The sequence below is a fragment of the Vibrio sp. TH_r3 genome (assembly GCF_033101115.1).
GTDB lineage: Bacteria > Pseudomonadota > Gammaproteobacteria > Enterobacterales > Vibrionaceae > Vibrio.
Genome location: NZ_JAWMPW010000005.1, coordinates 57672 through 115342 on the forward strand (window position 1 = coordinate 57672; position 57671 = coordinate 115342).

52 protein-coding genes and 1 pseudogene (2 of these 53 cut by a window edge) are annotated in these 57671 nt (G+C 40.0%); 36 read left to right on the forward strand and 17 right to left on the reverse strand.

Going from position 1 to position 57671, the window contains the following annotated elements; genetic code table 11:
* On the reverse strand, window positions 1–718 hold the 5' portion of the coding sequence (gene glnA, locus R3X26_RS06920) for a glutamate--ammonia ligase (RefSeq protein ID WP_317716486.1). Its footprint begins 692 nt before the window's first position; only the first 718 of its 1410 coding nucleotides appear in the window; the start codon lies at window positions 716–718; its stop codon lies beyond the left edge, outside the window.
* A gap of 557 nt (window positions 719–1275) precedes the next feature.
* Here glnA and typA point away from each other — a divergent pair.
* The 5 genes from typA to R3X26_RS06945 all read left to right on the forward strand — a co-directional run bounded on the left by typA (window position 1276) and on the right by R3X26_RS06945 (window position 6019).
* Entirely contained in the window at window positions 1276–3108 is a 1833-nt protein-coding gene (typA, locus tag R3X26_RS06925) for a translational GTPase TypA (RefSeq protein WP_317716487.1), read from the forward strand.
* Window positions 3109–3201: 93 nt separating this feature from the next.
* A complete protein-coding gene (locus tag R3X26_RS06930) occupies window positions 3202–3726 on the forward strand; it encodes an AAA family ATPase (RefSeq protein WP_317716488.1) in 525 nt (174 codons plus the stop codon).
* A gap of 9 nt (window positions 3727–3735) precedes the next feature.
* On the forward strand, window positions 3736–4638 hold the full coding sequence (locus tag R3X26_RS06935) for a virulence factor BrkB family protein (protein ID WP_317716489.1): 903 nt from the start codon (window positions 3736–3738) through the stop codon (window positions 4636–4638).
* The gene (gene dtd, locus R3X26_RS06940) at window positions 4610–5044 is read left to right on the forward strand and encodes a D-aminoacyl-tRNA deacylase (RefSeq protein WP_317716490.1); all 435 of its coding nucleotides are present in this window, start codon (window positions 4610–4612) and stop codon (window positions 5042–5044) included. The genes R3X26_RS06935 and dtd overlap by 29 nt, the downstream gene beginning before the upstream one ends.
* A 72-nt stretch (window positions 5045–5116) precedes the next feature.
* A complete protein-coding gene (locus R3X26_RS06945) occupies window positions 5117–6019 on the forward strand; it encodes a bifunctional GNAT family N-acetyltransferase/hotdog fold thioesterase (protein ID WP_317716491.1) in 903 nt (300 codons plus the stop codon).
* A gap of 64 nt (window positions 6020–6083) precedes the next feature.
* Here the strand turns inward: R3X26_RS06945 and R3X26_RS06950 are convergent, their stop codons facing one another.
* From R3X26_RS06950 to hslR, 4 genes are all read right to left on the reverse strand, one after another.
* Complete coding sequence (locus R3X26_RS06950; protein WP_317716492.1) at window positions 6084–8102, reverse strand: AsmA family protein; 2019 nt, start codon at window positions 8100–8102, stop codon at window positions 6084–6086.
* Window positions 8103–8218: 116 nt separating this feature from the next.
* Window positions 8219–9847: a phosphoenolpyruvate carboxykinase (ATP) gene (gene pckA / locus R3X26_RS06955; protein ID WP_317716493.1), complete on the reverse strand. Its 1629-nt coding sequence runs from the start codon at window positions 9845–9847 to the stop codon at window positions 8219–8221.
* A gap of 334 nt (window positions 9848–10181) precedes the next feature.
* The gene (gene hslO, locus R3X26_RS06960; protein WP_317716494.1) at window positions 10182–11057 is read right to left on the reverse strand and encodes an Hsp33 family molecular chaperone HslO; all 876 of its coding nucleotides are present in this window, start codon (window positions 11055–11057) and stop codon (window positions 10182–10184) included.
* 15 nt (window positions 11058–11072) lie between these two features.
* Window positions 11073–11480: a ribosome-associated heat shock protein Hsp15 gene (gene hslR / locus R3X26_RS06965; RefSeq protein ID WP_317716495.1), complete on the reverse strand. Its 408-nt coding sequence runs from the start codon at window positions 11478–11480 to the stop codon at window positions 11073–11075.
* 169 nt (window positions 11481–11649) lie between these two features.
* On the opposite strand from hslR, the gene gspC reads away from it, so the two are divergent.
* The 14 genes from gspC to cysQ all read left to right on the forward strand — a co-directional run bounded on the left by gspC (window position 11650) and on the right by cysQ (window position 24473).
* On the forward strand, window positions 11650–12573 hold the full coding sequence (gene gspC / locus R3X26_RS06970; RefSeq protein WP_317716496.1) for a type II secretion system protein GspC: 924 nt from the start codon (window positions 11650–11652) through the stop codon (window positions 12571–12573).
* Between the two features lie 39 nt (window positions 12574–12612).
* Window positions 12613–14640 carry a type II secretion system secretin GspD gene (gene gspD / locus R3X26_RS06975; protein WP_317716497.1) on the forward strand — a complete coding sequence of 676 codons (2028 nt, stop codon included), beginning with the start codon at window positions 12613–12615 and terminating at the stop codon, window positions 14638–14640.
* Window positions 14640–16136, forward strand: a complete 1497-nt coding sequence (gene gspE / locus R3X26_RS06980) for a type II secretion system ATPase GspE (protein WP_317716498.1) — start codon at window positions 14640–14642, stop codon at window positions 16134–16136. Before gspD ends, gspE begins: the two co-directional genes overlap by 1 nt.
* Window positions 16136–17353: a type II secretion system inner membrane protein GspF gene (gene gspF / locus R3X26_RS06985; RefSeq protein WP_317716499.1), complete on the forward strand. Its 1218-nt coding sequence runs from the start codon at window positions 16136–16138 to the stop codon at window positions 17351–17353. Before gspE ends, gspF begins: the two co-directional genes overlap by 1 nt.
* A gap of 27 nt (window positions 17354–17380) precedes the next feature.
* Complete coding sequence (gspG, locus tag R3X26_RS06990) at window positions 17381–17818, forward strand: type II secretion system major pseudopilin GspG (RefSeq protein WP_411572401.1); 438 nt, start codon at window positions 17381–17383, stop codon at window positions 17816–17818.
* 47 nt (window positions 17819–17865) lie between these two features.
* Entirely contained in the window at window positions 17866–18447 is a 582-nt protein-coding gene (gene gspH, locus R3X26_RS06995; protein ID WP_317716500.1) for a type II secretion system minor pseudopilin GspH, read from the forward strand.
* Window positions 18444–18803 (forward strand): type II secretion system minor pseudopilin GspI, encoded by a 360-nt coding sequence (gene gspI / locus R3X26_RS07000; protein ID WP_317716501.1) that lies wholly within the window; start codon window positions 18444–18446, stop codon window positions 18801–18803. Before gspH ends, gspI begins: the two co-directional genes overlap by 4 nt.
* Before the next feature lie 4 nt (window positions 18804–18807).
* The gene (gene gspJ, locus R3X26_RS07005; RefSeq protein ID WP_411572402.1) at window positions 18808–19497 is read left to right on the forward strand and encodes a type II secretion system minor pseudopilin GspJ; all 690 of its coding nucleotides are present in this window, start codon (window positions 18808–18810) and stop codon (window positions 19495–19497) included.
* Window positions 19490–20524: a type II secretion system minor pseudopilin GspK gene (gene gspK / locus R3X26_RS07010; protein WP_317716503.1), complete on the forward strand. Its 1035-nt coding sequence runs from the start codon at window positions 19490–19492 to the stop codon at window positions 20522–20524. Before gspJ ends, gspK begins: the two co-directional genes overlap by 8 nt.
* Window positions 20493–21707 carry a type II secretion system protein GspL gene (gspL, locus tag R3X26_RS07015; protein WP_317716504.1) on the forward strand — a complete coding sequence of 405 codons (1215 nt, stop codon included), beginning with the start codon at window positions 20493–20495 and terminating at the stop codon, window positions 21705–21707. Before gspK ends, gspL begins: the two co-directional genes overlap by 32 nt.
* On the forward strand, window positions 21704–22189 hold the full coding sequence (locus R3X26_RS07020) for a type II secretion system protein M (RefSeq protein ID WP_317716505.1): 486 nt from the start codon (window positions 21704–21706) through the stop codon (window positions 22187–22189). Before gspL ends, R3X26_RS07020 begins: the two co-directional genes overlap by 4 nt.
* Window position 22190: 1 nt before the next feature.
* Window positions 22191–22952: a type II secretion system protein N gene (locus R3X26_RS07025; RefSeq protein ID WP_317716506.1), complete on the forward strand. Its 762-nt coding sequence runs from the start codon at window positions 22191–22193 to the stop codon at window positions 22950–22952.
* Window positions 22953–23076: 124 nt separating this feature from the next.
* A complete protein-coding gene (nudE, locus tag R3X26_RS07030; protein WP_317716507.1) occupies window positions 23077–23634 on the forward strand; it encodes an ADP compounds hydrolase NudE in 558 nt (185 codons plus the stop codon).
* 8 nt (window positions 23635–23642) lie between these two features.
* Complete coding sequence (gene cysQ / locus R3X26_RS07035) at window positions 23643–24473, forward strand: 3'(2'),5'-bisphosphate nucleotidase CysQ (protein WP_317716508.1); 831 nt, start codon at window positions 23643–23645, stop codon at window positions 24471–24473.
* A 168-nt stretch (window positions 24474–24641) separates the two neighbouring features.
* Here the strand turns inward: cysQ and nfuA are convergent, their stop codons facing one another.
* Both nfuA and R3X26_RS07045 read right to left on the reverse strand, forming a co-directional pair.
* Entirely contained in the window at window positions 24642–25229 is a 588-nt protein-coding gene (gene nfuA, locus R3X26_RS07040) for a Fe-S biogenesis protein NfuA (protein WP_317716509.1), read from the reverse strand.
* Between the two features lie 117 nt (window positions 25230–25346).
* Window positions 25347–26063: a ComF family protein gene (locus R3X26_RS07045; RefSeq protein WP_317716510.1), complete on the reverse strand. Its 717-nt coding sequence runs from the start codon at window positions 26061–26063 to the stop codon at window positions 25347–25349.
* A gap of 63 nt (window positions 26064–26126) precedes the next feature.
* Between R3X26_RS07045 and bioH the strand changes: the two genes are divergently transcribed.
* Entirely contained in the window at window positions 26127–26924 is a 798-nt protein-coding gene (gene bioH, locus R3X26_RS07050) for a pimeloyl-ACP methyl ester esterase BioH (protein WP_317716511.1), read from the forward strand.
* Between the two features lie 206 nt (window positions 26925–27130).
* Window positions 27131–27601, forward strand: a complete 471-nt coding sequence (locus R3X26_RS07055) for an ATP-dependent Lon protease (protein WP_317716512.1) — start codon at window positions 27131–27133, stop codon at window positions 27599–27601.
* A 199-nt stretch (window positions 27602–27800) separates the two neighbouring features.
* Here R3X26_RS07055 and R3X26_RS07060 read toward each other — a convergent pair.
* Window positions 27801–30009, reverse strand: a pseudogene (locus R3X26_RS07060) (Tex family protein); the annotation flags it as partial.
* Window positions 30010–30322: 313 nt separating this feature from the next.
* On the opposite strand from R3X26_RS07060, the gene R3X26_RS07065 reads away from it, so the two are divergent.
* The 4 genes from R3X26_RS07065 (at window position 30323) to R3X26_RS07080 (ending at window position 34201) form a co-directional block, all read left to right on the forward strand.
* Window positions 30323–32188, forward strand: coding sequence for an ATP-dependent zinc protease (locus tag R3X26_RS07065; protein WP_317716514.1), 1866 nt, complete (start codon window positions 30323–30325; stop codon window positions 32186–32188).
* Window positions 32185–32820, forward strand: a complete 636-nt coding sequence (locus tag R3X26_RS07070) for a sigma-70 family RNA polymerase sigma factor (protein WP_317716515.1) — start codon at window positions 32185–32187, stop codon at window positions 32818–32820. The genes R3X26_RS07065 and R3X26_RS07070 overlap by 4 nt, the downstream gene beginning before the upstream one ends.
* 78 nt (window positions 32821–32898) lie before the next feature.
* A complete protein-coding gene (locus R3X26_RS07075) occupies window positions 32899–33894 on the forward strand; it encodes a permease (RefSeq protein WP_317716516.1) in 996 nt (331 codons plus the stop codon).
* 70 nt (window positions 33895–33964) lie between these two features.
* Window positions 33965–34201, forward strand: a complete 237-nt coding sequence (locus R3X26_RS07080; protein ID WP_317716517.1) for a thioredoxin family protein — start codon at window positions 33965–33967, stop codon at window positions 34199–34201.
* 15 nt (window positions 34202–34216) lie between these two features.
* On the opposite strand, the gene trmH is transcribed toward R3X26_RS07080, so the two are convergent.
* The 4 genes from trmH to gmk all read right to left on the reverse strand — a co-directional run bounded on the left by trmH (window position 34217) and on the right by gmk (window position 38121).
* Window positions 34217–34903, reverse strand: coding sequence for a tRNA (guanosine(18)-2'-O)-methyltransferase TrmH (gene trmH / locus R3X26_RS07085; RefSeq protein ID WP_317716518.1), 687 nt, complete (start codon window positions 34901–34903; stop codon window positions 34217–34219).
* A 100-nt stretch (window positions 34904–35003) separates the two neighbouring features.
* Entirely contained in the window at window positions 35004–37124 is a 2121-nt protein-coding gene (gene spoT, locus R3X26_RS07090; RefSeq protein ID WP_317716519.1) for a bifunctional GTP diphosphokinase/guanosine-3',5'-bis pyrophosphate 3'-pyrophosphohydrolase, read from the reverse strand.
* 40 nt (window positions 37125–37164) lie between these two features.
* On the reverse strand, window positions 37165–37437 hold the full coding sequence (gene rpoZ / locus R3X26_RS07095) for a DNA-directed RNA polymerase subunit omega (RefSeq protein WP_317716520.1): 273 nt from the start codon (window positions 37435–37437) through the stop codon (window positions 37165–37167).
* Between the two features lie 60 nt (window positions 37438–37497).
* Window positions 37498–38121, reverse strand: a complete 624-nt coding sequence (gmk, locus tag R3X26_RS07100; RefSeq protein WP_317716521.1) for a guanylate kinase — start codon at window positions 38119–38121, stop codon at window positions 37498–37500.
* 280 nt (window positions 38122–38401) lie between these two features.
* Between gmk and R3X26_RS07105 the strand changes: the two genes are divergently transcribed.
* From R3X26_RS07105 to R3X26_RS07135, 7 genes are all read left to right on the forward strand, one after another.
* Window positions 38402–39175: an FCD domain-containing protein gene (locus R3X26_RS07105; protein WP_317716522.1), complete on the forward strand. Its 774-nt coding sequence runs from the start codon at window positions 38402–38404 to the stop codon at window positions 39173–39175.
* Window positions 39176–39758: 583 nt separating this feature from the next.
* Window positions 39759–41531 (forward strand): sodium:solute symporter family transporter, encoded by a 1773-nt coding sequence (locus R3X26_RS07110; protein ID WP_317716523.1) that lies wholly within the window; start codon window positions 39759–39761, stop codon window positions 41529–41531.
* A gap of 91 nt (window positions 41532–41622) precedes the next feature.
* On the forward strand, window positions 41623–42804 hold the full coding sequence (uxuA, locus tag R3X26_RS07115) for a mannonate dehydratase (RefSeq protein ID WP_317716524.1): 1182 nt from the start codon (window positions 41623–41625) through the stop codon (window positions 42802–42804).
* 97 nt (window positions 42805–42901) lie between these two features.
* The gene (locus R3X26_RS07120; protein WP_317716525.1) at window positions 42902–43450 is read left to right on the forward strand and encodes an acyltransferase; all 549 of its coding nucleotides are present in this window, start codon (window positions 42902–42904) and stop codon (window positions 43448–43450) included.
* A gap of 3 nt (window positions 43451–43453) precedes the next feature.
* The gene (locus R3X26_RS07125; RefSeq protein WP_317716526.1) at window positions 43454–45688 is read left to right on the forward strand and encodes a heparinase II/III family protein; all 2235 of its coding nucleotides are present in this window, start codon (window positions 43454–43456) and stop codon (window positions 45686–45688) included.
* Window positions 45689–46375: 687 nt separating this feature from the next.
* Window positions 46376–46687 carry a helix-turn-helix transcriptional regulator gene (locus R3X26_RS07130; RefSeq protein ID WP_317716527.1) on the forward strand — a complete coding sequence of 104 codons (312 nt, stop codon included), beginning with the start codon at window positions 46376–46378 and terminating at the stop codon, window positions 46685–46687.
* On the forward strand, window positions 46680–47909 hold the full coding sequence (locus tag R3X26_RS07135) for a type II toxin-antitoxin system HipA family toxin (RefSeq protein WP_317716528.1): 1230 nt from the start codon (window positions 46680–46682) through the stop codon (window positions 47907–47909). Before R3X26_RS07130 ends, R3X26_RS07135 begins: the two co-directional genes overlap by 8 nt.
* 210 nt (window positions 47910–48119) lie before the next feature.
* On the opposite strand, the gene R3X26_RS07140 is transcribed toward R3X26_RS07135, so the two are convergent.
* A complete protein-coding gene (locus R3X26_RS07140) occupies window positions 48120–48986 on the reverse strand; it encodes a YicC/YloC family endoribonuclease (RefSeq protein ID WP_317716529.1) in 867 nt (288 codons plus the stop codon).
* Between the two features lie 255 nt (window positions 48987–49241).
* Between R3X26_RS07140 and rph the strand changes: the two genes are divergently transcribed.
* Together rph and pyrE are read left to right on the forward strand one after the other, a co-directional pair.
* Window positions 49242–49958, forward strand: a complete 717-nt coding sequence (gene rph, locus R3X26_RS07145) for a ribonuclease PH (RefSeq protein ID WP_317716530.1) — start codon at window positions 49242–49244, stop codon at window positions 49956–49958.
* A gap of 141 nt (window positions 49959–50099) precedes the next feature.
* Window positions 50100–50741 carry an orotate phosphoribosyltransferase gene (gene pyrE / locus R3X26_RS07150; RefSeq protein ID WP_317716531.1) on the forward strand — a complete coding sequence of 214 codons (642 nt, stop codon included), beginning with the start codon at window positions 50100–50102 and terminating at the stop codon, window positions 50739–50741.
* Window positions 50742–50847: 106 nt separating this feature from the next.
* Here pyrE and lpxL read toward each other — a convergent pair whose 3' ends face one another.
* The 3 genes from lpxL to coaBC all read right to left on the reverse strand — a co-directional run bounded on the left by lpxL (window position 50848) and on the right by coaBC (window position 53900).
* The gene (lpxL, locus tag R3X26_RS07155; RefSeq protein WP_317716532.1) at window positions 50848–51792 is read right to left on the reverse strand and encodes an LpxL/LpxP family Kdo(2)-lipid IV(A) lauroyl/palmitoleoyl acyltransferase; all 945 of its coding nucleotides are present in this window, start codon (window positions 51790–51792) and stop codon (window positions 50848–50850) included.
* A 55-nt stretch (window positions 51793–51847) separates the two neighbouring features.
* A complete protein-coding gene (slmA, locus tag R3X26_RS07160; RefSeq protein ID WP_317716533.1) occupies window positions 51848–52438 on the reverse strand; it encodes a nucleoid occlusion factor SlmA in 591 nt (196 codons plus the stop codon).
* A gap of 259 nt (window positions 52439–52697) precedes the next feature.
* Entirely contained in the window at window positions 52698–53900 is a 1203-nt protein-coding gene (gene coaBC / locus R3X26_RS07165; RefSeq protein ID WP_317716534.1) for a bifunctional phosphopantothenoylcysteine decarboxylase/phosphopantothenate--cysteine ligase CoaBC, read from the reverse strand.
* A gap of 277 nt (window positions 53901–54177) precedes the next feature.
* On the opposite strand from coaBC, the gene R3X26_RS07170 reads away from it, so the two are divergent.
* Together R3X26_RS07170 and radC are read left to right on the forward strand one after the other, a co-directional pair.
* On the forward strand, window positions 54178–55851 hold the full coding sequence (locus tag R3X26_RS07170; protein ID WP_317716535.1) for a methyl-accepting chemotaxis protein: 1674 nt from the start codon (window positions 54178–54180) through the stop codon (window positions 55849–55851).
* 271 nt (window positions 55852–56122) lie between these two features.
* Entirely contained in the window at window positions 56123–56797 is a 675-nt protein-coding gene (radC, locus tag R3X26_RS07175; RefSeq protein WP_317716536.1) for a RadC family protein, read from the forward strand.
* A gap of 146 nt (window positions 56798–56943) precedes the next feature.
* Here radC and hldE read toward each other — a convergent pair whose 3' ends face one another.
* A protein-coding gene (gene hldE / locus R3X26_RS07180) for a bifunctional D-glycero-beta-D-manno-heptose-7-phosphate kinase/D-glycero-beta-D-manno-heptose 1-phosphate adenylyltransferase HldE (RefSeq protein WP_317716537.1) crosses the window boundary here: on the reverse strand, window positions 56944–57671 show its 3' portion. The gene runs 709 nt beyond the window's last position; the window shows 728 of its 1437 coding nt (coding positions 710–1437); its start codon lies beyond the right edge, outside the window; the stop codon is at window positions 56944–56946.

Below are 57671 nucleotides of genomic sequence, written 5' to 3' on the forward strand. Positions count from 1 at the left end.
TATAAATTTGAATTTCATCTGCTTTAGTTGTTAGCGTATTAAAGCGAGTTGCTATTTCGTTTTGACCAGCAGTTGCTACTTCATGGTGATGTGCTTCAACAACTAGACCCATTTCTTCCATGATTAAACACATAGCAGAACGGATGTCTTGAGATGAATCTACAGGTGCTACTGGGAAGTAACCACCTTTAACTCCAGGACGGTGACCTTTGTTACCATCTTCAAAATCAGCGCCTGTATTCCAACATGCTTCTACATCATCGATTTTGTAGAAAGAGCCAGACATATCACTGTTAAATTTCACATCATCGAACAGGAAAAACTCTGGTTCTGGACCAATAAGAACGGTATCAGCAACGCCTGTTGCACGCATGAAGTCTTCAGCACGTTTAGCAATAGAGCGTGGATCGCGATCATAACCTTGCATTGTTGCAGGTTCTAAAATATCACAACGAATATTTAAAGTAGCGTCTTCTGTGAATGGGTCTAAAACAGCACTTGATGCATCAGGCATCATTACCATATCTGACTCGTTAATTCCTTTCCAACCAGCTACAGAAGAACCATCAAACATTTTGCCATCTTCAAAGAAGTCAGCATCTACTTGATGAGATGGAATAGAAATGTGTTGCTCTTTACCTTTAGTATCGGTAAATCGCAGGTCTACAAACTTAACTTCGTTTTCTTGGATCAGTGATAGAACATTTTCTACTGACATCTTGGATAACCTCCAGTGTTATTAATTTGCTACAGTCTCGCGCCTAAAATGGTGTTGATTAATTTCTTAGTCTAGATTGAATTAATCAACAATAAATCTAAAGCTAAAACCGTGCCATATAATTTAATCCTTTAATTTCAAAGGCTTAATCGAAAAAGTGTTTTTTTGGTGCAGCTTTCGCACCATTATGATCCTGTCATTGCTCTATTTTGGTGCGAACGAGGGTTTTATAAATGCAGAATCGAACAAACACTATTCAGCACTCACGACAGAGAAAAGTCAAACGGATTTTAAAGCGCTAGGGTTTAATCAATCATTTGTTCATTTATGAGAGTATAGAGATTGTAAAAATAAGCGTTTGTTGGTTGATTCCTCAACAAAAAGTAAAACAATTGTCGATAAAGATCACATTCTTTAGTTTTTTGATTAAAAATCTGGTACATTAGCGCCGATTTTTAAAACTGTTTATTTTTAGAACGGTTTTTTACTACCTTATACCAGCTAACAGCAAAGCGGCGTAATTTCGCGGCTTCATATTATTGAGTGAATCAAAATTCATGACTACTCCACAGATTAATAAATTAAGAAATATCGCGATCATCGCGCACGTTGACCACGGTAAAACCACTCTTGTAGATAAACTGCTTCAGCAGTCAGGTACTTTAGAATCTCGTGGAGAAGCAGAAGAACGCGTTATGGACTCGAATGATATCGAGAAAGAACGTGGCATTACTATTCTTGCAAAAAATACAGCAATTAACTGGAATGACTTCCGAATTAATATCGTAGATACTCCAGGACACGCCGATTTCGGTGGTGAAGTTGAACGTATTATGTCTATGGTTGATTCAGTGTTATTGATTGTTGATGCTGTAGATGGACCAATGCCACAAACGCGTTTTGTTACTCAAAAAGCGTTTGGTCATGGTTTAAAGCCTATTGTTGTTATTAATAAAGTTGACCGTCCGGGCGCTCGTCCAGATTGGGTTATGGATCAAGTGTTTGATTTATTCGATAACTTAGGTGCAACGGATGAACAGTTAGATTTCCAAGTTGTTTACGCCTCTGCTTTAAATGGTTGGGCGTCAGCAGAAGAAGGTGTTGAAGGCGAAGATATGGAACCTTTGTTCCAGTCTATTGTTGATAACGTGGAAGCGCCAAAAGTAGACCTTGATGGTGCACTTCAAATGCAAATATCTCAGCTTGATTATAGCTCATATGTTGGTGTTATCGGTGTTGCACGAGTAACACGTGGTAAAGTTGTACCGAATCAACAAGTAACTATTGTGAGTGCTGATGGCAAAAAACGTAACGGCAAAGTTGGTACTGTGCTTGGTTACTTAGGTCTTGAGCGTCACGAAGTTGAACAAGCTAACGCTGGTGATATCATCGCTATTACAGGTTTGGGTGAATTGAAAATTTCAGACACCATCTGTGATCAAAATGCAGTTGAAGCAATGACGCCATTGTCGGTAGACGAACCAACAGTAACCATGACTTTCCAAGTGAATACCTCACCATTTGCAGGTAAAGAAGGTAAATTCGTTACCTCTCGAAATATCCTTGAGCGTCTAGAAAAAGAATTGGTCCACAATGTAGCATTGCGTGTAGAACAAACTAACGATCCTGATAAATTCCGTGTTTCAGGTCGTGGTGAGCTTCATCTTTCTATTCTTATTGAAAATATGCGTCGTGAAGGTTTCGAGCTTGCGGTATCGCGCCCAGAAGTGATTCTTAAAGAAGAAGATGGAAAATTATTAGAACCTTATGAAACCGTAACGATTGATGTTGTAGAAGCGCATCAAGGTAGCGTGATGGAAAATATCGGTATCCGTAAAGGTGAATTAACCGACATGTCTCCAGATGGTAAAGGCCGAGTTCGTATGGATTTCATGATGCCTTCTCGTGGTCTTATTGGTTTCCAAACAGAATTTATGACGATGACGTCTGGTTCTGGTCTGCTTTATCATACATTTGATCATTATGGTCCACACAAAGGTGGCGTTATTGGTCAACGTAGTAATGGTGTTCTTATTTCAAACGCTACAGGTAAGGCTCTGACGTATGCATTGTTTAACCTTCAAGAGCGTGGACGTTTATTCACTGAGCATGCTGATGAAGTGTATGAAGGTCAGATTATCGGTATTCATAACCGCTCGAATGACTTAACAGTAAACTGCCTTAAAGGTAAACAACTGACTAACGTTCGTGCGTCTGGTACTGATGAAGCACAAGTACTGTCGCCACCGATTAAGTACACATTAGAACAAGCATTAGAGTTTATTGATGAAGATGAGTTGGTTGAAGTGACGCCAGAAAGCATTCGTATTCGTAAGAAACTTCTTACTGAAAACGAACGTAAGCGCGCAGGCCGCCCAGCTAAAGCATAATTTGCTTTAAATCGGTAACTGAATAAAAATACCCCTTCATGAGTGATTCATGAAGGGGTATTGTTTTTTGGTTCGCAAAGCGTAGGAACAAAGATGAAATCAGTGGTAATAACCGGAGGACCCGGTGCAGGAAAGACTAGTATTATTGAATTACTGTCCAAACACGGTTATTGCACCTTTGAAGAAAGCTCACGTCATTTGATTGAGCAACAGTCACAACTGAGTGATGGTGTTTTACCTTGGACTAACTTAGAACAATTTGCTCAACTTTGTTTAGATATGATGCTACAACAGAAAAAATCATCGCAAGCGAAGTTGGATATTTGTTTTTTTGATCGGGCGATCCCTGATATTTGTGCTTATTTGCAACTAGGTAACTTAGAGGTTGAAACCTCATTTATAGAAGCGAGTTCGGGTTATTATAACAAAGTCTTTTTTTGTGCTCCTAATGCAGATATTTATAGCCAAGATGAGGTGCGTCCTCACCCTTTTTCAGAAGCGCTCGACATTCATCAACTGTTGCTAGATTGTTATCGTAATTTTGGTTATCAACCAATAGAAGTGCCTTGGGGTACAGTGGAAGAGCGTGTTGATTTTATCTTAAACCATATAAATTGAAGGTTTGTTATGCATAAATTAACGTGTTTTATTAACACGACAATTCATTATTTAAATTATCTCAGACAACGAACAAAAAATGATCGATTGACGGTAAATGCAGGATACATGGCCTATATTACTTTGTTATCTTTAGTGCCTCTTACCACCGTTATTTTATCTGCATTAGCGCAATTTCCTGCTTTTACTGATGTTGGAGTGACAGTTCAACAGTTTGTTATTCATAATTTCGTTCCTGCCGCTGGTGATGCAATTAAAGAAGCGTTAGAGGCATTTGTGGCAAATACAGCGCAAATGACCACCGTTGGTGCCGCTTTTTTGTTTGTAACCGCTATTTTATTGATTTCTAGTATTGATAATAACTTAAACTACATCTGGCGAGTTAAGCAGAAGCGTCGTTTAATATATTCATTATCGATTTATTGGATGGTATTAACTTTAGGTCCTCTTTTGGTTGGAGCAAGTATAGCGGTAAGTTCTCATGTCGCTTCTCTTAAGTTTTTAAGTAATGATACGGTTAATTTTTTATACGGTGTCCTGCCGTTAGTTTTTTCCTATCTGGCATTTTTTGGGTTATATTTATTAGTTCCGAATATTCAAGTTAGAGTACCTCACGCCTTATTTGGTGCGCTGATCAGTACTATCTTGTTTGAAGTAAGTAAAAATACATTTGCTTATTACATCTCAGCTTTCCCGACCTATCATGTTATTTACGGTGCACTAGCGGCTGTACCTATTTTATTTGTCTGGATTTACCTATGTTGGTTAATTGTATTAATTGGTGCTGAATTGACCGCGAGTTTGGGCGAACGTGATAAATGGAATCGTTCTATACAAATAGAGCTACCAATGCTAATTGAACGTATAATTAGGAGAAAAACCAGTGATAGCTCTGATACAAAGAGTGAGTGAAGCCTCTGTTAAAGTGGATGGACAAATTGTCGGGCAAATTGATAAAGGGCTGCTTGTCCTTTTAGGGATAGAAAAAGGCGATGATGAAGCTAAAGCTAAGCGTTTAATGGAAAGAGTTACTCAATACCGAGTTTTTTCTGATAAGAATGACAAAATGAACCTTAACGTGAAACAAGTAGAGGGGAGTCTTTTAGTTGTTTCACAGTTTACCCTGCCTGCTGATACCAAAAAAGGAACAAGAGCGGGTTTTTCACGCGGCGCGAATCCAATAGAGGCTGAGAAATTGTATCATTACTTTTCTGAGTGTTGTGCTGAAGTGTTGCCAACAGAAACCGGCCGTTTCTCTGCAGATATGAAAGTATCATTAGTGAATGATGGACCAGTTACATTTTGGCTACAGGTATAACTAAGATGTTATTTTATTGCTTGCTGTCTTGCCATTTTTTGCCTGAATACTTACTAATTAAAAAGGATTTTAATGTTTAAGTTAATCACTCCCAAAACGGATAATCAGATTGCTAAATACTATCACTTTCGTTGGCAGATGTTACGAGAGCCACTTCGTTTGCCGGTAGGATCTGAGCGTGATGAATTTGATGAAATGAGTCACCATCGAATGATAGTTGATGGGCGTGGTCGTCCAATGGCGATTGGTCGTCTGTATATTACGCCTGATCATGAAGGTCAAATTCGCTTTATGGCAGTAAAACCGAATCGTCGCAATAAAGGTGTGGGTTCGTTAATACTGGTTGCGTTGGAGTCTTTCGCTCGTCAAGAGGGCGTAAAGCGGCTAGTTTGTAATGCCAAACAAGAGGCCGTGGCGTTCTATGTTAAAAATGGCTTTGAAAGCCAAGGAGAACTAAGTGGTCAATATGGTGCTAATCGACATCAACAATTAGTGAAGCAATTGGATCCAATGGAGAATATTCTGCGCAGGCCAGAATGGTGTGCAGAACTTCAAGAGCGTTGGGAACAACAAATTCCAATCAGTGACAAAATGGGTATCAAGATTACTCAATATACTGGTTATCAATTTGAATGCAGTGCGCAACTCAACCCAAATTTAAATCCAAGGAATTCTATGTTTGCGGGTTCTGCTTTTACATTAGCAACGTTAACTGGTTGGGGTATGACATGGTTACTCATGAAGGAACGAGGGTTACAAGCGGACATTGTTCTAGCTGAGAGCAAGGTTCGTTACAGGCATCCAGTTGAGCAAACACCAATAGCGACAACATCTTTAGATGGTATTAGTGGTGACTTAGATCGTTTGGAAACGGGCAGAAAAGTACGAATTGTTATCAATGTTACCATTTTTAGTGGCGATACTGCAGCTGTTGAATTTACTGGGACTTATATGCTGCTCCCTAAACCGAGTTAATATGCAGTGTTCTCAATTAGAGAGGTATTCATAGTATTAATTTGGTTAGTATAACGCATAGCATTTATTTTGTTTTTTGCTTATCAATACAGACAGACTGTTCTTGATCATCATGGTTAATAAAATGATGACTAATAAGATCATAATTTAGAACTGAGCATGGGGTTTTAAGCTCCAGTTGTACCGTATTATGGTTTTGTTCAACTAAATCTATATCGACTGTAAATTGCCCCGAAATCTCCTCACCGGAAAGAATAACGGGCTCCAGTTTGATTCTTCCTCTATCTGCCTTAATGGATATATCTGGACTTTCAAAAGAGTGTGAATAGGCTTCACTTTGTTGTTGCTCAAATAAGCGTGATTCTCTTAATGAACCAACTAACTGCCCACTCAAACTATGCCTTAGCATTAACTCATCCCCTCCAAGGCCGCTTAGACCTAATTGAAATTCAGCTAGTCCTTGTATGTCAATTGGTAGAGCTATCCATTGTGTGATTATGTCAATAGGTAAGCCATCGGCAAATACTTCCATTCTCCATGGCTGACTTGGTTGGGTTAAATTGTAACTTGCAGTGGCATCAATAAGCCCATGTTCTAATGGAATGATTGCTTCATCAAGCACCCAAATACCATTATTACTCTGCATCGTAATAAGTGGGTGACTAGTTAATAGTTGTTGAAAACTGGCGTTGTTGGCTGAGAGTCTGATATCTCCTTGCCAAAGTGAGGTTTTATTATCTTTGACTAAGATGAGATTATTGCCGTCAATGGAAAGGCCAGAAAACTGCCAATTGGGTTTCTGAGCCAATTGTATAAATTGAGTGCGGCTTACTTTTAGGTGGTCAATTGCAAGGTTATTTAAAGACGATAAGTATTGCCGTATGACAGACAGGTTTTCAGGCGACTCATAAATCCACTTCATGCCGTCAATTTGTAAATCTTTAAAATAGGCACTGTTAGGGGTTAATTCACCTGCTGCTTGCACAATACCTTGTTCAAACTCTACGCTGAGCGAATTAATAGAAATCAGGTCTTTATCAAAATAGCTCTCAAATATTGGATCCAGAAATAAGTGATTGAACAAATAGATACTTTCCGCACCGAAGGAGACATAAGCATCCTCTTGCTGCCAAACTTCTTCTATTTTCCATCTACTGTTGTGCTTTGAAATACTTTCTGTTGGTGCGCTGACTTCTTTTGTCGCTATGTTTTCTAATTTTGGATAGTTATTGGTTTCGTGTAGAGTAATGTTTTCAAGAGAAAGGTCGCCATTAGTCACGTTAAACATGTCTGTTTCTATTGAGCTATTTAATATGTCTAAGCTGTTAATATGGTATAGGTTATTTAAAAAAATGGACCAATCTACAGTTTTGATATTATCCCATTGCTTATTAGTCAACCTTAGTTTATCGACAGTCGCATTAACCAACGACCATCCTTGTTTATATTGCTCGGCTTGAGTTGAGATGTCACTCCCTCTCCAAACTAATGAAGCGCCATATATAGTACTATTGTCAGCCTGATAGTTGGCATTAATGAGAACATCATCAAATGCTTCGTTTTGCCAGTAGATCTGGTCTGCAGAGAATTGTATTTGTCCGTATGGAATACTTTGAGTCTTATCTTGAAAATCAGGGTTAGTAATTTGAATATCTGTATCTCTAGAAATTAAATTTCCATCTGAGTAATCAAGATTTGTAATTGCTATTTGATGAAAGCTGAGTGATTTGAGATCAGCCATTGTGGGTAAACCATGTTGTAAGCGAACTCCGTTTACTTTAATACTATCGAATACCAAGGCTTGTTGTGCGATTGAATTAGAATGAATCCAAATATCTACTTGTTCTATATTAATAGGTTCTTCTTGCAGATCGACTAGCTCCACCCCTTGCAAAGATAAATGGTTGGGCCATTCGAAATCCGCTTGGTAAACCGATGCCGATACACTTGAATACTGTTTAAGCAAATGATTGATAAGTTTTGTTGTATAAGGTCCTTGTAGCGCAAAATACAGAGCAATGAGAGCACAAAGTAGAATCAACATTAGTGTGGTTATGAAGATGACCAGTGCTTTCTTTATCATTTGAACGCTATCCCATTTGCTTGTTTTTTACAGATTGACTCAATTAGTTAACAGATTCAACAAAAAAAGCCCTTCGATAGAAGGGCTTAACCATTTAATGTGTATTAGAGTCTAACTTAGTCCAATTGAGGGCCTGCGCTTACCAATGCAGCACCTTCGGCATTATCAGTGTATTTGGCGAAGTTCTTGATAAAGCGTTGAGCTAAATCTTCAGCTTTACTTTCCCACTGTAGAGGATCAGTATAAGTGTCTCTAGGGTCCAAAATAGCAGGATCTACGCCCGGTAATGCTGTTGGTACTTCTAAATTAAACACCGGTATTTGAGTTGTTTCTGCGTTCTCAATAGAGCCGTCTAAAATTGCATCAATAATACCTCGAGTATCTTGGATCGAGATGCGCTTACCGGTACCATTCCAGCCGGTATTAACTAAATAAGCTTCTGCACCTGACGCTTCCATACGCTTAACTAATACTTCTGCATATTTTGTTGGGTGTAGCGTTAGGAACGCAGCACCAAAACAAGCAGAGAAAGTTGGTGTTGGTTCAGTAATTCCACGTTCAGTACCTGCAAGTTTAGCGGTAAAACCAGACAAGAAGTGGTACTTAGTTTGTTCTGCTGTTAATTTAGAAACAGGAGGAAGTACGCCAAATGCATCGGCAGTTAAGAAAATAACTTTGCTCGCATGGCCTGCTTTAGACACAGGTTTAACAATATTATCAATATGGTATATAGGGTAGGAAACACGAGTATTCTCAGTTTTCGAACCGTCATCAAAGTCGATTGAACCATCATGACGAACCGTTACATTTTCTAGTAATGCATCTCTACGGATCGCGTTGTAGATATCAGGCTCTGCTTCTTTTGAAAGTTTAATGGTTTTTGCGTAACAACCTCCCTCGAAATTAAATACTCCGTCATCATCCCAACCGTGTTCATCATCACCAATTAGTGCACGTTTTGGATCGGTAGATAAGGTAGTTTTACCAGTACCTGATAAACCAAAGAATATCGCGGTATCACCATCTTGACCCACGTTAGCAGAACAGTGCATAGCGGCAATGCCTCTTAACGGTAGGAAGTAGTTCATCATGGCGAACATACCTTTTTTCATTTCACCGCCATACCAAGTACCACCGATGAGCTGCATTTTCTCTGTTAAATTAAATACGGTGTAGTTTTCTGAATTAAGACCTTGTTTCTCCCAATCTGGATTGGTTGTTTTCGCTCCGTTCATAACCACAAAATCAGGTTCAAATGTCGCTAACTCTTCTTCTGTTGGACGGATAAACATATTCTTAACAAAGTGACACTGCCAAGCAACTTCTGTGACAAAACGAATAGCTAGACGCGTATCTTCATTGGTACCACAATAGCAATCGAGAACAAAAAGGCGCTTACCTGATAACTGTTTGGTGGTTAACTGTTTCAGTTCGTTCCAAACCTCTTGAGTGATTGGTTTGTTATCGTTTTTCACTTGATCAGAAGTCCACCACATGTTTTCTCTGGTAGTGTCATCTAATACGATAAATTTGTCTTTTGGTGAACGTCCTGTAAATATTCCAGTATCAACGGCAACGGCGCCTAACTCAGTTACGACGCCTTTTTCATAACCTTCTAAATTTGGACGAGTTTCTTCTTCAAACAACAGGTCGTAACTAGGGTTACGAATAACTTCCTGCACGTCATTTAATCCATATTGAGTTAGGTCTAGTGTTGCAGCCTTGGTATGTTCCATAACGGTCATAGGTGCTCCTTAATTAAGATTTTTGTAGGGTAATCGTTAAAATTTATTTTTAATCTGTTCACCATGCTAGCAACGAGAAAGGGATAAAACAGGGAGATAAGTCATAAATTGTTCATGATTTATACAAGCTTTTGAATCATCGGTCACATTTTAGAGTGGTTGTTTCTGGAGCATTTTTACGTTTTGAGCTAGATCAATTTTTTATCTAGTATTAAAAGTGAATTCTTGGGCTAAATAGAACAAAACGAGTGAGATAGAGAGGTTTTAGGCACAAAAAAAGCCGGTTTATACCGGCTTGATGTTTATATTTAGAATATTTACATACTTGCAAATATTAATGAATGGTCGGGCTATCTTGATCGGCTTGAGAATAAAGCTCTGCTACTTGTTGTTCGTTGAACGAATAATTCGTGCCGCAGTAATCACAATGTAAAGTAATTGTACCTTCAGTAGTTAACGTTTGGTAAATTTCTTCTTTAGCAATTGTTACAATTGCACTGGCGCTTTTTTCTCTAGAGCAACCACAATGAAATTCAACTGGCTGTGGTTCAAACAGATTAACCGTTTCCTGATTATATAAACGATAGAGTAGTTCATTGGCCTGTAACGAAAATAATTCTTCGTTTTTTACAGTATCAGTTAGTTGTTCTAAATGTTCAAAATCTTCTTCTGAGCCTGTTCCATCAGGCATTACCTGTAATAACATACCGGCAGCGTGTGGTTGGCCATCTTTTTCACCCAGACGGAACCATAAACGAGTTTTTAGTTGCTCAGAGCGAATAAAGTAATTTTCTAGAACTGTGGCAAGGTCGTCGCCTTCCAGACCAACAATACCTTGGTATCGTTCTCCTTGGTGTGGAGAAATAGTAATAACGAGGTGGCCTTTGCCAATCAATTGATGGAGAGTCGCATCGGTAGGAATATTGCCTTCCCAACGAGATACTCCACGGACTTTTTGTTCATGATCGCCATTAATTACTGCTAATGACACCGGACCATCACCTTGTAATTGTAGCGTAATCGATCCTTCAAATTTAAGTGTTGCTGTTAGCAGTGTTGTGGCCACTAAAAGCTCGCCCAATAAATGTTGAATAGGTGCAGGGTATTCTTTACTGGAAATGATCTCTTGATAAGCTTTATCAAGCTGTACAAGTTCACCTCGAACAGATAGATCGTTGAATAGATAACGGTTTAACACGTCATGTGCCATGTCAGAATACTCCGGCTATTGATTTTTGAATTTAATAATATCTCGACGCTGCTTTTTATCAGGCCTACGTTCAGGGCTGGGATTATAGAGCGTATTGAGTTTGCGTTTTTGGGCATTTTGTTCGCTTTTTGCGATGCTTTCTGCTGTTTCTGTGTATAAAAGCTGAGCTTCTGGTGCCCCTCTTCTTTGGCCAGAAATTTTTTCTATAACAACGGTTTTCTCATCATGTCCTTGCCGCAAGGTTATTGTTGCACCGACATCAACTATTTTACTGGGTTTAGAGCGTTGACCATTATAATGAACTTTGCCACCGTCAACCATATTCCGGGCAATAGAACGCGTTTTATAAAAACGAGCAGCCCATAGCCACTTGTCGAGTCTGACGGCTTCTTTATCGTTTACTGCCTTCTTATCCGCTGCCATATTATAGATAACACCATCCTAAAACTATTTGGTGTAGAAGTGGTGGCATAACTCTTAATTTTCAAGAGTGATATTAAAATTGTCGTCATTCTGTTGCCTGCTATTTTATCTCATTATGATATTCTGTGGTATTACGATTTATAACGACTTAATTAGATAAAGGTTAGTCATGTCCTTTCTTGCAAGTAGCGCTCCGATGCTTTCTGGATTCACAGCAACGTTATTAACAACGTTGTCCGAGTCTCAGACAAAAATAAGTTCGTTGATCGCGCTTATCTTTATTGGCCTTTCTGCGTGGATATCAGGTCAAATTTTTTGGTATTTGGATGCCGAAAAAACCACAGTAGACAAGTGGGTTCCTCAGGCGGAGTCAACTCAACTTACCCCGAGTTCGACTCATCGTGATTTATCGAAATTATTAGATGCTGCATTATTTGGTAAGCTCAACGATAACGTTGAAGCTCCCCTAACGGCTCCTGTAATTCAAGATGCACCTAAAACTCGGTTGAACTTAATTTTAGTTGGTGCGGTCTCAAGCTCTACTGCCGATAAAAGTTTAGCGGTTATAGCAAATAAAGGTAGCCAATCAACGTATGGTATTGGTGAAAAAATCGACGGAACACAAGCGAAAGTAAAACAAGTTTTTATTGACCGAGTGATTATTGATAATGCTGGGCGCGATGAAACGCTAATGCTCGATGGTATTGAATTTTCTAAACAAAATAATCAAGTGAATAGAGCATCAAGTCAACCAGTACAAAATACATTACGGCCAGAGTTAGATGAAGAATTGATGGCGTCGATTAGAGCTGAAATAGTTAATGACCCACACAAAATTCTACAATATATACGCCTATCTCAAGTTAAAAAGGATGGTAACTTAATCGGTTATCGAGTGAGACCGGGTAAAGAAAAATTACTTTTTGACTCTGTAGGTTTGAAAAATGGCGATATTGCCACTTCGTTAAACGGACAAGATCTCACCGATCCTTCTGCCATGGGTGAAATTTGGCAATCTATGTCGCAATTAACGGAATTAAGTTTGACGGTTGAACGAGACGGTCAACCTTACGATATTTATATAGCATTATGATTCTAGTAGTCAATAACTGCTAATTATGGAGAGATTTCGGTGAAAAAATGGTTAAGCAGAAGTGCACTGTTTCTTGCAGGAAGCCTATTATGTTTTTCGGCATCTGCAGATGAATTTAGTGCTAGCTTTAAAGGGACAGATATTCAAGAATTCATCAACATTGTTGGGCGGAACTTGGAGAAAACCATTATTGTTGATCCATCGGTACGCGGCAAAATTGATGTTCGCAGTTATGATGTTTTGGATGAAGAGCAATATTATCAGTTCTTTCTTAATGTTTTGGAAGTGTATGGCTTTGCTGTTGTACAAATGGACACTGGTGTTCTGAAGATTATTAAAGCTAAAGATGCAAAAACTTCGGCTATTCCTGTTGTTGGAGGCAGTGAGAAAATACTTGGTGATGCGGTAATAACTCGAGTGGTTGCCGTTAAGAATGTTTCTGTTCGAGAATTGTCCCCTTTATTACGTCAACTGAATGATAATGCTGGAGCGGGTAACGTTGTTCATTATGACCCGGCTAATATTATTTTGATTACTGGTCGTGCCGCGGTTGTGAACCGTCTTGCAGAGATAATTGAACGAGTCGATCAAGCCGGTGATAAATCGATAGAAGTTGTTGAGCTAAAAAATGCCTCCGCTTCTGAAATGGTAAGAATTGTAGATGCCCTCAATAAAACCACCGACACTAAAAATACGCCTGCATTTTTACAACCAAAGTTGGTTGCCGATGAACGAACCAATTCGGTGCTTATTTCTGGCGATCCGACAGTACGTAAACGCCTGCGTAAGATTATTGAGCAATTAGATGTTGAAATGGCAACTAAAGGCAATAATCAAGTTGTGTATCTAAAGTATGCACAAGCGGAAGAGATTGTTGATGTATTAAAAAGTGTTTCAGATAACTTTGAAGCGGAGAGCCAATCATCAACCACTGGAAGATCTTCATCGAATAAATCTCAGGTGATGATAGCTGCGCATAAAGACACCAATGCGTTGATATTGACCGCACCACCGGATATTTTGAACCGATTATTGGATGTTATAGCACAATTGGATATACGTCGTGCTCAAGTCCTGATCGAAGCATTAATTGTTGAAATGGCCGAAGGCGATGGAACCAGTTTGGGGGTTCAATGGGGTAACTTGGATACCGGCACTGTGATTCAATACAGCAATACTGGCACCTCAATAGGCGGTGTTATGGTTGGGCTAGAAGAAGCGAAAGATACCACTACTTCTTCCAGTTACTGGGATTCAGATGACAATGAATGGGTGACAACTGAAACGACGGAATCGGGTGATTATTCATCTTTAGCTTCTGCGTTAAGCAGTGTAAACGGTGCCGCATTAAGTTTAGTGATGGGCGATTGGACCGCATTGATCAGTGCTGTCTCAAATGACTCTAATTCAAATATTCTATCGTCGCCGAGCATTACTGTAATGGACAATGGTGAAGCCTCTTTTATCGTCGGTGAAGAAGTGCCTGTATTAACCGGTTCTACCGCTGGTTCAAATAATAGTAATCCATTTCAAACTGTGGAACGAAAAGAGGTAGGCATTAAATTAAAAGTGGTTCCACAAATAAATGAAGGGGACTCAGTTCAACTGCGTATTGAGCAAGAAGTGTCGAATGTTTTAGGAGCCAGCGGTGCTGTTGATGTTCGTTTTGCTAAACGTCAGCTTAATACTTCTGTGATGATTCAAGACGGAGAGATGCTGGTATTAGGTGGATTGATTGATGAGCGAGTAATGGAAAGTGAATCAAAAGTCCCTTTCTTTGGCGATTTACCGCTTATTGGTTATTTATTTAAATCGACCAGCTCCTCAGTGGAAAAGAAAAATTTAATGGTATTTATCAAGCCAACTATTATCCGTGATGGTGTTACCGCAGATGGTATAACGCAAAGAAAATACAACTATATTCGAGCAGAACAACTGTTTAATGCTCAAGAAGGGTTGAAGTTAGTTGATGATGCTGAGATCCCCGTTATTCCTGAATATGGTAATAATCCATCTCGTTATCCTGCAGAAGTTCAGGCCTTTATTGATCAGTTGGAGTTAAATTAATGAAGGGATTGGTGAATACGGTTGAAAGGTTACCTTTTGGTTTTGCCAAACGACACCGTGTGGTGATAGAGAATAATCGCCAATCATCTGAGCAACCGAATCTTTATTATGTCGAGCCATTAGATATTAATACTCTAATGGAAGTTCAGCGAGTTACACTCATGCCATTTAACTTATTACCAACAACTCAAGATGAATTTGAAAGAAAACTGACTGAAATATACCAACGTGGTACATCAGAAGCTCGACAGTTAATGGAAGACATTGGTGCTGATAATGATGACTTTTTCCTATTAGCGGAAGAGCTGCCAAACAATGAAGATTTATTAGAAACAGAAGACGATGCGCCAATCATTAAATTGATCAATGCTATGTTGGGTGAAGCGATTAAAGAAGGTGCATCAGATATTCACATTGAAACATTTGAGCAAAGTTTGTCGATTCGTTTTCGTGTCGACGGAGTGCTGAGAGACGTTCTATCACCGAGCCGTAAACTCTCTCCACTGCTCGTTTCTCGTGTGAAGGTAATGGCAAAACTGGATATTGCGGAGAAAAGAATTCCTCAAGATGGGCGTATTTCACTAAAAATAGGTGGACGAGCCGTTGACGTGCGAGTGTCTACTATGCCCTCTTCTCATGGTGAACGAGTAGTCATGCGTTTGTTGGATAAAAATGCCACTCGCCTTGATTTACACAGCTTGGGAATGACAGCTGAAAACCATGCAAGTTTCAAGAAACTCATCACTAGGCCACACGGTATTATTTTGGTTACTGGGCCAACTGGTTCAGGTAAATCGACCACCTTATATGCCGGAATGCAAGAGCTAAACAGCAGCGAAACCAATATTCTCACCGTTGAAGACCCGATTGAATTTGATATCGATGGTATAGGACAAACTCAAGTTAATCCTAAAGTCGATATGACCTTTGCGCGTGGTTTACGTGCTATTTTGCGCCAAGACCCTGATGTTGTGATGGTTGGGGAAGTACGAGATCTGGAAACGGCACAAATTGCCGTTCAAGCGTCATTAACGGGGCATTTAGTTCTTTCTACCCTGCATACCAATACTGCTATAGGGGCAATCACAAGATTGCGAGATATGGGAATAGAGCCCTTCCTGATTTCATCCTCACTACTTGGTGTACTTGCTCAACGTTTAGTTAGAACCTTATGCCCAAACTGTAAAGTAGCTTATCAAGCGAATCAAGAGCAGAAAAAATTGTTCAATTTAGACGCTGAACAACCTGTTACGCTATACAAAGCTAAGGGGTGTGAAGCCTGTAATTATAAAGGTTATCGAGGACGGACAGGTATTCATGAATTATTGCTAGTTGATGATAATGTTCAAGAACTGATCCATTCTGAAGCCGGAGAACAAGTGATAGAAAAACAGATTCGTTCTTATACGCCAAGTATAAGGGAGGATGGTTTGAAAAAGGTCCGTCAAGGTATTACAACGCTTGAAGAAGTGATGCGAGTGACCAAGGAAGTATAATGGCGGCATTTGAATACAAAGCACTGAATAGTAGAGGAAAAAAAAAGAGTGGTGTTATTGAGGGTGATAATGCGAGACAAGTGCGCCAGCGACTCAAAGAACAAGACCTTGTACCTATTGAAGTCATTGAAACAAAGTTAAAAAATCGCACCAGCAATGTATCTCTGTCTTTCCGCCGCAGTATTAGTACTAATGAACTTGCCCTCTTAACGCGCCAATTATCAACGTTGGTACAGGCAGGTATGCCTTTAGAAGAATGTTTGCAAGCAGTTGCCGAGCAATCAGAAAAACCTCGTATAACTAATATGCTAATGGGAGTTCGTTCAAGAGTAGTTGAGGGCTATACCTTGGCAGACAGTTTAGCCGATTACCCACATGTATTTGATGATCTGTTCTGTTCTATGGTTTCGGCGGGAGAACGCTCTGGTCAATTAGATAATGTACTCGATCGCCTAGCAGATCACGCTGAAAATCGACAACAAATGCGCTCAAAGTTACAGCAAGCCATGATCTATCCCATTGTGTTGACTGTATTCGCAATTGGGGTAATTTCATTTTTGCTTGCCAGTGTTGTCCCTAAAATAGTCGACCAGTTTGTTCAAATGAGACAAGAATTACCTGCGTCCACACAATTGTTATTAGATGCAAGCCACTTTCTGCAAAGCTGGGGATTACAACTTGTTTTGGCTTTTGTGTGTTTGTACGTTGTCAGTAAAATGGCGTTAAAGAAACCGCAAACCCGCTTGAAATGGGATAAAAAGTTACTTAACGCCCCATTGATTGGCAAAATTATTCGAGGCATTAATACGTCTAGATTTGCTCGTACATTATCTATCTGTACCTCTAGCGCTATTCCCTTATTAGATGGAATGAAAGTCGCCACCGATGTGATGACAAACCGTTATATCAAACAACATGTGTTGATCGCGTCAGAAAAAGTACGTGAAGGTGCTAGTTTAAGACTCGCGTTAGACCAGACTAAGCTTTTCCCACCAATGATGCTGCATATGATAGCCAGTGGTGAGCAAAGTGGTGAGTTAGAACAAATGCTGACCAGAGCAGCAGATAATCAAGATCGAGATTTTGAATCTACCGTTAATATTGCATTAGGTTTGTTTACCCCTGCACTTATCGCTGTAATGGCAGGTGTGGTGTTATTTATTGTAATGGCAACGTTAATGCCAATTTTAGAAATGAATAATTTAATTTCAGCGTAATAAAAATTAGTTTGCTAGGAGAGAATTGTGAACAAAAGAAAACAGAATGGCTTTACCTTACTTGAAGTAATGGTTGTTGTTGTGATTTTAGGGATTTTAGCCAGTTTTGTTGTGCCTAATTTACTTGGTAATAAAGAAAAGGCCGATCAGCAAAAAGCCGTATCCGATATCACGGCTTTAGAGCAAGCATTGGATATGTACAAATTGGATAACAGTGTTTACCCAACTACTGACCAAGGGCTAGAAGCGCTAGTGAATAAGCCAAGTGGTTCTCCTGAACCTAGAAACTATCTAGACGGCGGATATATTCGTCGTTTGCCTCAAGATCCCTGGGGATACGATTATCAATATTTAAGTCCTGGTGATAATGGCACGATAGATATTTTCAGTCTTGGATCAGATGGCCAAGAAGGTGGAGAAGACAGCGCGGCTGATATTGGTAACTGGAATCTACAAGATTTTTAGTTATTTCACTCGCTTTACTAATGTGAACGCAGTGAGCTGTGGTCGAAATGAATAAAAAAGCAGGGTTTACGCTTATCGAAATCATGTTAGTCATGGTGTTGCTATCGATAAGTGCAGTCGCGGTTATTATTAATTTACCGGACAGCAAACAAGATATAACGAAACAACAAGCTGAACGTTTTTACTATCGACTACAACTTTTAAATGAATATGCAATTTTAAATGGCAGAGATCTAGGTATAAGAGTAGAAGAAAATAAAGCTAGCTACTCTTATTTACAGCTAGAAGAGGCCGGTTGGCAAGTACTAGAAAACAAAACTTATGCACAAACAGTAATGCCTGATGGCATTTCTCTGTCGTTAAAAATAGGCAGTGATGCTTGGACGAATAATGAAAGTTTGTTTAAGCAACAAAGCTTATTTGAAGAGATGTTCTCTGAAGAAGAAGAGAAGCAAAAGATCGCATCGCCACAACTATTTGTACTTTCAAGTGGAGAGGTCACCCCATTTCAACTTTTGATTTCTGCCAATGAAGATAGAGATAATGGCTGGCTAGTGGATGTAAAAGAATCCGGTTTAATAGCGTTAGTTCATACCTCTGAACTTGAAAGTGAGATAGATATCCAATGACTCAACGTAATAGAGGAATGACATTATTAGAGGTGTTAGTAGCTTTAGCGATATTTGCTACCGCAGCGATTAGTGTCATGAAATCGGTTACTCAGCATATCAATACGCTCTCTTACTTAGAACAGAAGACATTTGCTTCGCTTATCGCTGATAATCAAATGAGTTTGGTTATGTTAGCAGGCGCACCAACCAGTGTTAAAACTGGTAAGGCGAAAATGGCTGGGCGAGAATGGTATTGGAAGGTATCTCCCGTTGATACAGCGGTAGGTTTTATCGCGGCCTTTGATGTCAGTGTCGCATTAGATAAAGAGGTCAAGCACCCACTTGTCACGGTAAGAAGTTATGTTGAAAAATAGATCGTTGAGCCGAGTACATCAATCGTCGTCATCTACGCAAGAGGGTTTTACGCTGATTGAGGTACTAGTTGCTATCGCTATATTTGCCTCATTAAGTCTTTCAGCTTACATGGTGCTTAATCAAATCCAACGCAGTAATCAATTATCGCTTATAAAAACAGATAGACTGAAACAATTGCAGAGAGCAATGATCATTATTGATAATGATTTTAGGCAAATTGCTTTAAGACAATTTCGCACGGATGGCGAAGAGGCTTCAGATAAGCTAATTGTTTGGGGAAATGGTTTACTGCAATCAGACAACAATGCGGTTCTTTTTACTCGATTAGGTTGGCAAAATCCGCAACAAATGTTTCCTCGTGGTGAGGTTGCTAAAGTGGGGTACCGGATTGTTGATCATCAATTAGAGCGGATATGGTGGCGCTATCCAGATACGCCAGTAGGCCAAGATGCATTAGTGACACCTCTTCTTAGTGATGTGGATGATTTTACTTTGCGTTTTTACAACCAAGGAAGTTGGAGCAATGATTGGGACGAACCTTTGTCGTTACCTGAAGCGATATCAATAACATTCACATTACAAGATTATGGTCGTATAGAACGAGTGTATTTAACCGCAGGTGGCAGTTTAAATATTGCAACAGACACCAATGGAAATAGCAGCAATAAAGAAGATAGTAGCATCAATGAATAGCGTATTTAGTAGCACGCACAGAAGAAAAAATACAGGCGCTGCGCTCATAGTAGTGTTACTTATTTTATCTATAATGGTATCCATTGCTGCAACGATGACGGAAAGATTATTTGTTAATTTTACTCGAGCAGAAAATCGTTTAAATCATCAACAAGCTTATTGGTATAGTATCGGTGTTGAAGCATTAGCCAAATATGCGCTACAACAGAGTTACGAGGATGCTGATAGTATTAATACTAGCCAGTCTTGGGCATTAGAAGAGCAGGTTTACCCTCTTGATTATGGTTCCGCATCGGGGAAAATCATCGATATGCAGGCATGTTTTAACATCAATGCTTTGGGTAGAGAAAGACAGAGTAGTTCGGTAACCGCTAAACCTTATTTAGTGAATGTTTGGCAAGGAATACTTGTGGCGCTTGAGGTGGATAATTATCAAGCTGAAGTGATCAGTGATTCGACATGGGAGTTTTTGGATCCAGACACCAGAACGACCACCAATTATGGCGTAGAAGACAGTACGTACGAAGGACTAAGTCCGGCGTATCTTTCTCCAAATGTATTGTTAGCAGATAATTCTGAGCTTCGAGCGGTATATCAAATGGACCGTTCCGTAATGGATAAAATTAGCCCGGTTGTGTGTGCGCTTCCTTGGGATGATTGGCGCTTGAACGTAAACACGGTGCGTCGTGAGGGGGCGGTAATACTCGTCGCCATGTTCTCTCCATATCTAAATCTAAATGATGCTATAACGTTGATAGAAAACAGGCCTTATGATGGATGGGCAACCGTAGACGATTTTGTTGCAGAAGCGCAATTAGCGTCTATTGAAGATAGTATTAAAGATAACGCAAAAGGTTATCTCACCACCGACAGCCGATACTTCGAGCTTGATGCTCAAGTAATGGTTAATGAATCGAGAGTAAGAATTAGAAGCTTACTCTTTAGCGAAGATAGAAAGAATGTCTCGGTAATACGACGACGTTTTGGAGGCGTCATTGAGCGAGTTTCTGACCGTTCGACTGAGTAGAAATCAACAAACCGCGATTCAATGGTTAGTGTGGTCTACCAGTCAAAACGAAATTATAGCAAGTGGAGAGCTTAGTAGTAGAGAACAGCTGCCAGAGCTAGCAACTTATGCCTATCAACGAACGGCTATCTTACTATTAGATAGTCGAGATGTTCTTTTGCTTGACGCTGAGCTACCTAAAGGCGCAGGGCGTCGAATAGAAGCGATGCTTCCTTATCTACTTGAAGATGACCTTGCTCAAGACGTCGAAGCACTGCATTTTTCTATTTTGGCAAAAAATACACAAAATATTCATGTTGCAGCAATAGATAAAACGTATTTAATGGATTGGCTTGATGCCTTTGCTAGTGTTGGTGTGGTATTTAAAAAAGCCATACCGGATACACAAGCGTTACCTTTATTGGACGATGGCATTGCTACATTAAAAATTGGCTCTCAATGGCTGTTTAGAAAGTCACTCTATCAATCCGCTACTATCGAAGAACAATGGTTAGATTTTTTCGTGGAGTCTGATTGGTGTGGCTCAGAAGCGCATCCATGCAACATTGTGAGCTATACTCCTACTCCATCATCGCAAGTTCATAACTCACATTGGCGCTCAGCAGAGCCGGAACTGGTTATGGCGCTTTTAGCTAAAGGTGCACTCAGTTCATCTGTTAATTTGTTAACGGGTTCATTGAAACCACAATCCTCTATTTTAAAAAATATAACTGTCTGGCGAAAAGCTGTTATTGCTGCTTGCTTGTTTTTAACGGTGTTAACCGTACAACGAGGTGTTGAGATTAACCGTTATGAAACCCAAGCCAAAAACTACCATGCGGAAAGTGAACGTATTTTTAGAGAAATTTTTCCTGATAAGCAACGCATTCCAACGGTTAGTTACTTAAAACGAGTGATGAGCGATGAGGAAAATCGTTTATCTGGTGGCACTCGTGGCCGCTCGATTGTAGATTGGTTAGCTCTTTTGCCTGATGCTCTACACGATCAGCCTTCTGTTCAGATCAGTAATATTCGTTATGACGCCAATCGTGGTGAAGTTCGTCTTGATGTATCTATGCAAGATTTTCAGATGTTTGAATTAGTAAGAACAAAGCTAGCTGAAAACTTTCAAGTTACTCAAGGACCTCTGGATAAAAAAGATGATAAAGTCTTTGGTAGCTTTTTGTTAAGGAATAAATCATGATCGGATCATTTACTTCTTGGTGGAAAAGCATTTCTCAAAGAGAGCAGCGTATGCTTGTTGTTTGTTCTCTAGCTATTGTGTTAAGCACAATCTATTGGGGAATTATTCAACCAATGTCAGAACGAGCCGCTGCAGCGCAAGTTAGAATTAGCACCGAACGACAATTATTGAACTGGGTGTCTGAATCTGCAGATCGCATCGTTGCACTCAGAGGGTCTAACGGTATTCGCTTGTCCAGCGACCCATTCAATCAAGTAATATCCAAGTCAGCAAAAACCTATAAAATTGAACTGATCCGCATTCAACCTCGTGATGACATGCTCCAAGTTTGGCTTAAACCCGTGGCATTTGATCAGTTTATTCATTGGCTTACTTATTTGCGCCAGCAGCAAGGAGTACAAGTCGAATTTATGGAGATATCAAACAGTGATTCGTCGGGCATCATCGAAGTGAAGCGTCTGCAACTAAAAAGAGGGGCGTAGTTTGAAGCGAATCATACTGACTATTTTATTGTTTGTGCTGGTGATGATGATAAGTGTGATTGCACACACTCCTGCATCCTTTGCACTGAAATATATACCTATTATTAGAGGGATAATGGTTGAATCACCAAGTGGTACTATTTGGAATGGTGAAGCGAAAAACGTGCGCTGGAAAGGTTACAACTTAGGAGAAATTAGGTGGCAGTTTTCGCCGAAAAAACTGTTGGAAGGTAAAGCGAATTATCATATTCGATTTGGTAAAGGAAGTGATTTCAAAGCGATGGGTAAAGGTAATGTAGGTTATGGTTTTTCGGGTTTATTTGCTGATAGTGTCGTGCTTTCTATGCCTGCGAAAAATGTATTACAACAATTGAACCTGCCATTACCAATGAACGTTGAAGGTCTGTTCGAGTTATCTATTTCTGATTATTACTATGCACAACCATGGTGTCAGTCTGCATCAGGTACGTTGGTATGGAATGGCAGTAAAATAGCCTCGCCAGTTGGTGAATTAGATCTTGGCAGTATAATCACAGATTTAACCTGTGAAGATAGCAAAATCATGCTTATCGGTGAGCATGATAACCAGCAAATCTCTGCAGCAGTCGACTTGGTGCTGGAAAATAACCTGAGCTATAAGGCGAATGGATGGTTTAAGCCTAATGCTTACTTTCCAGCAGAAATGAACTCGCAATTAAAATGGCTAGCTGCTCCGAATAATAAAGGACAATATACTTTTAACTATGCAGGTAGAGTGAACTAATCCAGTCATTTTACTGATCAGTTTAATAAATAAATGTACTTGATAACTCAGGTTATTATTGCGAGATTGAAGATTACCGTTAAGATTAAGTTATAGAAATAAACTAGGAACGAGGGATCCACGGATGGCCAACGCACAAAAGCCAAAAATTTTAGCTGTCACTACAGCCGCAAAATCGAAGTTGTTTACTATCGAATCTCTCGATCTAGAATTTTCAAATGGTGCAAAGCGGACTTACGAAAGAATGCGTCCAAGCGGTCGAGAAGCGGTCATGATGGTGCCTATTACCGATAGTGGTGATTTACTATTGGTACGTGAATATGCCGCAGGAACTGGTGAATACGAACTCGGTTTTCCGAAGGGGTTGGTCGATGTAGGTGAGCAACCTCAAGAGGCTGCAAATCGAGAATTAAAAGAAGAAATAGGCTTTGGGGCATCTGATTTTACCGCATTAAAAAAAGTGGTATTAGCCCCCTCTTACTTTTCTAGTGAAATGACGCTTTATTTAGCTGAAGGACTTTATAAAGAAAAGTTGGAGGGAGATGAACCAGAGCCATTAGAAGTGATTCGTTGGCCACTGGCTCAAGCTGATGAGTTGTTATCTCACATGGATTTTAGCGAAGCCAGATGTATTTCTGCTCTTATGCTAACCTTGCGTCATTTATCTAATCGATCTAATTAGGAGAAGTTATGCCAACATTGAGCAAAGATTTATCCCATCTACTCCCCGCGGTTATCGATATTGCGCGAGCGGCAGGACAACTCATCTTAGATATTTATGAAAAAAAAGAGTATGAAGCATTTACCAAGCAGGACTCAACACCTGTAACCAGTGCTGACTTGGCCGCACATAAATTCATAACTGAAAAACTGTCTGAACTGACACCAGATATTCCGGTTTTATCTGAAGAAGCGGCTGACATTTCGTTAGAACAACGTAGTCAATGGAACCGTTATTGGCTTGTTGATCCATTAGATGGCACCCAAGAATTTATTGCTCGTAGTGGTGACTTTGCTACCATCATTGCACTTATTGAAAATAATGTTCCTGTTATGGGCGTTGTGTATGCCCCAGTTTCTGGCGTGACCTATTATGCTTACCGAGGTAAAGGTGCTTGGAAAATACCAGAAATGACAGAAAGTGTTCGGATAAAAACTCTTACACATGAGGTGGAGCATCAAACAATTTCCATTGCTATCAGTCGCCGACAAAACATCAATAACATTACCAACAGAATGTCTCCAGCATGGAACTATGATCTTGTTCCTTTAGGTTCTGCGGCGTTAAAAGCCTGTCTAGTGGCTGAAGGTGCGGTAGATTGTTATTTAAGGCTTGGACCAACAGGTGAATGGGATACCGCTGCGACACAATGTATTGTTCAAGAAGCGGGAGGCAGAATACTCAGTACTCAATTAGAACCACTGTCATACAATGAAAGAGAAACCTTAGAAAATCCTAACTTTATTGTATTAGGCGATGAAGCGTTACCATGGGATAAGCTTTTAAAGATTAAAGATTAAAGATTAAAGATTAAAGATTAAAGATTAAAGATTAAAGATTAAATAGGTTATCGCAGTGATCGCAGGTTAAAAAAATTCCCGTCTTAACGGGAATTTTTTAGTCTATGTACTACTCAATAGTATTAAATTACTAATAACTTGATGATTTACTAATAACTTTATGATTTACTAATAGTACGAATGCTCGCCACGAGCATGTTCTGTGGCGTCACGAACGGCAATTAATTCACCTTCAAACTGCTGTACTAATTCTTTTTCGATGCCTTCTTTAAGCGTTACATCAACCATAGAACAACCATTACAGCCGCCACCAAATTGAACTAATGCAATACCGTCTTCAGTAATATCAACTAGGCTTACGTGGCCACCATGACCAGCTAATTGAGGGTTTACTTGGGTTTGAATTGCATACTCAAGGCGTTCCATCAATGGCGCATCGTCAGACACTTTACGCATTTTAGCATTTGGTGCTTTTAATGTGAGCTGAGAGCCCATTTTATCGGTTACATAGTCGATTTCAGCGTCGTCAAGAAAAGGTAAGCTTAGCTCGTCTACATAAGCAGAAAACGGTTCAAATTTGATTTCTGTATCGCTTGCTTCAACCGCTTCTGGAGGGCAGTAAGATACTCCGCACTCAGCATTAGGGGTTCCTGGATTAACAACAAACACACGAATGTTAGTGTTTTCTGGTTGTTGCTCTAATAATTTCGCAAAGTGTGCTTGGGCACTTTCAGTGATGGTAATGATAATTGACACAATTAATACCTGACTATTTTTGTAGGTTATTTGATACTATTCTACTACTGCGTTTTAGAGATGCCAAACGAAAATTGATACTTTATTGCTCAATTTAATAAGGTGGTATTGATTGGTTTATATCCCCGTACGACAGATACAATAAATATCAATTTTTTCCACACCAATATCAAGCAACAATTTACATAATTGTCGTACCGAGCTGCCCGTCGTAACAACATCATCGATAATAGCAATATGTGATTGTTCTGGTGGATAATTAAGAGTAAAAGCATGCCTTAAATTTTTTACTCTTTGTTGCTTATCAAGCCCCTGTTGACTAGGCGTCGCTTTGATGCGGCGAAACATTTTTCCATCAAATACGTTGTTATTATGTACATGAGAACCATTGAGATGATAAGTAAGGTAATGCCCTAAAATATCACTTTGATTATAACCTCGTCGTATAAAACGGGTCCAATGTAGAGGCATACTCACGATAAGAGGGGCGGGTTCGATAATTCGTCGTGATAATAAATAAGTAAGATCGTAAGCATTCTGTAGGTGACCTGCGTACTTTAATTTATGTATGTAACCAGAAAGTGGTAACTGATAATCACCCACACAATAAAGTTTGTTCCACAAAGGAGGGTTGGATAAGCAAGCGCCGCATTCTGGTACTGGAACTAAAGTGGTTAATCCGCAACGTTGGCAGCGTGGCTTTGGATTAAAAAATCCCAAGCAATTCGAGCACCAAATAGTGTTGCCAATCGGTTTCTCTATGTGTAAACCACACAAATGACAAACTGGGGTAGAATGATGAGAAATGAATAAACGAGTGTTTTTATACCACATCGCTTTATCCTTAATAGAGTAATAGTAGTCGTAAATGATAAAATTTGATTAAAGAGAGTGAGCATGATTCAAGTAGAAGAGAACGCCACATCGATCGCATCTTTATTTTGGCAAGTTGAAGGGCAAGGAAAGGACTTAGTGCTTCTTCATGGTTGGGGAATGAATGGCGCAGTGTGGCAACAAACGGTTGAGCGTTTATCTGTTCATTTTACCGTCCATGTGGTGGATTTGCCAGGGTATGGCTACAGTCAAAGCCTTCATGCTAAGGATATAAAATCGATGGCGGAAATGGTGCTCGAATCTGCACCCGAACATGCTATCTGGGTTGGTTGGTCATTAGGCGGATTGATTGCAACTCAAATTGCCTTAGATTTCCCTGAACGAGTCAATAAATTAGTCACAGTGGCGAGTTCACCTAAATTTGCAGCAGAGCGTCGTTGGAAAGGAATACAGCCCACTGTACTACAGGCTTTTGCCGAGCAATTAGTCCAAGACTTTCAATCAACAGTTGAACGATTTATGGGCTTACAAGCAATGGGAAGTCCAACCGCAAGGCAAGATGTCAAAGCACTTAAAAAAGCAATATTTTCCAGACCATTACCTAGTTCGGATGCGCTTTTAGTCGGGTTGAATATGTTGGCAAATGTCGATCTTCGATCCAATTTAAGCGCAATAGAACCACCGTTTTTACGCTTATATGGCCGATTAGATGGGCTTGTACCAATCAAGGTTGCACATGACTTAGAAGCATCGTTAGTCAATTCCAAATCTTACATCTTTACTCAGTCGTCTCATGCTCCATTTATGACCGAATTGGATCAATTTTGTCAACAAATCGTCCAGTTTGCAGGCAATGAATAGGTCAGTATTCAAAATAAACTTCTAATACAATACGTTACTGTTAAATCTTAAAATGGTTGTAAATAATAGGACAAACTGGCCGATACACTATGTGACCAATAAGAAAAATTGCATGGTACTTTTTTACACGTGATATATTTTGCACGTTATGTATTTTGTATGAGTAGCATTATTTACTTATTGGTCGCAGTAAAAGGAGATGGGTTATGATTGTGTCACCGACCAATGTGAACGTGCCACTGATCGCTCCTTCGGTCAATGTTCAAACTGAACAAGCGGCGAAAGATAATAGGGTTCGTGAACCTGTTACGCCACCAGTAGAATTGGCAAAATCCAATGCGGAAAGGCGTATTAAGTCTGATGACAAGCGTCGTAAACGACCTGCATGGGATGCGTCAGACCACCCGGATTATGATCTGGACAATGAGATAGATACACAATCAGGTGAAACGGAACAACCGCTCGATACCTTGAGTCGTTTATTTGAGTTGCTGGCTCTTCAAAGCTATTCAGAGAAACAAGGGATAGGTTATACGATTCGTTTTCGATTGCCTAAACATCTTATTGAAGCAGCCATTACTACGGGAAAAATGGAGCGTAGACGTACAGTGATTAAGTATCATTACGGTCATGCCATAGCACCTAATTACCCATCTGAGGTAATTGCAGTGTTATAAACTCTGATACAGTTATAGATTCTGGTTTATCCAGAATCTATAACTTGTTTTTACTGTCGTGTCGTCGACTATCTTTTTGCTTTCTTAAAAGCATCGGCAAAAGCGCTATTCGTTAGCGATGATGCTTTGGAGTCTCTATTGTTATTTTTTCTATCTTGAGTACCTCGACTGTTCCCTGTGTGTTTATTTCCGGTTGACACTCGATGCTTTGGTTGGGATTGATTTTGTTCTCCTGGCTCGTCGCTGAGTCTCATCGACAGAGCGATACGTTTACGTTGTACCTCAACTTCCATAACTTTAACTTTGACAATCTCTCCCGCTTTTACCACTTCTCTCGGGTCGGATACATATCGATCAGTTAAGGCGGATATATGTACTAGTCCATCTTGATGTACACCGATATCAACGAATGCCCCAAAATTCGCAACATTCGATACGACGCCTTCTAAAATCATTCCTGGTTCTAGATCCGAAATGGTATTGATGCCAGCGGCAAACGTTGCGGTTTTAAATTCTGGTCTCGGGTCGCGCCCCGGTTTATCTAATTCTTTAATGATATCGGTTACAGTAGGGACACCAAAGCTATCGTTAGTATAATCAATCGCATTTAATGAACGTAAAAAAGCAGTATCTCCAATAAGTGCCTGTATCTTTTTATTGTTTTTATCTGCTACCGCTTTGACCACTGGATACGCTTCTGGGTGAACAGAAGAGGCATCTAGAGGGTTTTTCCCATCCATAATACGCAAAAATCCAGCACACTGTTCAAACGCTTTAGGACCTAGACGAGCAACTTTTTTCAGTTCTGTTCTGGAACAAAAACGGCCATTGTCATCTCTATATTTGACAATATTTTCTGCAATGGTGTTAGAAAGCCCAGCCACTCTAGTGAGTAGTGCAGGTGAAGCAGTATTCACATCCACACCAACCGCATTCACACAATCTTCAACCACTGCATTCAACCGTTTTGCCAGCGCATTCTGGCTAACATCATGTTGATATTGACCTACACCAATTGATTTAGGATCAATTTTAACTAACTCTGCTAATGGATCTTGTAATCGTCGAGCAATAGAAACCGCGCCTCTTAACGATACGTCCATATCTGGAAACTCATTCGCTGCCAATTCAGACGCAGAATAAACCGAAGCACCCGCTTCACTGACAATGATTTTTTGAGTAGATAGATTGGCTTTTTTTAATGTATTCGCTACTAACTCATCGGTTTCACGTGATGCGGTTCCGTTGCCGATAGCGATTAAATCTACATTATGTTTTCGTATCAGATTTTCAATAACATGCGCTGATTTTTCTATTTGGTTATGCGGTTGATGTGGATAAATAGTTTCGGTATCAAGTACTTTACCGGTTGAATCCACTACCGCTATTTTTGACCCAGTTCTTAGTCCAGGGTCAAGCCCAAGGGTCGCTTTAGGTCCAGCAGGAGCAGCCATGAGAAGATCTTTCAAATTCGAGGCGAATACTTCAATTGCATCCATTTCGCTACGTTCTTTCATTGCCGCCATTAATTCTGTTTCCATGTGAGTCGATATTTTGACTTTCCATGCCCAACTAATAACTTGCTTTCGCCATTGGTTAGCCGGTGAATCGGAGAGGTTTAACCCATAATGACTCGTAATGATTTCCTCACAATACGAATGACGAACGCCTTCGTCTTGATTTGGATCGGCATTCATAGACAGTTGTAAAAAACCTTCATTTCTTCCTCTGAGCATGGCTAGTGCTCGGTGAGACGGTGTTTTACTCAGCTTTTCACTGTGCTGAAAATAATCTTTGAACTTTTGTCCTTGCTGCTCTTTGCCTTTAATTACTCGAGATACTATCTCGGCATGTGTCGTTAAGTAATTTCTAAGTTGGCTGATAAGGTTGGCATTTTCAGCAATTTGCTCCATAACAATACTGCGAGCCCCATCTAAAGCGGCTTTACTATCAGTAATGCCCTTGGCAGGGTTAATGTATTTTTTAGCTTCGGTTTCTGGATCGGATGAAGCGTGTTGCCAAAGTGTGGTAGCCAAAGGTTCCAATCCTGCTTCAATTGCGATTTGTCCTTTGGTTCTTCTCTTTGGCTTATAGGGTAAATACAGGTCTTCAAGTCGAGTTTTGCTGTCCGCTTGATGAATATCTTTTTCCAGTTGTGGCGTTAATTTACCTTGGTCATCGATCGATTTAAGGACAGTTTTACGTCTATCATCTAATTCTCGAAGATAGCTCAGGCGAGAATCTAAATTTCTAAGTTGAGTGTCATCTAAGCCACCAGTGACTTCTTTTCGGTATCGAGCAATAAAAGGAATGGTACTTCCTTCATCTATTAACGCAATGGTTGCGCTGACTTGTTCAGGTCGAATGTTGAGTTCGTTTGCAATTTGTTGGCTTAGTTGTTGGGTCATTAGTGGATCTCATTGATTAAATTTTGTATGTAGTGCTTTTTGTGGCTATCGATTGTTTAGTGGTGATTATCGATTGCTTGTTTATGACGACAAATTGTTAGTATTGTTGATTAGTACGCTCTTGAGTTTTGTTGTTCTACCATGTGTATTTAGTACTAAATGGGGGCAAAACGTTAGATTACTAGGTTTAAGTGTTAAGCGATGAGATTCATTACCTTTTGCGTAACTTTGACAGCAATTACTGTTGTTATTGGTTACATTGACTAGAATAAATAAATTAACGCAATATCGGCATGTTATGGATTTCCAAAAAATGAATAAATGCACATTATGGTTTTTAGTCGCAACACTCTCTAGTTTTAATATTTTTGCCAGTGAAGTGAGTTATACAACACAAAATCCTGCCTATATGTTAGAGGGAAAGTCGGTTTTTGGTCGAGTAGAGAATGTTTATTTTACTGAAAAAGAACAGTATATGAATATTCCTTTTGATGGAAAAATAGATACTGGCGCAGATACCACATCAATTCACGCCGAGAATATTCATATTCAAAGTGCCAATCCAAAGTACAAACAATTTACTGACAATGAGTTACTTAAGCATATTGTCGATGAATTTGGTGGAACAAAAAGTGACTGGTGGTTAGAAGAGTTCGACACTTCAGAACGTGACCTAAAACTTATCGTCACATTTAATGTTACCAATCCTTATACTGGGGATATTTTACAATTCGAGAAGCCTTTAGCCAGAGTCAGTGTTGTTCGCAGTCGAACCAGCAAAGAGCCCTTATATCGACCGGTTATTAAGTTGAAGATGAAAATTGGTGATGTGGAAGTCAATACAGAAGCGAGTTTAACCGATAGAAGTAACTTTAGTACTCCGATATTGATAGGAAAAAGTTTTTTAAAGGAGAATGCGTGGGTTTTTTCTGGTTATGATTTTTTACAACAGCAACCAGAGTCTTCATTAATCGGTCGAGAAGAGGTAATGAATGTTGCCGGAATGTCTATGAATGCTAGTGTTTCGCTAACCAGTAAATCATCGGTAATGCATGCGACCAATATTAAAGTGGATAAAGATCACAAACAAGTGAGCTTTGCTACCAAAGACAACGCCAATAACAGTAAATCGTATACATTGCCACTGGTTGGAATGATTAAATTTGGTGATATAGAACGTCCTGAGGTTTATGTTCCGGTCAGCGCTGATGGCCATTTTGATACCATGCTACACGTTTATCTTAAAGATCGGTCTAATTACTCTAGTCAATTGCGTTTGGGGACAGAGGCTCTGAGTAAAAACTTTGTGGTAAGTGCCAGTGAAAAACATCTATTAGCTAAACCGAAAGAATCGTTTTCCCAGCGAGTAAAAGATAAAAATCCTTTGGTGATATCACCAGAAGAACAGATCACGATTGATGGCATAAAGATCAGCGCCGTACCAGATTTGAGAGTAAAAACACCGGTACTGAAAGTGAGCAGTTTTGAAATATCGAGTGCTGATCAAGGATCGCAAGTGACTTATTTTCTGGAAGATGACCAAGGGGTGCAGAAGTTTATTAAGCCCGTTTTAAAAAAGATAAAAGTAGGGAATTCGGTTCGTCCAGTGGTGCAAGCTCGATTAGAAGCAAATGGCAAATATACAGAATATAACATTGCCTTAGAAACGTTAGATAAAAATGAAAAGCCGATTTTTTTGATTGGTCAAAAAACGGCTAAAGGTGGGGTCATTATTAATACTCGTACCACATTGTTATTGGAATCTCACGATTTAGTAAAAGCGGGTTATATAGAAAATGCGACAGTAGAAGGATTGAGCTTTCCTGTTAAATTAGATACAGGTGCAGATGTCAGTTCTATGCATGCACAAGATATTAATTTATATAAAAAAGACGGCGTCGATATGGTCGATTTTGTGTATGAAAATGAACAAGGTGATAAGCAGTCTTTCACGCGAAAAGTAGTAAGAATGATGACGATAAAAGCCAAAGATGGTGAAAAAGCCAATTTTAGACCAGTAGTAAAAATGGATGTTCAAATAGGCGATATCAAAGAAAAGGTGAAGGTGAATCTACAAGATCGTTCTCGCTTTAAGTATAGTATGATTGTTGGTAAGAACTTTTTACGTCATGGTGTGGTGGTAACTAGCGATAAGACCTTTTTACTTGGCGAAAAGTGATAAGTAGAGAAATAGCGATGGTGGATACTTCGGCTTTAACGGATACCTTTAAGTCAACGGATGACTGGACGTTAACTAATAGCAATGTGCAACCTTGTGCATTGCGAGCTTGGCAAGAGTATGAACATATACTCTTACAGTGGTTATTTAATCAAACACACGATAAAGTACTAGTTGAAGATATTTCTCAAGATGTTTTTATTAAAGTCATTGGACAACAAGAAAAATTTTGTACGGTACAACACCCTAAAGCTTGGTTGTTTCGTGTAGCGAAAAATACGCTGATCGATTATATGCGGCATAGTCGGTTTCAATTACTGGATCTTGACCTTGTCTCCTCTGATATTGTTCAACAAGAAAATCTATTATCTCCAGTCGACCTTTTAGCATTAAGCTGTTTACCTCGAGTTATTTCTGAATTAGAAAGCCGTGATCGAGACATTCTTATTGCTTGTGATTTGGGTGAGATGAGCCAACAAGAATTTGCTGATACACATAACCTGACGTTAGCTGCAGCTAAATCTAGAATACGTCGCGCTAGAGAGAAACTTAAGAACAAAATACAATCTGAATGCCAAGTAAAGTTAGATGAAAATCAAAGAGTATGCAGCTTTACTGCTAGAGATAAATAAATTACTTGTATTTTTATGACTCCTTTTTGAAACCGCTTCGTCTTTAAGATAAAGCGGTTTTAAATTTATAGGGGTTGTATGTTTCAGGTATTTACAGATTTAGCATCATGGTTGGTATTCGATGTTCTAAGCTTGTCAGCAGAAAGTAAGCTTGGTGATGCTTTGCATTTTTTTGTGGAAGATACTAGCAAGATATTCGCACTTCTTATTGTCATGATATATGCCATTGCGGTTATTCGTGCATCGCTAGATGTTGAAAGAGTTAGAGACTATTTAGCTGGTAAACATCGGTTTACTGGTTACTTATTAGGGGCAACCTTCGGTTCTATCACTCCTTTTTGCTCTTGTTCGAGTATTCCGGTTTTCCTTGGTTTTACTTCAGCGGGTATTCCGTTGGGTATCACTATGGCTTTTCTTATTACCTCTCCGCTGATCAATGAGGTGGCCGTTTTACTTCTGGTTAGTCTACTTGGCTGGAAATTTACCATTCTGTATATCTTGATCGGTATTAGTGTTGGCATGTTAGGTGGCTTCTTTTTAGATGTAATTAAGGCTGACCGTTGGTTAGTTTCTTTCGCAGCAGAGGCACTGAAAAAAGGTGCTGATGCCCAAAAATTGAATCAAAAAGAAGTACAACAAAGCAGTGTACTGACCTTAGCGCAAAGGCATCAATTTGCTAAAGATGAAACCATAGACATTCTCGCAAGGGTGTGGAAGTGGGTCTTTATTGGCGTTGGTTTAGGCGCTGCGTTGCATGGTTATGTACCTGATGGTTGGATAGAAGCGCATTTAGGAGACCGGCAATGGTGGTCTGTGCCTATTGCTGTCTTGCTTGGTATTCCGCTTTATTCTAATGCGACAGGGGTTATTCCTGTTATGGAAAGTTTAATTATAAATGGTTTGCCGATAGGAACCACATTGGCTTTTTGTATGAGTACAGTGGCGGCCAGTTTTCCTGAATTTATTCTTCTTAAACAAGTGATGCAATGGAAACTACTGGCGGCTTTATTTGGCGTGTTATTAGTGTCGTTTACTTTGGTCGGTTGGTTATTCAATATTATTCCGCTTGCTTAAGATAGCCGAGTAGAGTCTACATAGCGCAAATTTAAGAGAAGAAAGTATATTTTTATAGAAGGAAAATTAAATGAAAGTGATTAAAATATTAGGTTCAGGTTGTAAAAATTGTCAAGTGACCGCATCGCTAATTGAACGTGCTGCTCGCTCTCATAATGTCTCTATTCAGCTTGTTAAAGTGCAAGATTTACAAGAAATTATGGCTTATAACGTGATGAAGACACCAGCAGTAGTGATCGACGAAAAAGTAGTACACAAAGGGAGTGTGCCAAAAGAAGAACAAGTAGCGGCGTGGTTTAACGACTGATTTTTGTTCTAACTATTAGCGACTTTGCATTTTTGCCCACCAATCTTGATCCGCGACAATTTGTCCTTGGTCATCTAATGGTGGGTACGATAGGCCTTTACGTTTAGCGACTTTAGCAAGGATAGGGTGACCACGTTCAAATAGTATTTTATGGATAGTCGACTTTTCAAGTGCTGACGTTTCGCGGTCGTAAAATCCAGCAAGCTGACGCTGTCTTTGGGCTTCAAATAATATAAGCGCACTAGCGACTGAGACATTGAGTGATTGCACCATACCTACCATAGGAATGATGATATCTTGATCTGCAAGTGCTAAGGCTTTACCAGAAATACCATGTTTTTCGCCTCCCAAAATAATGGCGGTAGGCTTAGTGTAATCTACTTGTCTAAAATCGATGGCATTGTCGGAAAGGTTGGTTGCGACTATCTGCATATTCTGCGTTTTGAATGCGTCAATAGCGCTTTCGATATTAGAGTGAGTGTCGACTTCTACCCAGTTACGTGCACCAGCAGAAGTGTGGCCTAATGTGCGCATACTTTCGTTTGGCCAAACTGCATGAATTTTATGTACGCCTGCTGCGTCTGCGGTTCTAATTACCGCGGATACATTATTGGGTTTATGCACTTCTTCAAGGCAAAGTGTTAAATCAGGTTGACGGGCTTTAAGTACGGTTTGAATACGGTTATAGCGTTCTAAGTTCATGGTTGTATAACAATTCCGAAAGTATCACATGTATTTTTAACCGCTCAAGAGTTTGTAGATAAAGTAACCTACAAACTCTTGAGAATCGGTTTAGCAATCACTAGGTTTTTCTGCGTCTAACTCGTAATGCATTAGGTATGACTTTGATTTTTTTGATTATCTCTGCCAAATGCACACGATTTTTCGTTGTTAGCGCAAGAGTAATTGTATATAAACGGCCATCTTTTTCTTCGGTCGAAATCCCGTGAATATTCGAGCCTGTTCGAGAAATAACATTGGTTAGTTCCGCTAAAGCACCTTGGCTATTTAACATATCAATCTGCAATTCAGAAATAAACTCTTGATCATGTTCATCAGACCATTCTACCGACATATATTTGTCGGGCTCTTTTTGGTATCCGCGTATATTTGAACAAGATTCAAGGTGAACAACTAAGCCTCTGCCTGGTGAAACGTGTGCAATAATGTGGTCCCCAGGAATAGGATGGCAACATTTTGCGTAGGTTAGCAATATACCATCAGCCCCTTTGATCGATAATTTCTTACTCGATGTGGAACTGACAGAGCTTGTTTCTGTAAGCGCATCTGCGTCACCCAGTAAGCGACGAGCAATTACAATACTCATAAGCTCACCTAAACCAACTGCCGCAAGCATATCCTCAAGAGATTTCATTTTGAGCTCAGACAAAACGTGCTCAATATTTTCAGGATAAATTGTCTCTATATTGTGTCTGCCCAAAGCATGATTCAGTAGACGACGACCTAATGCAACCGACTCTTCACGACGCATGGTTTTTAATACTTGGCGTATTTTTGTTCTTGCTCGAGAAGTTACCACATAGTTGAGCCATGCTGCGTTTGGGCGAGCGCCGGGCGCGCCAATAATTTCAATTGCTTGGCCATTTTTCAGTGCTTTGCTCAATGGGTATGGCTGACGATCTACTCTGGCACCAACACAGGTATTACCGACATCGGTATGCACTGCATAAGCAAAGTCAACCGCGGTTGCACCAGCTGGCAGTTCAACAATTCGACCTTTTGGTGTGAACACGAATATTTCATCAGGAAAAAGATCAGATTTTACGTTCTCAATAAATTCAAATGAGTTACCAGCACTTTGCTGAAGCTCAAGCAAACTTTGCATCCAACGCTGAGCCTTAACTTGCGCCGTGGTGCCTTTACGATCACCACCCGCTTTGTATGACCAGTGAGCCGCAACCCCTTTATCGGCCATTTGATCCATGTCTTCGGTGCGAATTTGTACTTCAACTGGTACGCCGTGAGGGCCAACCATAGATGTATGCAAAGACTGATAACCGTTCGCTTTAGGAACCGCAATATAGTCTTTCATTCTTCCAGGACGAGGCTTATAAAGATTGTGTACTTGCCCTAATGCTCGGTAACAGGTATCTGGGTTATCTACAATAACGCGAAAGGCGTAGATATCCATAATGGTATGAAATCTTTGCTCTTTGGTTTTCATTTTATTGTAGATAGAGAATAGGTTTTTTTCTCGACCAAATACGCGGGCTTTTAAGCCAACTTCCTCTAGGCGACCTTCTATTTCAGAGTGAATACGTTGAATCATCTCTTTTCGATTGCCGCGAGCGGTTTTAACTACTTGCTTGAGAACTTTATAGCGGTTGGGATAAAGCGCTTCAAAACCGAGTTCTTCTAGCTCAGTTTTAATATTATGAATACCTAATCGGTGTGCTAGTGGGGCGTATATTTCTAACGTTTCGCGTGCGATTCGACGACGTTTATCTGGACGAAGTGCGCCCAAAGTTCGCATGTTATGCGTACGGTCCGAAAGTTTGATAAGAATAACGCGAATATCTTGCACCATAGCAAGAACCATTTTGCGAAAATTTTCTGCTTGCGCTTCTTTGCGGTCACGAAATTTAAGTTTGTCTAATTTCGATACCCCATCAACTAGCTCAGCAACGGTTTCACCAAATTGTGCGGCAAGGTCTTCTTTAGAGGTTTCCGTATCTTCAATCACATCATGTAATAGCGCAGCCATTAAGGTTTCATGATCTAAGCGCATTTCGGCTAAGATACGAGCAACGGCAACAGGATGGATAATATAAGGTTCGCCGCTTGAGCGGGTTTGCCCTTCGTGGGCGTTTTTTGCTACCACATAAGATTGACGCAGAGCCTCAAGTTGAGGCTCTGTTAAGTATTCTTGGGCAACATCTTTTAGGCTATCGAATAAATACAAATTAAAGGCCCATAATGTTACTTAACGTTATCTACTAGAGTTAGCGAGCGTGAGTAATACTACTTACTGCTGCTAGCTCTGCAGCCTCTTGTTCTTGTTGTTCTTGGCGCTCTCTTGCATCAAGAACATCTTTGGTGATCAAGCCTTCTTCGATTTCGCGAAGCGCTATAACAGTAGGCTTGTCGTTTTCTTCAGGCACTAGTGAATCTTTGCCGCCATTTTGCATTTGACGAGCGCGGCGTGCCGCGATTAGGACTAGGTCGAAGCGGTTACCAACTTTTTCAACTGCATCTTGAACAGTTACGCGTGCCATGTGGACTCCAATATGTTAACTGATTTTTCTGAATGACGAGAAAGTATACAACTTAAAGGCTTACTCTGCCAATAGTGCTGTAAGCATACCGTTGTATTTCGTCGCTTGTTTGTCTTCTTTTAAGCGTTCCGCACGAATAATGGCTTTAAAATCCATTAAAGAAGCATCAAAATCGTCATTAACGATTAAATAATCATATTCGTTAAAGTGCGACATTTCTGCTTTTGCTTCACTCATGCGTTTGGCTATTACTGCTTCACTATCTTGTCCTCTTGCATTCAAGCGACGCTCCAACTCTCCGTTTGAAGGTGGAATGATGAAAATGCTTTTTGCTTGAGGCATACGTTGGCGAATTTGGCGTGCACCTTGCCAATCAATGTCTAAAAAAACGTCGATACCTTTTTGTAGGTTTTCTTCAATCCAAATACGAGAGGTACCGTAGTAGTTACCAAACACCTCTGCATATTCAAGAAATTCATCGTTTTCGATTAACTCTTCAAATTTGTCTTTTTGAATAAAATGGTAGTGAACCCCATCTTCTTCTCCCGGACGCATACCACGAGTAGTGTGTGATACTGACACTTTCATTGCATAAGTTGGGTTGGTTTCCAATAATGCCGAAATTAAACTAGATTTACCTGCGCCGCTTGGAGCAGACACAATATAAAGCGTTCCTTGAGCCATCTATTTATCCCACACGTATTTGAAGTTGTTGTGCCAATATGCACGCTACCAGTGGATGAACGACTGGATCTGCAAAGCAAAACAAGATAATAACGGCTTCTGCTATCGTTAACCAGTAGCCGAAAAAATGGACGCGAAGAGTATCATATCTAGTAGGTATGTCTCAACTAGGTTATTGGGTTTTTATCTTAGCTTGGGATTCGAGTTGAATAGGTTTCACTTGCAGCATACAATCGTGAGCTAGTTCTCTAATTACTATTAATAGTTAAATAAAACGCTGATGATAAACTTCGAACCAAAACGTTCATATCAAACCTTAGGTTTAATATTGAGAAAAGAGCTCTCCGATGGGCTATATCCAATAGGCAGCCGTTTACCCCCAGAACGCGATATTGCCGAACGTTTAAATGTTGGAAGAACGGTTGTGCGCGAAGCTATTATTATGCTGGAACTCGAAAATCTGGTCGAAGTAAAAAAAGGCTCGGGTGTCTATGTTATTAATTTACCTAAAGAGGTTAACGAATCGCATTCTTTAACCTTCGATAGAGATGTTGGCCCATTTGAAATGTTGCAAGCAAGGCAGTTATTAGAAAGCAGCATTGCAGAATTTGCTGCGATACAAGTGACTCCTTCTGATATTTCCAAAATGCAAGAGGCGCTTGATATTGAAAAATATGAAGTGGCAAGTGGCAGTATTAGTTCTTCAGGTGATCGTACTTTTCATTTATGTATCGCCGAAGCGACGCAAAACTTAATCTTAGTTGATATGTTTAATCAATTATGGGACAAACGAGAGTCGAGTCCAATGTGGAATAAACTGCATGGCCACATTGACAATGCTGATTATCGCAAAGAATGGTTTAACGATCACGCACAAATATTGTTAGCTCTGAAACGTAAAGATCCAGCTGCGGCTAAGCTTGCTATGTGGCAGCACTTAGAAAATGTGAAAGTGAGGCTTTTAGAGTTATCTGATTTTAACGATCCACATTTTGACGGCTATTTGTTTGATTCCGTGCCAGCTGTACTTCTACCTAAAGATAAAATAAGGTAAGCCAACTTACGAGTAAGTTGTTCTATACCTTTAAAAATCAGTGCTTGTGTTGACGCTGACATTTTTAATTTCTGCATCAATTCACTTTATCTGGTACACCTCATTTCATTGATTCTATGAATCATCGCTTCAAATTTTAATTTACGATACCTTTTATTAGGTTACACCTTTATATTTGGCCAACCAATTATTAACGCTTCCGCATTTTTTGTTTAAAATATCACCTGTATTTTCTATATTTAAACCTTTTAATTGAGGTTTTTACTTAGTGATTTTGATTTTACGATCTTTTATATGTCGTATAAATTACTATTTTCTATTGCGTTAATCTAACGACTTAGAATGTTAGGTTTCATCCTTATTCATTGATTTTAATAATGTTAACTCTTTGTTTAATCAATTTTTTGTATTTGTTAATTACGTATTAATAATAATTATATTTTGTATTATTTAACTATTTTATTACTAATAGTTTGATTTGTGTGATTCTGGTCAACCAATTGGTCATCCAATTTTGACACTATATAAATATCAGAGTACAAACTGTTTGCTTTTTATACAATGACGTGAACAAGGATAAATAATGAATATAGATATATATATAGTATTGGGGTACTTCATGTTCCTCATGGTGGTGGGGTGGATGTTTAGAACCGCAACCTCTTCGACCAGTGATTACTTTCGTGGGGGCGGTAAAATGCTCTGGTGGATGGTGGGGTCAACCGCTTTTTTACAAGCATTGAGTGCCATGACATTTACCGGTGTTATGGGTAAAGCACTAGATGTTGGCCTTTCTATTGTGGTTATCTTTTTTGCTAACGCTCTAGGTTATTTCTGTAACTATCTATTCTTTGCGGCAAAAGCTCGACAAATGCGAGTAATTAGTCCAATCCAAGGCATCCGTTTACGTTTCGGACGTGTGAGCGAACAAGTGGTTACTTGGGCAACCGTACCTTCTAGCGTACTGCAAGCTTCTTTGTGGCTAAACGCATTAGCTATTTTTGCCAGTGCGGTTTTCAATATCCCGATCGAAACAACCATTGTTGCCGCAGGTGGTGTGGTGTTATTTATGTCGCTAGTTGGTGGTAGCTGGGCAGTGGTTGCATCTGACTTTATCCAGATGATCATTATTACTGTGGTGACTTTTATTGCAACAATAGTAGCCATTACCAAAGCTGGTGGCGTTACTCCAATTCTAGAAGCAGGCTTACCGGATAAAGGTTTTATCGGTGATGGCTATAGCTATGGTTACCTGTTTATAGGTTGGTTTATCTGTATTTTCATCAAACAGTTTTTTAGTACCAATAATATGATCGACTCGTATCGCTATATCGCGGCTAAAGATACCAATAACGCACGTAAAGCCGCTATTCTTGCTTGTTGTTTAATGGCTTTCGGTCCATTTATCTGGTTCTTACCTGCTTGGTATGTTGGAGGTTACTACTCAGATATGTCTACTTGGGGACTAGATGTTCTTGGTAAAGACATTTCTAACGCGACTTATTTTGTGTTTGTTCGTAATGAAATGCCTGTTGGTATGGTTGGCCTTATGATGTCTGCTATGTTCGCAGCAACAATGTCGTCAATGGATTCTGCTCTTAATCGAAATGCAGGTATTTTTATTAAGAACGTTTACGAACCTTATTTTGCAAAAGACAAATCAGATAAATCGATTTTATTTGCCAGTAAAATCGCTACGATTGTATTTGGTCTTCTAATCATTGTTGCTGGTTTATTCATGAGTAAGCTGAAAGACTTTGGTCTATTCGATGCATTGATGATGGTGAGCACACTAGTGGCCTTCCCTGTGCTTATTCCTTCATTACTGTGCTTCTTTATTAAAAAGACACCAGATTGGGCATGTTGGGCAACGATTGCTGTTGGAGCGTGTGTTTCTGCAGTTATCGCATCAACCAATGCCGCTATGATCGAAAGTTTGTTCAACTTGGCGGAACCTCTGTCAAAACGTGAATTTGCTGAGATGAAATCCATAACAATGGGGGTTACCGCCCACATCATCATAACCGGTGGTTTCTTCTTACTGACTCAGCTGTTTTATAAAGAGCCAACAGGTCAGCGAGCGAAAGAAATTAACGAATTTTTCGATAATACTTCCACACCTATTATTGTTGAAGAAACTCCCGATAGTTTTAAAGCCGATAGACAACAATACGTTTTACTTGGACGTGTATTACTGGCGACCAGTGCTGCGCTGCTCATTTTGACACTTATACCTAATCCTATGTGGGGTCGAATGTTGTTCGTGTTGATGTCGATTATGGTTGGTTTTATTGCATGGTTGCTGTTGCGAGCAGGCAAGCTAAAAGATGCCGAACTAAAAGCTTATAGTCTTTGATTTTTAGAGGTGAGTCGCTGACTCACCTCTAGTTGATAAGGGCTGTTGGTTAGTCACTTTATTACTGATTCATTTTATTGGGGAAGAAAACATGAAACAAACGTGGCGCTGGTATGGTCCCAACGATCCCGTAACTTTGAATGATATTCGTCAAGCAGGTGCGACTGGAATTGTTACTGCATTACATCAAATAGAGAATGGTGAGATTTGGAGTGAAGCGGACATTGTAGAGCGAAAACAATTAATAGAAGATAAGAATTTAACATGGGATGTTGTAGAGAGCATTCCTGTTCATGAAGAAATAAAAACTCAAACAGGTAACTTTATGCAATGGATTGAGAATTATAAACAATCCATCATTAATTTATCTAAATGCGGAATAAAGACAGTTTGTTATAACTTTATGCCGGTTCTAGATTGGACTCGAACTGATTTAGCGTATGAATTACCTGATGGGTCAAAAGCATTGCGTTTTGACCATATTGATTTTGCTACTTTTGACCTTTGTATATTAAAGCGTGAAGAGGCAATAAATGAATATTCTCAACAGGATATTCAATTAGCTAAGGTTCGATTCGAATCGATGTGTCAGTCGGATATTGATCAATTGACAGCCAATATTATTGCCGGTCTACCGGGCTCCGAAGAAGGGTACACGTTAAATCAATTTCGTCATCAATTGGCTAAATATGCACAAATTGATAAAAATAAATTGCGTGAACATCTAGTGTTTTTTCTTAAACAAATCGTGCCCACATGTGAGCAACATAGTGTTAAGTTAGCCATTCATCCTGATGATCCACCGCGTGCCATTCTAGGGCTACCAAGAATCGTTTCGACGATTGATGATATCGCCTATTTAACAGAACAAGTACCGAGTAAAACGAATGGAATTACCATGTGTACAGGTTCCTACGGTGTGCGTGAAGACAATGATTTAATCCAAATGATTCAAACATTTGGAGATAGAGTTCATTTCATACATTTACGCTCGACAAAACGAGAGCAAGAGCAAAACAGTTTCCATGAAGCGGCTCATCTTGATGGTGATGTTGATATGTATGGGGTTATTTTATCTTTGTTGCAAGAAGAAAATAGGCGACAACAGCAAGGTCATCCAGATTTGATTCCAATGAGACCCGATCATGGTCATCAAATTATTAGTGATCTGAACAAAAAAACCAATCCTGGGTATTCTTGTATCGGTCGTTTAAAGGGGTTAGCTGAAATTCGTGGTGTGGAATATGCTTTGAAGAAACAGTTTGCCAGTTGATTTTGAAAATAGATGGATTGATTTTGGAAACACTTTTTATTCAAGTAATTGTCTTTAATTGCAATAAATAGCAACTTTAGTTGATTTAGGTAAATGTATGTCGGTGCAAAGAAAGTATGGTGGTGAACTGTCTGACGAAGAGTTTCGAAAGTTCACCTTATATACCAATCAAAGTAATAATAAACAGGATGATGAATCACGAGCCAAAATATTAGGCTTCACCCACGATAATGTGCGAGTCGCCCCCGGTGCGATTATTAGAATCGGTGATAAACAAATTGGCCGTGGCAGTTATATCGGTTTGTATAGTTATATCAACGGTGATGTAAGCATTGGAGAAAATGTTTCCATTGGGCCGCATGTTTCCATAGTGGCTTCTAATCATGTTTATGATCCGATGACACAATCGTTTAGTGGTCGAAGTTGCTTAGATAAAGGCAAAGTGGTTATCGAAGATGGCGTGTGGTTGACAACTGGTGTGGTAATAACACCAGGTGTAACTATTGGTCGTTGTTCTTTAGTTTGTGCCAATACAGTTGTAACACATGATGCGGCACCTTTTAGCATTGTTGCTGGTACGCCAGCTAAAGTGGTTGGGTATATTGACGAAAAAACTGGCCAATATCATTGGAATAAAGAGGACTAACAATTGACATCGATACTACAAAGAAAACATGACTTTCAAGTGTTTACCTCGCCTAAAAACGGAAGCACAATTGTTAATCCCCCTTGTTTCAATTGGCCTCAAGATGACTATACCCACTGTTATTACGTTGAGCTTATACAAGTTGGTACTGACAAGAAGTGGGATTGGCATTCCATCCAGTCGCCTCTTTTACTCGATTTTGAGTTAGAACCAAGTCAATATCGTTGGAGAGTTACCTCTCTAGAAAGTCAGCAAACATCAGAATGGGTTGAATTTGATATCACATCAGATACGGATTCGTATTTAGCACCGACAGCGCAAGAACTTTTTGCGCAATGTGCAAATAGAGACCAATTTTTGATGTATTTTGATGAAGATATTCAATATATTCAAGATAATAGCCAGCAAGCCAAGCAGAAGCTAATCAATAGTGTATCGAATATTGATATCGACTCGATCCAATACCCTAATCATTACCGTAGAGGTTTAGAAGAAGGTAAGCGTACCGCGATTGCTAACGTTCGAAATTGGATAGATCGTGATTTGATTGCTTTGACACTGCTTTATAAAATTTGGGGCGATGTTGAGGCAGGTAATCGAGCTCGAGATATTTTATTGCGAGTCTGTGAATGGAGCCCAGAAGGCCCAGCTTCATTGTTACGCCCATGCACATGGGGCGATGAAGTAGGGTTATCGATCGCTCGAAATCTTTATTTAGCTTACCATTGGTTAAGCCCAATTCTAACAGAAGACGAGCAATCTTTTGTGCGACCTATGCTGATTCGCGTTGCTTATCAAATGGAACAACGTTTAGAGCAAGATCAGTTTAAGCAATTTCCCGGACATTCACATACATCAAGGTTACCTGCTTACTTAGGGGTTGCGGCGTTAGCGCTGCATAAAGAGTTTGACCGCGATGTATGTGCACGCTGGTTGAACTATGCGCTAATGATTTATCGTGGCGTCCTACCATTTTATGGTGGAAAAGATGGCAGTTGGGTTGAAGGGCCGTTTTATTCATCGTCATATAGCAAATGGCACCATCCATTTTTTCTTTCTGTTGAGAGAATCAGTCGTTTTTCTTTTTATAATCATCCGTTCTATAAAAACTACGTTAATTTTGCGATGGACTTTGTTGCCACAAAAGAACGTATTCATCCATTTGGTGATGGATATTGGTGTCAAAGAGAAGGGACTGAATGGCCAGGATTCTTTGCTCAAAATCCATTAAGAATTTATGCACAACGTTACGGTGATCTTCAAGCCATTGAACTAGATAAGACTCTTGAAGACGATATTGAGAATTATAAATTACATCTTCTTGATGTTATTCCTACTATTCCACAATTGGAGTGTGTAGCAAAAAGACAGCGTCAAAATGACGTTCAGCAAAACAAAATAGATAGGCCTGATAACATTTATTATTCTTACGCTGGTCTTGGAAAAATGTCTAAAGGTTCCTCTTCTATTTACTATCGCGCCAGTCAATTTGGCAATAGTTCACACAGACACGCAGACCAAGGTAACTTTGCATTTGTCGACTCAGGTACCAATGTACTCACTCCTAGTGGTAGTTACGGTTATCGTTTTGGTAGTCGTCATCATAGTCAATGGACTCGTACAACCCTTGCGCATAACCTGCCTTTAATCAATGGATTAGGTCAAAGGCTTGATTGCCCTAAGGCGACAGCGTCGGTGCTTGATCATATCGAAGGAGAGTGTTTTAACGGTGTTATATTAGACCTCACTAACGCCTATGATGGCTGTGAAAATTATACGCGAGTATTGGTTCATGTAGTGGACAAGGGGTTAGTGGTGTATGACCAAATAACTTTAAACGAGACAGCGCCATTACAGTGGCGGTTACATACTCCTTTAAAAATAATACTTGGTAAGCAAGTTCACACCATGTTTGGTGATCATTCTATACAGAACCCATCCGGAAAAACTCTATACCAAATAGAAATGCTTTCTAATCACGCCAACTTGCCAGAGCTGGTAAGTGAAGTGAATGATGCGGATGGTTATTACGGTGAAATTGAATCGGATGCGCAACGAGATGTTAAGCATATAGAATGGAAAATTAAACCCAATACACGACACCATGTGGTAGTAAGTTGTGTAAATAGTCCGATTGACTGCCAATATTTGGCAGGAGAAGGCATTGTAATGAAACATAATGGTGAACAACTAATTATAAAAGAAGGGTCACAATCTTTTTTGACTCATGGTATCTAAAGTCATCATTAGATTAAGTTAAAGCCACGAGTAGAGTGTTCAAGATAAATAAGTGAGAGTCTTTCTTATTTACTAAGTCTACAGGTTGTCACCAATAAAGTTACAATCTGTAGACCATCATATAGATGGATTTCTTATTTGTTGTAGATTCAAAGTAGTACGCCATCCGTTGGGCATCTGGGGCAGGTAGCTACCTGTACCCTCAGAAAGCTGCATGATCTGGGCATTTATCTGCCTACTGCGTCCGTTTAACTCTTTAATACTAGTGGGGCAAACTCCTAAGAGAACTTAACAGATCAGTGAGGCTTATTTTGAAAAAAGTAGAAACGATGAACCCAACTACACAATCATCCATCACATCAGTACACCCAGCGCGTCAGCAACGGATTTTGCGCTTACCCGAGGTAAAGGCCAAAACCTGCTCTTGGCTGCAAGTGGCTGCCCGTACTCGCGATCCGCAAGGGGACACTTTCCTCTTATTCATCTTCTAAAGCTTGCGGTATCAAGTGCTGCCCGACTGTCCCAACTGCCCAGGGTAAGCGAGCTCGCGCGTTACGATTTATCTATAATTGCATATCAAAAACTGCTTTATGATACATAATGGCTAATCATTATTGTTGTATTTAGATTAAAATGATATGTTTTTGTATATAATTATTCTTAGTTGATACATTAAGGCATATCGAAATGAGCTATGTAACAGAGCAGATACTAGAAAGTCTTCGAGAAGCTCGGCTACGAAAGGGCTTTAGCCAGAGAGAGCTGAGCGCGCGTTCGGGGGTGCCTCAAAGCCATATATCGAAAATCGAGTCTGGCGGCGTTGATTTAAGAATGTCCAGCTTGATTGCACTTGCCCGTGTACTCGACCTAGAGTTATTTGTCGCACCAAAAAAATCTGTACCTGCCATTAAGTCGATTATTCGAAGTAGCAAAGGGAGCATCGACGAAGGTGAGACAATGTCGCCCGCATATCAATTAGGGGAAGACGACGATGACTAATCATGTTTCTACGCTCAACGTGTTGCTCTATGGCGAACCCATCGCAACGATCACCAACGTGGGCAACGACAGAACACTTTTTGCCTTTATGGATTCGTACATTCATGACGAATCGCGGCCTGTGTTGGGTCTGAGTTTTAAAGATGCACTGGGTGGCTTACTGACTAACTTTAAACCGACCCAAACCAAGTTAACTCCGTTTTTCTCTAACCTTTTGCCAGAAGAAACCATGCGTCATTACCTGGCAGAGCGTGCTGGAGTTAACCCCGCGTGGGAGTTTTTTTTATTGTGGGTACTGGGGCAGGATTTAGCTGGCGCGATCACGGTTGAGTCAGCGGATGGTGAAGCCTTACCACCTAATGTGCTTCAAGGTATTGACGATGAAACGGAAATTGAATCGCCAATGCGTTTTTCATTGGCGGGTGTGCAATTGAAGTTTTCAGCCGTACAACAGGCAAACGGTGGTTTGACCATTCCAGCAACCGGTAAAGGTGGCTCTTGGATTGTGAAATTGCCATCGTCTCGATTTGACGCTGTGCCAGAAAATGAATATTCGATGATGGAATTAGCTCGAATGTTGGGAATGGATGTGCCGGAGACTCAGCTACTCCCCATTAACCAGATTGCTAATATCCCAGATGGTATTGGTAAATTTGGTGATGCTTTTAAAAATGCTCAGGCGTTTGTGATTAAGCGCTTTGATCGTGCAGGTGGCCAAGCCGTGCATATTGAAGACTTTGCGCAAGTCTTTGGCGTTTATCCTCAGGATAAATACAAACAAGCCAGTATGCGTAATATTGCTCAGGTTATCGGTATTGAAGGGCAAGACAAGGACATCGTAGAATTTACTCGCCGATTGGTGTTCAATACCCTAATTGGCAATGCCGATATGCATTTGAAGAACTGGTCCGTGATTTACAAAGACAAGCGCACTGCATCGATAGCACCTGCTTATGACTTTGTTTCGACCATCCCTTATATCCGCGATGATAGTGCGTCGCTGAAGGTTAGCCGTAGCAAGAAATTCAGTGATTTCACGCTGGATGAGCTGTCACACTTGGCGGCTAAAGCCATGCTGCCAGAAAAATTGGTGTTAGATACCGCCAAGCAAACCGTGGCAGGTTTTCATGAAATCTGGGCGAAAGAAAAAGCGCATTTACCGCTTACCAAGTCGATGATTGAAGCCATAGATACGCACTTGCGAAGCATACCGCTACGCTAACATGAGAACCGACGCGTACAAAAATGCAGAGGCGTCGCGTTCGTTCACCCCAATCACATAGTATGTCTATGCTCATGGGGATTCATTCACTTGCGCCTAGCTGCAACTCCCAGTAGTTTGGCTATAGCGGCCTCCTGTGTGGTGTTGCGAAATGGCGCGGTTCAGTGTCTCTGGCCCCATATGTGGACGAGTAACTTTCTATCTAGGAATCTATTCTATATTTTGAATTTGCTCTCGCATTTGTTCAATTAACACTTTAAGTTCAACGCCTGACGCAGTGATGTCGGTGCTGATTGATTTAGATGCTAAGGTATTAGCTTCGCGATTAAATTCTTGCATCATAAAGTCAAGCTTACGACCACATGCTCCGCCTTTATTCAAAATATTAAGGGTTTCTTTTACGTGAGAATCTAGACGATCAATTTCTTCAGCTACGTCCACTTTTTGCGCAAGCAAGATCAGCTCTTGTTCTACGCGTGTGGCTTCCAATTCTATTTTTGCTTCTTCGAATTTCTTAATCAATCGTTCTCGTTGCCACTCTAAAATTTCTGGCATGCGAGATCGCACTTTAATCGCTTCTTCGGTAATTGCATCAAGACGAGTGGTGATAAGGTTTTTCATGTTTTCGCCTTCACGACCACGAGCTTCAATAAATTCTTTGACTCCTTCATCGAAAGCATTCAATAGTGCTTTATTTATTGAATCCATATCTTGTTCAGATGTTTCCATCACACCCGGCCATTGCATTACTTGAAATGGATTAATTCGATTGCTTTCACCCACAAGTGATGAAATTTGGTTGGCTGCATTTATGACTTGTTTGGCTAGTGACTCATTAATAGAGAGTTCACCTTTTGCTGCCGGGTTAGCTTCGAAACGTAAATGACATTCGACTTTTCCTCGAGCAAGACGTTTACGAAAGCGCTCACGTAAAATTGGTTCTAAACCACGAAATTGTTCAGGTAGGCGAAAGTAGGTTTCTAGATAGCGTTGGTTTACGCTGCGAATTTCCCATACCGCGCTTCCCCATTCGCCTTTTACTTCTTTGCGAGCGTACGCCGTCATGCTGTAGATCATTGATATTTCCTTAATGGTCGAGATGCATCATTAAATTTTGCAAGATGTTAGCATGGAAATGGTCTTTATCTCTATTTTTCAATTTAACTGAAGGTTTGAATTTAGTTCGAAACTTAAGGTTCGTTGCTCATCGTTGTTTTATTGTCACACCAATTCGCATCATTATGCTTTGTAACATTGTGCTGTCTAGGAACTGGTGGTTATTTCCGCTATAATCGCGCCCAATTAAAATTCATTGATAACAGGTAATGTTTCATGCGTCCAAACGATAGAAGTGCGGTACAAGTTCGTCCAATTAAAATGACTCGTAATTATACGGCGTATGCTGAAGGCTCTGTCTTAGTTGAATTTGGTAATACTAAAGTTCTATGTAATGCCACAGTAGAAGAAAATGTACCACGTTGGTTAAAAGGTCAAGGTAGAGGTTGGGTAACGGCTGAATATGGTATGTTGCCAAGAGCCACTCACACTCGCAACCGTCGTGAAGCGTCTAGCGGTAAGCAAGGCGGGCGCACAATGGAAATACAACGTCTTATTGCTCGTAGTTTACGTGCGGTAGTCGATTTAGAAGGCATGGGTGAATTTATGGTGACGGTCGATTGTGATGTTATCCAAGCGGATGGTGGAACAAGAACGGCCTCTATTTCTGGCGCGAGTGTTGCAATGGCGGATGCGTTTGAGCATTTGGTAAGCAAGGGCAAACTTAAACAAAACCCTATGAAAGGCCATGTTGCAGCCGTTTCTGTTGGTATTGTGAACGGTGAAGCTTTATGTGACCTTGAATATGTGGAAGACTCTGCAGCAGATACCGATATGAATGTTGTGATGACAGAAGAAGGCAAAATGATAGAAATCCAAGGGACAGCAGAAGGTGAACCCTTCTCGCATGATGAACTCATGGATTTATTGGCCTTAGCGAAACAAGGTATTGCCGATATTATTGAAGTGCAAAAAGCCGCGTTAGTGGACTAATAACTTTGTCCGTTGACGAGCGGCTATAAGTTAACAAGAAACGTTTTATAGGCTCATTGGTTACCGTAAAGTGTCGAGGGTAAGCAATGAGCTTTCTAGCGAGTGTAGGATAAAAACCACCTTTTATTTTAGGGGAAAATAATGAAAGCATACCAACGTGAATTTATTGAATTTGCGCTAGAAAAAGAAGTTCTGAAGTTTGGACAATTCACACTAAAATCTGGGCGTATTAGCCCGTACTTTTTTAATGCAGGTTTATTTAATACAGGTAGAGATCTCGCTCGCTTAGGTCGTTTTTATGCCGCTGCACTGATGGATTCAGGTATTGCTTATGACGTGTTATTTGGTCCGGCTTATAAAGGTATTCCTATTGCTACCACAACTGCTGTTGCCTTAGCGGATCACCATGATGTTGATACGCCCTATAGTTTTAATCGTAAAGAAGCCAAAGATCATGGTGAAGGCGGCAATTTGGTTGGTAGCGCTCTAGAGGGTCGAATCATGTTGGTGGATGACGTGATTACTGCAGGAACCGCTATTCGTGAATCAATGGAAATTATCCAGTCTAATGGAGCAGAATTGGCAGGTGTGCTAGTAGCGATTGATAGACAAGAAAAAGGTAAAGGAGAGCTTTCTGCTATTCAAGAAGTTGAACGCGACTTCCAATGCCAGATCGTGTCTATTGTTAGCCTTTCGGATCTTATTTCTTACCTCGAAGAGAAAGGAATGAGCTCTGAACATCTACAAAAAGTCAAAGAGTACAAAGCTCTGTACGGTGTTTAAAGCTCCTTCTTATCATAGAGCTAAGTAGAAATAGAACCGGATATAAATAGAATTAGACAAAACAGAGTCCAGTTCTATTTATATTTAATACCAGGCACTACTGACACTACTTATACCGAATACCACGCGTTACCGATTCATCTTCCATTGTTTTAAAGCGTTTATGTAACCACATCCACTGTTCTGGTGCTTTCAATATTATCTTTTCGATTTGTTTATTCATGAAAGCGGCAGCGGCTTTGGCATCTTTTTTCGGGTATATATCATGAATGGATGGTTCAACTTGTATTTGGTATTTTCCATCTGCATTTCTAAACCCAGAACCAGTGATGATGGCGCAATGACTGGTGTAGGCTAGAATACTGGTTCCTGTAGTAGTACAAGCATCTTTAACGGCAAAAAAAGGAACGAAAACTGATTTATTTCGGCCATAGTCATGATCGGGTAAATAGAACAGACGATGGCCATTTTTTAAAATACGGATCATGCCTTTTACGTCTTTTCTATCCACTAGCGTATTACCATTGTGGCTTCTGCCATGATATTGGATAAAGTTATAGGCAGGATTATTATGTGGTCGATAAACGCCGTAACCCCCAACGCCTAGAACGGCAAAGGCTCGAGCAGTAATTTCCAGATTAAGTGCATGAGCGCAGCACAGTAGAACCCCTTTTTTTTCTTGCTCTAGTTGCTGCATCTCGCTGAAATCACCAGCAATCAATAGTCGTTTAAATCGCCATGTAGGCCAAAACCAAGTGATCCCTGTTTCAATCAAAGCTAACCCTGTGTTTCTAAAGTTTTCTTCAACAAAACGTTCGATTTCTTTGGTTGATTTATCAGGAAAAGCGAGTTCTAGGTTTCTTGTTGCTACTTTTACTCGAGCTTTACCAAACCTCATGCTTATTTGACCCAGCTTAGTTCCTAAAAAGTAGAGAACTTTATAAGGCAATAAGTTAACAAAAACAGCCAGCAGCCCAAAATTCACCCACACTAACCAATATTTGGGTTGTATGAGTGACCAAGTAAATTTGGGTTCAATACTTTTACTCATTGTTGCCTCTTTCTGTCTTCATTATCCGGTGTCTCTTTTTAGTACTCAAGGGTGTTCACTGAAGTTGTGCGCTAAGTAATGCCCAATATTCTTCAAAATTTTCAGTGGGTTGATATTTGAAATCTGACCGAACAAAACGATTCAAACTTCCTTCAACTTGTCCGAGTAATTGAGCGGCTAAAATCGATTCCGATACTGGAAATGATTTATTTTCTCGTATCTGTCGTTCACGTAAAATCTGTCTTAATTGCGCTTCGATTCTTTCATACAACTGATTAATACGGCTGCGAAGGCGTTCATTTTCGAACATCAATGCATGGCCTGACATTATTCTGGTTAGACCTGGGTTTCTCTCAGCAAAAACTAAAATTAATTGTAGAACTAATCTTATTCTCTGTAAGGTATCTTTTTCATCGTCTAGAATTCGGTTGATTCTAGACATGAGAGAATCTTCAATAAACTCGATTAATCCTTCAAACATTCGAGCTTTACTTGGAAAATGTCGATAGAGAGCCGCTTCTGAAACCCCAACTTGTTTGGCTAATTTAGCCGTGGTGATTCTTGATGCGCCATCTGCTGTTTCTAACATATGAGCTAAAGCTTGCAGAATTTCTTCTCTACGATTGGACTTTCTGGTTCCTGTCATGGATCCGATTCCTTATCTTATTCCATGTTATTGGTTGAACTTTTTTTCTGTTATTCCATAACATGGTGACTACCAGCGGTGCTATGTTATTTAGTGTATTTTTACCGTTGTAATCTTTCGTTGAATAGACTTCATTTAAGCACCAACATTATTGAAGTTGGTGCTTACTACGGACTGCTTAGTTATTATTACTCACCTTAATGGTCAAATCTACTGTGGTTATTAGCAATTTGTTTAAAATAGTTATCTTGGTCAAAACCTAGCTCATTAAGGCGTTAATTTTTAATAGGATGTCTGTGGCAAGTTGTTCTTTTGAGTTTAACGGCAGTTGTTGTTCACCTTCAGGCCAAAAAAGAGTTAATGCATTATCATTAGAATTAAAGCCTTGTCCTTGGATTGATACATCGTTTGCACAAATTAAATCAAGGTTTTTTCGGCTTAACTTTGCTCGTGCGTAGGTTTCTACATTTTGAGTTTCAGCAGCAAAACCGACAGTAAAAGGTCGATTGTTCTTTAATTGAGCGACGCTAGCGACAATGTCTGGATTCTTTGTCATGCTTATTGTCATTTCATCGTTATCATCTGTTTTTTTGATTTTTTGATCGGCAACATTCATCGGTCGATAATCTGCTACGGCAGCACAGGCAATGAAAATATCATGGCTTTCAGCATTTGCCATAACTTGTTGATGCATATTTTCAGCACTTTCTATACTGATTTTTTGTACATTATTAGGCGTGTCTAATGCAACAGGGCCGCTGACCAGTGTTACTTTTGCTCCTAACAATGAAGCTGCACGAGCAAGCGCATAGCCCATTTTTCCCGAGCTGTGATTGGAAATAAAACGCACGGGATCAATCGCTTCGCGAGTCGGTCCCGCGGTTATAAGAACCGATTTTCCTGCAAGAGACTTAGGTTGAAAAAATGCTTCACAACGTTCTACCAATTGCATTGGTTCTAGCATTCTGCCGTATCCTATGTCCCCACAAGCTTGTTCTCCGGCAGCAGGTCCCCAAATATGAATCGCTCGTTTTTTCAATGTGGTAATGTTTTCTTGGGTTGCGAGGTTGGCATACATTTGTTGGTTCATTGCTGGGGCAACAACAACCGGGGCATTGGTTGCAAGCACTAAAGTAGAAACCAGATCGTTCCCCATTCCTGCCGCTATTCGTGCAATTAAATCCGCTGTAGCAGGGGCGAGTAAGACTAAATCAGCCCATTTGCCTAATTCAATATGTCCCATGGATGCTTCTGCTGCAGGGTCAAGTAGGCTGCTTGATACAGGATGACCCGATACAGCTTGCATAGTTAAAGGGGTAATAAATTCTTGTGCTGCTTGAGTCATAACGACTTGAACGTCGGCACCACGTTCGGTTAAACGTCTTGTTAATTCGGCACATTTGTAGGCAGCAATACCGCCACTGATTCCGAGAAGGATTTTTTTCCCAGCTAAAGATTGCATGTTGATTCTCCATTTGATCGGTAAACCATAGCATAAAAATTTGAAAAATCCTCTGTATAGAAAGGAATCACAATAAGCCGTTAGGTTTGTAATAAATCAGAGATTATTTGACTGGATTTGTGCAGTAGCGCAGAGCTTGTTTAGAGATATGTGATGAAAAAAGCTATAATTTGAAAATAATAATTAAAAAGCTAAAGCCAGTAAATTTAATAATAAGTCTAGTTGTTTAGGATAATATTGAGCTGATAATTATATAAAAATAATGGTGGAGTGAGTTATGTCATTAAAAAGTCGGGGTAAATTAGCTCTGATCACGATAGTTCCTTTAGTTTTAATTACCTTTTTAGTAGCCGGTGTATTTTACTGGAATGGTATTAGAGATTTAGAATCTCAAGCTAAAACTTATCGCAGTGAGCTGATTAGTTATCACAAAGAGTCGTTAATCGCTCATCTCCGTATGGGGCGAACCGCGATTCAAGCACTTTATGATGAAGATAAAAATGGTGAGAATAAAGAAGCAGCTAAGGTTATTTTAAGAGCCATGCGCTTTGCCGATGATGGCTACTTTTTTGCTTACAATTCACAAGGAATTAATACATTTCATGGCGTTAACCTTTCGTTAGAAGGTAAAGATCTGTCACAGGTGAAAGATGAAAATGGGGTTCTTATTATTAGTGACTTGGTTCGTGCTGCAAAAGTGGGTGATGGTTTCCTGAATTTTGTGTGGCATAAACCCTCTATTGATGCATCAGCACCTAAACTTGGTTACGCGGAATATCTGCCTAAATGGGATTGGATTTTAGGTACGGGTGTATATGTTGACGAAGTAGAAGCGCAAGTAGACGCTTATCTACAAATGCGTAAAGATCAATTATCTGGAGATATGTTTTCAGCTTCGATGATTTCATTGATTGGGTTAGTACTTACTTCTATTGCTATTAGTATTATCACCGGACGAGCATTGATTCCTTTGCACAATATGGTTGATAAGTTAAATAACATTTCTCAAGGCGATGGGGATTTAACCGAGCGTCTTGAAACTAAAGGCAACGACGAAATTGCAGAGTTAGGGATTGCATTTAATACCTTTATGGACAAATTACAACCGATGATGAAAGAAGTTCAAGAAAGTTCAGTATCGGTAAGACAAGCCGCTAAAGATTTAGATTTACAGTCCAGCCGTTCGGTAAACACTATTCAACATCATAGCCAAGAAACAGAGAAGGTAGTAACCGCTGTCACCGAAATGGCGGCAACTTCTAGAGAGGTCGCAACCAATACTCATTCAACTTCAGAAGCGATCACGTCGGCGAACATTCAAATTGAAGATGCTCAGAAGGAAGTGTCGCAAGCTATGCATAGTATCAATGAACTAGTTAATGAAGTGAATGTCACCTCTGATGCTATTCAAGCTTTGAGTGAACAGACCGATCGAATCACCAGTGTTATAGAAGTAATCGGTGGTATAGCTGAGCAAACAAATCTTCTCGCCCTGAATGCCGCGATTGAAGCAGCGAGAGCAGGGGAGCAAGGTCGAGGCTTTGCGGTGGTTGCAGATGAAGTGCGTTCATTAGCCAGTAGGACACAATCCAGTACGCAAGAAATTAATGAGATGCTCAATGGTTTACAATCAGGAGTAAAAACGGCTGTTACTACGATGGCCGAAAGCCAGAATCGAGGGCAAAAAACCATTCAAGACTCATCGGTTATTCAAGAGCGGTTATCGGAGATCCAAGGTGCTGTCGGTATAATTCATGATATGGGAGTACAAACCGCTTCTGCGGCAGAAGAGCAAAGCGCGGTTGCGGAAGAGATAAATCAAAATCTTGTTTCAATTCAAGAAATTGTAATTGAATTGAGTAATGAATTAGAGAGTTCTGAGAAAATTAGTTCAGCTCTAGCCGATTCAGGTAAGCAAGTGAAAGATTTAGTTGGTAACTTTAAGGTTTAATGCGTCTTAACATGAGCCTGTCATTTTTAATCAGCGAGTTATAGTAAATTGGTTATGATTGCTTTTTTGTTATAAAAAATGTTTATCATCAAACACAGTGTGACCAATTAAATTTACTATGCTCGCTATATTATATCTGTAATGTGACTCGCCAGATTTAAAATCATCAGAGTAAGTATTACGTTTGGCTAAACCACTCGCATTTTATTTATCTGGTGTGTTCACCCAGCTTGTTATCTGCTATTTGTGATTGAGTTGCACAGGAGCAGATATGAATATAAAACGAATACCGATGGAGTGTCGTCCTAGAGAAAAATTACTGAGTCGAGGCCCTAATTCTCTATCGGATGCTGAGTTGCTAGCTATTTTCCTTCGCACGGGCATTAAAGGTATGAACGTGATAGAGCTGGCTGATTACCTTCTTGCTGATTTTGGTTCGTTACGAAAACTATTTAGCTGCAATCAAGATGAGTTTTGCCAACATAAAGGTTTAGGCGAAGCAAAATTTGTTCAGCTACAAGCCGTATTAGAAATGTCTAAACGCTATCTAGCAGAAACCATAAGTAAAGGAGGGGCAATTTCTAGCCCACAGGATACTAAAATGTATCTGTCTAGTAGATTGAGAGATAAGCAGAGAGAGGTTTTTCTTCTTCTTTATTTAGATAGTCAATATCATATTATTACCGACGAAATACTATTTGAAGGAACGATTGATGGAGCGTCGGTTTACCCTCGTGAAGTGGTAAAAAGAGCGTTATTTCATAACGCCACTGCGATTATCGTTGCGCATAATCATCCTTCTGGCCTTACTGAACCAAGCTCGGCAGATAAAAGTATAACCGTCAGAATTGCAGATGCCTTAGCTTTAGTCGATATAGTCTTATTGGACCATTTTATTGTGGGGGATGGAGAGGTTCTTTCTTTTGCAGAGAGAGGGTTAATTTAAGCTACTTATTTTTAAGGTCGTTTATTAATCGTCTATTAATAGTTTACTGTATCGAGTGAATAACGCTATTCACTCGATATTAGTATTAGGCTTCAACTATTTGTCACAGGCGTACTTTTTGCTGTGGTCCGTTTTTAGTTACGAGATTAACGCGACTTACTGCCCGATTTTATTGCTTCAATTATTTCTGTTGTTGAACAACCATCTTCAAAGTTAAGAACGCGCACTTCGCCGCCGGCTGCGATAACTTCGGTGCCACCTGCAATTTGTTCTGGTTTATAATCGCCACCTTTAACCAGCATTGAAGGCAATACTTCCGAGATTAAACGTTGCGGCGTTTCTTCACTAAAAGGGACAACCCAATCAACAGAACCCAAAGCTGCTAATACTGCCATGCGTCTATTGGTTGGATTAACAGGACGTCCTGGACCTTTTAAACCTCGAACCGACTCATCGGTATTAACAGCAACAATTAAGCGATCACCCAGTTTTGCTGCTTGATTTAGATAAGAGACATGGCCTGCATGCAAAATATCAAAACAGCCGTTGGTCATCACGACAGTTTCGCCTTTGGCTTTGGCTTTTTTTACTGCTTCGACTAATGCGTCTTCGCCAATAACACCAAAATCTGTATCTTGACTGCCATGAATGGCTTCGGCCAATTCAATTTCGGACAAGGTTGATGTACCCAGTTTACCAACCACGACACCAGCCGCCGCGTTAGCGAGAGCACACGCTTCATCTAACGGTTTTCCTGCAGCAACCGAAGCGGCCAATACTGAAATGACAGTATCACCAGCTCCTGTTACGTCATACACTTCTTTTGCTTCGGTAGGAAGATGCAGTGGTTCGCAATCTTTACGCAATAAGGTCA

Bases quoted from the DNA above. Each gene is read 5' to 3' on its own strand.
- typA (WP_317716487.1), top strand. From the start codon at position 1,276: ATGACTACTCCACAGATTAATAAATTAAGAAATATCGCGATCATCGCG.
- R3X26_RS06930 (WP_317716488.1), top strand. From the start codon at position 3,202: ATGAAATCAGTGGTAATAACCGGAGGACCCGGTGCAGGAAAGACTAGT.
- R3X26_RS06935 (WP_317716489.1), top strand. From the start codon at position 3,736: ATGCATAAATTAACGTGTTTTATTAACACGACAATTCATTATTTAAAT.
- R3X26_RS06945 (WP_317716491.1), top strand. From the start codon at position 5,117: ATGTTTAAGTTAATCACTCCCAAAACGGATAATCAGATTGCTAAATAC.
- R3X26_RS06950 (WP_317716492.1), bottom strand. From the start codon at position 8,102: ATGATAAAGAAAGCACTGGTCATCTTCATAACCACACTAATGTTGATT.
- pckA (WP_317716493.1), bottom strand. From the start codon at position 9,847: ATGACCGTTATGGAACATACCAAGGCTGCAACACTAGACCTAACTCAA.
- hslO (WP_317716494.1), bottom strand. From the start codon at position 11,057: ATGGCACATGACGTGTTAAACCGTTATCTATTCAACGATCTATCTGTT.
- hslR (WP_317716495.1), bottom strand. From the start codon at position 11,480: ATGGCAGCGGATAAGAAGGCAGTAAACGATAAAGAAGCCGTCAGACTC.
- gspC (WP_317716496.1), top strand. From the start codon at position 11,650: ATGTCCTTTCTTGCAAGTAGCGCTCCGATGCTTTCTGGATTCACAGCA.
- gspE (WP_317716498.1), top strand. From the start codon at position 14,640: ATGAAGGGATTGGTGAATACGGTTGAAAGGTTACCTTTTGGTTTTGCC.
- gspF (WP_317716499.1), top strand. From the start codon at position 16,136: ATGGCGGCATTTGAATACAAAGCACTGAATAGTAGAGGAAAAAAAAAG.
- gspH (WP_317716500.1), top strand. From the start codon at position 17,866: ATGAATAAAAAAGCAGGGTTTACGCTTATCGAAATCATGTTAGTCATG.
- gspI (WP_317716501.1), top strand. From the start codon at position 18,444: ATGACTCAACGTAATAGAGGAATGACATTATTAGAGGTGTTAGTAGCT.
- gspK (WP_317716503.1), top strand. From the start codon at position 19,490: ATGAATAGCGTATTTAGTAGCACGCACAGAAGAAAAAATACAGGCGCT.
- R3X26_RS07020 (WP_317716505.1), top strand. From the start codon at position 21,704: ATGATCGGATCATTTACTTCTTGGTGGAAAAGCATTTCTCAAAGAGAG.
- nudE (WP_317716507.1), top strand. From the start codon at position 23,077: ATGGCCAACGCACAAAAGCCAAAAATTTTAGCTGTCACTACAGCCGCA.
- cysQ (WP_317716508.1), top strand. From the start codon at position 23,643: ATGCCAACATTGAGCAAAGATTTATCCCATCTACTCCCCGCGGTTATC.
- R3X26_RS07045 (WP_317716510.1), bottom strand. From the start codon at position 26,063: ATGTGGTATAAAAACACTCGTTTATTCATTTCTCATCATTCTACCCCA.
- bioH (WP_317716511.1), top strand. From the start codon at position 26,127: ATGATTCAAGTAGAAGAGAACGCCACATCGATCGCATCTTTATTTTGG.
- R3X26_RS07055 (WP_317716512.1), top strand. From the start codon at position 27,131: ATGATTGTGTCACCGACCAATGTGAACGTGCCACTGATCGCTCCTTCG.
- R3X26_RS07065 (WP_317716514.1), top strand. From the start codon at position 30,323: ATGAATAAATGCACATTATGGTTTTTAGTCGCAACACTCTCTAGTTTT.
- R3X26_RS07075 (WP_317716516.1), top strand. From the start codon at position 32,899: ATGTTTCAGGTATTTACAGATTTAGCATCATGGTTGGTATTCGATGTT.
- R3X26_RS07080 (WP_317716517.1), top strand. From the start codon at position 33,965: ATGAAAGTGATTAAAATATTAGGTTCAGGTTGTAAAAATTGTCAAGTG.
- trmH (WP_317716518.1), bottom strand. From the start codon at position 34,903: ATGAACTTAGAACGCTATAACCGTATTCAAACCGTACTTAAAGCCCGT.
- rpoZ (WP_317716520.1), bottom strand. From the start codon at position 37,437: ATGGCACGCGTAACTGTTCAAGATGCAGTTGAAAAAGTTGGTAACCGC.
- gmk (WP_317716521.1), bottom strand. From the start codon at position 38,121: ATGGCTCAAGGAACGCTTTATATTGTGTCTGCTCCAAGCGGCGCAGGT.
- R3X26_RS07105 (WP_317716522.1), top strand. From the start codon at position 38,402: ATGATAAACTTCGAACCAAAACGTTCATATCAAACCTTAGGTTTAATA.
- R3X26_RS07110 (WP_317716523.1), top strand. From the start codon at position 39,759: ATGAATATAGATATATATATAGTATTGGGGTACTTCATGTTCCTCATG.
- uxuA (WP_317716524.1), top strand. From the start codon at position 41,623: ATGAAACAAACGTGGCGCTGGTATGGTCCCAACGATCCCGTAACTTTG.
- R3X26_RS07120 (WP_317716525.1), top strand. From the start codon at position 42,902: ATGTCGGTGCAAAGAAAGTATGGTGGTGAACTGTCTGACGAAGAGTTT.
- R3X26_RS07130 (WP_317716527.1), top strand. From the start codon at position 46,376: ATGAGCTATGTAACAGAGCAGATACTAGAAAGTCTTCGAGAAGCTCGG.
- R3X26_RS07135 (WP_317716528.1), top strand. From the start codon at position 46,680: ATGACTAATCATGTTTCTACGCTCAACGTGTTGCTCTATGGCGAACCC.
- R3X26_RS07140 (WP_317716529.1), bottom strand. From the start codon at position 48,986: ATGATCTACAGCATGACGGCGTACGCTCGCAAAGAAGTAAAAGGCGAA.
- rph (WP_317716530.1), top strand. From the start codon at position 49,242: ATGCGTCCAAACGATAGAAGTGCGGTACAAGTTCGTCCAATTAAAATG.
- pyrE (WP_317716531.1), top strand. From the start codon at position 50,100: ATGAAAGCATACCAACGTGAATTTATTGAATTTGCGCTAGAAAAAGAA.
- lpxL (WP_317716532.1), bottom strand. From the start codon at position 51,792: ATGAGTAAAAGTATTGAACCCAAATTTACTTGGTCACTCATACAACCC.
- slmA (WP_317716533.1), bottom strand. From the start codon at position 52,438: ATGACAGGAACCAGAAAGTCCAATCGTAGAGAAGAAATTCTGCAAGCT.
- coaBC (WP_317716534.1), bottom strand. From the start codon at position 53,900: ATGCAATCTTTAGCTGGGAAAAAAATCCTTCTCGGAATCAGTGGCGGT.
- R3X26_RS07170 (WP_317716535.1), top strand. From the start codon at position 54,178: ATGTCATTAAAAAGTCGGGGTAAATTAGCTCTGATCACGATAGTTCCT.
- radC (WP_317716536.1), top strand. From the start codon at position 56,123: ATGAATATAAAACGAATACCGATGGAGTGTCGTCCTAGAGAAAAATTA.